This is a genomic window from Bradyrhizobium sp. DOA1, assembly GCF_001593325.1.
Classification (GTDB): Bacteria; Pseudomonadota; Alphaproteobacteria; order Rhizobiales; family Xanthobacteraceae; genus Bradyrhizobium.
The window spans coordinates 798987-852851 of the sequence record NZ_JXJM01000001.1; the positions used below are offsets into that span (position 1 = coordinate 798987).

General features: G+C 65.1%; 61 protein-coding genes, 2 pseudogenes and 1 riboswitch (1 of these 64 cut by a window edge). Of the genes and pseudogenes, 24 read left to right on the top strand and 39 right to left on the bottom strand.

The window, feature by feature from the left end; translation table 11 throughout:
* A pseudogene (locus tag SE91_RS03705) lies at positions 1-426 on the bottom strand (EAL domain-containing protein); the annotation flags it as partial.
* 329 nt (positions 427-755) lie between these two features.
* Here SE91_RS03705 and SE91_RS03710 point away from each other — a divergent pair.
* Positions 756-1595, top strand: coding sequence for a class I SAM-dependent methyltransferase (locus tag SE91_RS03710; protein WP_061846623.1), 840 nt, complete (start codon positions 756-758; stop codon positions 1593-1595).
* 44 nt (positions 1596-1639) lie between these two features.
* Here the strand turns inward: SE91_RS03710 and SE91_RS03715 are convergent, their stop codons facing one another.
* From SE91_RS03715 to uvrC, 7 genes and pseudogenes are all read right to left on the bottom strand, one after another.
* Positions 1640-2770: a YihY/virulence factor BrkB family protein gene (locus SE91_RS03715; RefSeq protein ID WP_061846624.1), complete on the bottom strand. Its 1131-nt coding sequence runs from the start codon at positions 2768-2770 to the stop codon at positions 1640-1642.
* Positions 2771-3358, bottom strand: coding sequence for a phage holin family protein (locus SE91_RS03720; protein ID WP_061846625.1), 588 nt, complete (start codon positions 3356-3358; stop codon positions 2771-2773).
* An 88-nt stretch (positions 3359-3446) separates the two neighbouring features.
* Positions 3447-4406: a 50S ribosomal protein L3 N(5)-glutamine methyltransferase gene (prmB, locus tag SE91_RS03725; protein ID WP_061846626.1), complete on the bottom strand. Its 960-nt coding sequence runs from the start codon at positions 4404-4406 to the stop codon at positions 3447-3449.
* The gene (locus SE91_RS03730; protein WP_061846627.1) at positions 4406-4888 is read right to left on the bottom strand and encodes a molybdenum cofactor biosynthesis protein MoaE; all 483 of its coding nucleotides are present in this window, start codon (positions 4886-4888) and stop codon (positions 4406-4408) included. Before SE91_RS03730 ends, prmB begins: the two co-directional genes overlap by 1 nt.
* A gap of 3 nt (positions 4889-4891) precedes the next feature.
* Positions 4892-5142 (bottom strand): annotated as a pseudogene (gene moaD, locus SE91_RS03735) (molybdopterin converting factor subunit 1).
* Positions 5139-5756 (bottom strand): CDP-diacylglycerol--glycerol-3-phosphate 3-phosphatidyltransferase, encoded by a 618-nt coding sequence (gene pgsA, locus SE91_RS03740; RefSeq protein ID WP_060734879.1) that lies wholly within the window; start codon positions 5754-5756, stop codon positions 5139-5141. Before pgsA ends, moaD begins: the two are co-directional and overlap by 4 nt.
* Positions 5757-5853: 97 nt before the next feature.
* Positions 5854-7911: an excinuclease ABC subunit UvrC gene (gene uvrC, locus SE91_RS03745; RefSeq protein WP_061846628.1), complete on the bottom strand. Its 2058-nt coding sequence runs from the start codon at positions 7909-7911 to the stop codon at positions 5854-5856.
* 248 nt (positions 7912-8159) lie between these two features.
* On the opposite strand from uvrC, the gene SE91_RS03750 reads away from it, so the two are divergent.
* The gene (locus SE91_RS03750; protein ID WP_060734880.1) at positions 8160-8780 is read left to right on the top strand and encodes an outer membrane protein; all 621 of its coding nucleotides are present in this window, start codon (positions 8160-8162) and stop codon (positions 8778-8780) included.
* 65 nt (positions 8781-8845) lie between these two features.
* Here SE91_RS03750 and SE91_RS03755 read toward each other — a convergent pair whose 3' ends face one another.
* The 4 genes from SE91_RS03755 to SE91_RS03770 form a co-directional block, all read right to left on the bottom strand.
* Entirely contained in the window at positions 8846-9061 is a 216-nt protein-coding gene (locus SE91_RS03755; protein WP_008544396.1) for a cold-shock protein, read from the bottom strand.
* A gap of 281 nt (positions 9062-9342) precedes the next feature.
* Positions 9343-10203, bottom strand: a complete 861-nt coding sequence (locus SE91_RS03760; protein ID WP_061846629.1) for a 23S rRNA (adenine(2030)-N(6))-methyltransferase RlmJ — start codon at positions 10201-10203, stop codon at positions 9343-9345.
* A gap of 150 nt (positions 10204-10353) precedes the next feature.
* Entirely contained in the window at positions 10354-11058 is a 705-nt protein-coding gene (locus tag SE91_RS03765; protein ID WP_060734882.1) for a ribonuclease T2 family protein, read from the bottom strand.
* Between the two features lie 103 nt (positions 11059-11161).
* Positions 11162-11623 (bottom strand): hypothetical protein, encoded by a 462-nt coding sequence (locus SE91_RS03770; protein ID WP_008544399.1) that lies wholly within the window; start codon positions 11621-11623, stop codon positions 11162-11164.
* Positions 11624-11808: 185 nt separating this feature from the next.
* On the opposite strand from SE91_RS03770, the gene SE91_RS03775 reads away from it, so the two are divergent.
* Positions 11809-12108 (top strand): hypothetical protein, encoded by a 300-nt coding sequence (locus SE91_RS03775; protein WP_060734888.1) that lies wholly within the window; start codon positions 11809-11811, stop codon positions 12106-12108.
* Between the two features lie 43 nt (positions 12109-12151).
* The gene (locus SE91_RS03780; RefSeq protein WP_061846630.1) at positions 12152-12682 is read left to right on the top strand and encodes a DUF3617 domain-containing protein; all 531 of its coding nucleotides are present in this window, start codon (positions 12152-12154) and stop codon (positions 12680-12682) included.
* Between the two features lie 10 nt (positions 12683-12692).
* Here SE91_RS03780 and SE91_RS03785 read toward each other — a convergent pair whose 3' ends face one another.
* Genes SE91_RS03785 through SE91_RS03795 form a run of 3 tightly spaced genes read right to left on the bottom strand, consistent with a single transcriptional unit; the run spans position 12693 to position 15372 of the window.
* Positions 12693-14081, bottom strand: coding sequence for an ATP-binding protein (locus SE91_RS03785; protein WP_061846631.1), 1389 nt, complete (start codon positions 14079-14081; stop codon positions 12693-12695).
* Between the two features lie 20 nt (positions 14082-14101).
* Positions 14102-14833, bottom strand: coding sequence for a response regulator (locus SE91_RS03790; RefSeq protein ID WP_008544428.1), 732 nt, complete (start codon positions 14831-14833; stop codon positions 14102-14104).
* Positions 14830-15372 (bottom strand): MarR family winged helix-turn-helix transcriptional regulator, encoded by a 543-nt coding sequence (locus tag SE91_RS03795; protein WP_061846632.1) that lies wholly within the window; start codon positions 15370-15372, stop codon positions 14830-14832. Before SE91_RS03795 ends, SE91_RS03790 begins: the two co-directional genes overlap by 4 nt.
* Before the next feature lie 339 nt (positions 15373-15711).
* Here SE91_RS03795 and SE91_RS03800 point away from each other — a divergent pair, with 339 nt between their 5' ends.
* The 5 genes from SE91_RS03800 to SE91_RS03820 all read left to right on the top strand — a co-directional run bounded on the left by SE91_RS03800 (position 15712) and on the right by SE91_RS03820 (position 19988).
* Positions 15712-16794, top strand: coding sequence for a branched-chain amino acid aminotransferase (locus tag SE91_RS03800; protein WP_060734890.1), 1083 nt, complete (start codon positions 15712-15714; stop codon positions 16792-16794).
* 127 nt (positions 16795-16921) lie between these two features.
* Positions 16922-17446: a YegJ family protein gene (locus SE91_RS03805; protein ID WP_061846633.1), complete on the top strand. Its 525-nt coding sequence runs from the start codon at positions 16922-16924 to the stop codon at positions 17444-17446.
* 191 nt (positions 17447-17637) lie between these two features.
* Positions 17638-19158 carry a histidine--tRNA ligase gene (hisS, locus tag SE91_RS03810; RefSeq protein WP_061846634.1) on the top strand — a complete coding sequence of 507 codons (1521 nt, stop codon included), beginning with the start codon at positions 17638-17640 and terminating at the stop codon, positions 19156-19158.
* Between the two features lie 55 nt (positions 19159-19213).
* The gene (locus SE91_RS03815; RefSeq protein WP_283806217.1) at positions 19214-19462 is read left to right on the top strand and encodes a tautomerase family protein; all 249 of its coding nucleotides are present in this window, start codon (positions 19214-19216) and stop codon (positions 19460-19462) included.
* A gap of 133 nt (positions 19463-19595) precedes the next feature.
* Positions 19596-19988, top strand: coding sequence for a thioesterase family protein (locus tag SE91_RS03820; RefSeq protein WP_061846635.1), 393 nt, complete (start codon positions 19596-19598; stop codon positions 19986-19988).
* 25 nt (positions 19989-20013) lie between these two features.
* Here the strand turns inward: SE91_RS03820 and SE91_RS03825 are convergent, their stop codons facing one another.
* The 3 genes from SE91_RS03825 to SE91_RS03835 all read right to left on the bottom strand — a co-directional run bounded on the left by SE91_RS03825 (position 20014) and on the right by SE91_RS03835 (position 22968).
* Positions 20014-21372 carry an NAD(P)H-dependent oxidoreductase gene (locus SE91_RS03825; protein ID WP_061846636.1) on the bottom strand — a complete coding sequence of 453 codons (1359 nt, stop codon included), beginning with the start codon at positions 21370-21372 and terminating at the stop codon, positions 20014-20016.
* A 77-nt stretch (positions 21373-21449) separates the two neighbouring features.
* On the bottom strand, positions 21450-22334 hold the full coding sequence (gene proC, locus SE91_RS03830; RefSeq protein WP_061846637.1) for a pyrroline-5-carboxylate reductase: 885 nt from the start codon (positions 22332-22334) through the stop codon (positions 21450-21452).
* A 133-nt stretch (positions 22335-22467) separates the two neighbouring features.
* The gene (locus SE91_RS03835) at positions 22468-22968 is read right to left on the bottom strand and encodes a type III secretion system chaperone family protein (protein ID WP_061846638.1); all 501 of its coding nucleotides are present in this window, start codon (positions 22966-22968) and stop codon (positions 22468-22470) included.
* A gap of 453 nt (positions 22969-23421) precedes the next feature.
* A riboswitch (FMN riboswitch) is annotated at positions 23422-23580 on the top strand.
* Positions 23581-23657: 77 nt separating this feature from the next.
* Between SE91_RS03835 and SE91_RS03840 the strand changes: the two genes are divergently transcribed.
* Positions 23658-24260, top strand: a complete 603-nt coding sequence (locus SE91_RS03840) for a 6,7-dimethyl-8-ribityllumazine synthase (protein ID WP_060737520.1) — start codon at positions 23658-23660, stop codon at positions 24258-24260.
* Between the two features lie 168 nt (positions 24261-24428).
* On the opposite strand, the gene SE91_RS03845 is transcribed toward SE91_RS03840, so the two are convergent.
* The 7 genes from SE91_RS03845 to lgt all read right to left on the bottom strand — a co-directional run bounded on the left by SE91_RS03845 (position 24429) and on the right by lgt (position 31497).
* Positions 24429-25463, bottom strand: coding sequence for a D-alanine--D-alanine ligase family protein (locus tag SE91_RS03845; RefSeq protein ID WP_061846639.1), 1035 nt, complete (start codon positions 25461-25463; stop codon positions 24429-24431).
* Positions 25460-26488 carry a putative zinc-binding metallopeptidase gene (locus tag SE91_RS03850; protein ID WP_061846640.1) on the bottom strand — a complete coding sequence of 343 codons (1029 nt, stop codon included), beginning with the start codon at positions 26486-26488 and terminating at the stop codon, positions 25460-25462. The genes SE91_RS03845 and SE91_RS03850 overlap by 4 nt, the downstream gene beginning before the upstream one ends.
* A 212-nt stretch (positions 26489-26700) precedes the next feature.
* Positions 26701-27654, bottom strand: coding sequence for a ribose-phosphate pyrophosphokinase (locus tag SE91_RS03855; RefSeq protein WP_060737521.1), 954 nt, complete (start codon positions 27652-27654; stop codon positions 26701-26703).
* Positions 27655-27848: 194 nt separating this feature from the next.
* Positions 27849-28466, bottom strand: coding sequence for a hypothetical protein (locus SE91_RS03860; protein WP_061846641.1), 618 nt, complete (start codon positions 28464-28466; stop codon positions 27849-27851).
* A 280-nt stretch (positions 28467-28746) separates the two neighbouring features.
* A complete protein-coding gene (pgeF, locus tag SE91_RS03865; protein WP_061846642.1) occupies positions 28747-29514 on the bottom strand; it encodes a peptidoglycan editing factor PgeF in 768 nt (255 codons plus the stop codon).
* Complete coding sequence (locus tag SE91_RS03870; RefSeq protein WP_061846643.1) at positions 29514-30629, bottom strand: class I SAM-dependent methyltransferase; 1116 nt, start codon at positions 30627-30629, stop codon at positions 29514-29516. The genes pgeF and SE91_RS03870 overlap by 1 nt, the downstream gene beginning before the upstream one ends.
* A 22-nt stretch (positions 30630-30651) precedes the next feature.
* Positions 30652-31497, bottom strand: a complete 846-nt coding sequence (lgt, locus tag SE91_RS03875; RefSeq protein WP_061846644.1) for a prolipoprotein diacylglyceryl transferase — start codon at positions 31495-31497, stop codon at positions 30652-30654.
* Between the two features lie 222 nt (positions 31498-31719).
* On the opposite strand from lgt, the gene SE91_RS03880 reads away from it, so the two are divergent.
* The 4 genes from SE91_RS03880 (at position 31720) to ychF (ending at position 34886) form a co-directional block, all read left to right on the top strand.
* Positions 31720-31983 (top strand): accessory factor UbiK family protein, encoded by a 264-nt coding sequence (locus SE91_RS03880; RefSeq protein WP_008544494.1) that lies wholly within the window; start codon positions 31720-31722, stop codon positions 31981-31983.
* Positions 31984-32283: 300 nt separating this feature from the next.
* Positions 32284-33003: a 50S ribosomal protein L25/general stress protein Ctc gene (locus tag SE91_RS03885; RefSeq protein ID WP_008544496.1), complete on the top strand. Its 720-nt coding sequence runs from the start codon at positions 32284-32286 to the stop codon at positions 33001-33003.
* A gap of 58 nt (positions 33004-33061) precedes the next feature.
* The gene (gene pth, locus SE91_RS03890; RefSeq protein ID WP_008544497.1) at positions 33062-33667 is read left to right on the top strand and encodes an aminoacyl-tRNA hydrolase; all 606 of its coding nucleotides are present in this window, start codon (positions 33062-33064) and stop codon (positions 33665-33667) included.
* A 121-nt stretch (positions 33668-33788) separates the two neighbouring features.
* On the top strand, positions 33789-34886 hold the full coding sequence (ychF, locus tag SE91_RS03895) for a redox-regulated ATPase YchF (protein WP_061846645.1): 1098 nt from the start codon (positions 33789-33791) through the stop codon (positions 34884-34886).
* 142 nt (positions 34887-35028) lie between these two features.
* On the opposite strand, the gene SE91_RS03900 is transcribed toward ychF, so the two are convergent.
* Positions 35029-35325, bottom strand: coding sequence for a DUF4282 domain-containing protein (locus SE91_RS03900; RefSeq protein ID WP_008544511.1), 297 nt, complete (start codon positions 35323-35325; stop codon positions 35029-35031).
* 174 nt (positions 35326-35499) lie between these two features.
* Here SE91_RS03900 and SE91_RS03905 point away from each other — a divergent pair, with 174 nt between their 5' ends.
* From SE91_RS03905 to SE91_RS36850, 3 genes are all read left to right on the top strand, one after another.
* Positions 35500-35952, top strand: coding sequence for a MaoC family dehydratase (locus tag SE91_RS03905; RefSeq protein ID WP_061846646.1), 453 nt, complete (start codon positions 35500-35502; stop codon positions 35950-35952).
* A complete protein-coding gene (locus tag SE91_RS03910; protein WP_061846647.1) occupies positions 35952-36431 on the top strand; it encodes a MaoC family dehydratase in 480 nt (159 codons plus the stop codon). The genes SE91_RS03905 and SE91_RS03910 overlap by 1 nt, the downstream gene beginning before the upstream one ends.
* A 198-nt stretch (positions 36432-36629) precedes the next feature.
* Complete coding sequence (locus SE91_RS36850; protein WP_008544517.1) at positions 36630-36776, top strand: hypothetical protein; 147 nt, start codon at positions 36630-36632, stop codon at positions 36774-36776.
* 38 nt (positions 36777-36814) lie between these two features.
* Here SE91_RS36850 and SE91_RS36855 read toward each other — a convergent pair whose 3' ends face one another.
* From SE91_RS36855 to SE91_RS03930, 5 genes are all read right to left on the bottom strand, one after another.
* Positions 36815-36952 (bottom strand): hypothetical protein, encoded by a 138-nt coding sequence (locus SE91_RS36855; protein WP_167520737.1) that lies wholly within the window; start codon positions 36950-36952, stop codon positions 36815-36817.
* 297 nt (positions 36953-37249) lie between these two features.
* On the bottom strand, positions 37250-37672 hold the full coding sequence (locus SE91_RS03915) for a hypothetical protein (RefSeq protein ID WP_061846648.1): 423 nt from the start codon (positions 37670-37672) through the stop codon (positions 37250-37252).
* Positions 37673-37998: 326 nt separating this feature from the next.
* A complete protein-coding gene (locus SE91_RS03920) occupies positions 37999-38922 on the bottom strand; it encodes a hypothetical protein (RefSeq protein WP_061846649.1) in 924 nt (307 codons plus the stop codon).
* Positions 38923-39275: 353 nt separating this feature from the next.
* Positions 39276-39716: a nuclear transport factor 2 family protein gene (locus SE91_RS03925; protein WP_061846650.1), complete on the bottom strand. Its 441-nt coding sequence runs from the start codon at positions 39714-39716 to the stop codon at positions 39276-39278.
* Positions 39717-39943: 227 nt separating this feature from the next.
* Entirely contained in the window at positions 39944-40396 is a 453-nt protein-coding gene (locus tag SE91_RS03930; RefSeq protein WP_061846651.1) for a nuclear transport factor 2 family protein, read from the bottom strand.
* 501 nt (positions 40397-40897) lie between these two features.
* Here SE91_RS03930 and SE91_RS03935 point away from each other — a divergent pair.
* A complete protein-coding gene (locus tag SE91_RS03935) occupies positions 40898-41284 on the top strand; it encodes a hypothetical protein (RefSeq protein WP_061846652.1) in 387 nt (128 codons plus the stop codon).
* A gap of 92 nt (positions 41285-41376) precedes the next feature.
* On the opposite strand, the gene uvrB is transcribed toward SE91_RS03935, so the two are convergent.
* From uvrB to SE91_RS03955, 4 genes are all read right to left on the bottom strand, one after another.
* A complete protein-coding gene (uvrB, locus tag SE91_RS03940; RefSeq protein ID WP_082813657.1) occupies positions 41377-44361 on the bottom strand; it encodes an excinuclease ABC subunit UvrB in 2985 nt (994 codons plus the stop codon).
* Positions 44362-44454: 93 nt separating this feature from the next.
* Positions 44455-44682 (bottom strand): hypothetical protein, encoded by a 228-nt coding sequence (locus SE91_RS03945; protein WP_061846653.1) that lies wholly within the window; start codon positions 44680-44682, stop codon positions 44455-44457.
* A 53-nt stretch (positions 44683-44735) separates the two neighbouring features.
* A complete protein-coding gene (locus tag SE91_RS03950) occupies positions 44736-44960 on the bottom strand; it encodes a hypothetical protein (protein ID WP_008544563.1) in 225 nt (74 codons plus the stop codon).
* Positions 44961-45070: 110 nt separating this feature from the next.
* Positions 45071-45988, bottom strand: coding sequence for a LysR substrate-binding domain-containing protein (locus SE91_RS03955; RefSeq protein WP_060737523.1), 918 nt, complete (start codon positions 45986-45988; stop codon positions 45071-45073).
* A gap of 122 nt (positions 45989-46110) precedes the next feature.
* Here SE91_RS03955 and SE91_RS03960 point away from each other — a divergent pair, with 122 nt between their 5' ends.
* From SE91_RS03960 to SE91_RS03970, 3 genes are all read left to right on the top strand, one after another.
* Positions 46111-46890, top strand: coding sequence for a sulfite exporter TauE/SafE family protein (locus SE91_RS03960; protein WP_061846654.1), 780 nt, complete (start codon positions 46111-46113; stop codon positions 46888-46890).
* Positions 46887-47117 (top strand): hypothetical protein, encoded by a 231-nt coding sequence (locus SE91_RS03965; RefSeq protein ID WP_061846655.1) that lies wholly within the window; start codon positions 46887-46889, stop codon positions 47115-47117. Before SE91_RS03960 ends, SE91_RS03965 begins: the two co-directional genes overlap by 4 nt.
* A gap of 130 nt (positions 47118-47247) precedes the next feature.
* Entirely contained in the window at positions 47248-47946 is a 699-nt protein-coding gene (locus SE91_RS03970) for a glutathione S-transferase family protein (protein WP_061846656.1), read from the top strand.
* A 17-nt stretch (positions 47947-47963) separates the two neighbouring features.
* On the opposite strand, the gene SE91_RS37455 is transcribed toward SE91_RS03970, so the two are convergent.
* Entirely contained in the window at positions 47964-48155 is a 192-nt protein-coding gene (locus SE91_RS37455; protein WP_060737524.1) for a cysteine-rich CWC family protein, read from the bottom strand.
* 113 nt (positions 48156-48268) lie between these two features.
* On the opposite strand from SE91_RS37455, the gene SE91_RS03980 reads away from it, so the two are divergent.
* The 3 genes from SE91_RS03980 to hmuQ all read left to right on the top strand — a co-directional run bounded on the left by SE91_RS03980 (position 48269) and on the right by hmuQ (position 51522).
* Entirely contained in the window at positions 48269-49834 is a 1566-nt protein-coding gene (locus SE91_RS03980) for a DUF1800 domain-containing protein (protein WP_061846657.1), read from the top strand.
* Complete coding sequence (locus tag SE91_RS03985; protein ID WP_061846658.1) at positions 49831-51054, top strand: DUF1501 domain-containing protein; 1224 nt, start codon at positions 49831-49833, stop codon at positions 51052-51054. The genes SE91_RS03980 and SE91_RS03985 overlap by 4 nt, the downstream gene beginning before the upstream one ends.
* Positions 51055-51198: 144 nt before the next feature.
* Complete coding sequence (hmuQ, locus tag SE91_RS03990; protein WP_008544592.1) at positions 51199-51522, top strand: heme-degrading protein HmuQ; 324 nt, start codon at positions 51199-51201, stop codon at positions 51520-51522.
* A gap of 27 nt (positions 51523-51549) precedes the next feature.
* On the opposite strand, the gene SE91_RS03995 is transcribed toward hmuQ, so the two are convergent.
* The 3 genes from SE91_RS03995 to SE91_RS04005 form a co-directional block, all read right to left on the bottom strand.
* Entirely contained in the window at positions 51550-52491 is a 942-nt protein-coding gene (locus SE91_RS03995) for an aldo/keto reductase (RefSeq protein WP_061846659.1), read from the bottom strand.
* Between the two features lie 253 nt (positions 52492-52744).
* A complete protein-coding gene (locus SE91_RS04000; RefSeq protein WP_061850930.1) occupies positions 52745-53200 on the bottom strand; it encodes a GNAT family N-acetyltransferase in 456 nt (151 codons plus the stop codon).
* An 86-nt stretch (positions 53201-53286) separates the two neighbouring features.
* Positions 53287-53865, bottom strand: the 3' portion of a protein-coding gene (locus SE91_RS04005) for a PAS-domain containing protein (RefSeq protein WP_061846660.1). Its footprint extends 243 nt past the window's final position; the window shows 579 of its 822 coding nt (coding positions 244-822); the start codon falls outside the window, past its right edge — the gene reads right to left on this strand; it ends in the stop codon at positions 53287-53289.

The window sequence follows — 53865 nt, forward strand, 5'->3', positions numbered from 1 at the left end:
TGGGGCCGAGGCCGGCGCGCTGCCAGCCAGCAGGTCCTCATGCGCCGATACGGTGGTGGCGAGCTGCTTGACCAGTCCGCCGAGCTCGTTGATCTCGCCGACCACCGACTGGATGCGGTCGGAGTTGGTCGAATTGGACGACGCGATGCGTCCCTCGATCGCAGCCAGCCGGCGGCCGAACTCGGCCACCTGGCGGGCGAGGTCGGCGGTACCGCGCGAGAGGTCGGCGATCTGGCCGCCGACGTCACTGCGATCGCGCAGCCGCATCGACACTGCGTTGTAGAGGATCAGGAAGGTCAGCGCCGTCAGCGCAACGATCGCGGATTCGGTTCCGCTGATGCCGGCGACCGAATAGAGCACCAGCCCGAGCGAGGCAGCGACCAGAACCATGCAGATGGCGATGAAGATCGTCGAAATGCGAATCATGCCGCGCGTTACGCCTCAAGAGCTGACTGTCTCACCCGGGAAAACACGGGCCGCCGTCCGACCCGTCATGTCTCATGCTCCCCCAAGCCCCATGACCTTACCATCATTGTTGATTCGAGGGGATAGCGGGCCTTGAGCGCGACAAGGGTGCCCGCATGGGCGCATTCGCGGCGATCGGGACGAGTATGGAAGTCCTCGACCTGAACGTCACGCGCCCCTGGCTCCGGTCGGAAATCAAGGTGCTCTCAGCGTAAAATAACGCCGCTCTCAAGGCCAGCGAGCCGCATGCGCCTTATCGTTCCTGCGTTTCCAACCCCAGGAGATGACCCATGTCGACAGCCGCCGCACTCAAGCCGACCGTTTCCCAGCCCGACCTCACCGCCGTCAAGCAGCGTCAGCACGGCGCCTGGTCGTCGGGCGACTATGCCGTGGTCGGAACCACCTTGCAGATCGTCGGCGAGCAGCTCTGCGAGGCCGTCGACATCCGCGCCGGCAGCAAGGTGCTGGACGTCGCCGCTGGCAACGGCAATGCGACGCTGGCCGCAGCACGGCGCTGGTGTGACGTCACGTCGACCGACTACGTGCCGGCACTGCTGGCGCGGGGACGCGAGCGCGCAGCGGCCGAACATCTCACGGTCGAGTTCCGCGAGGCGGATGCCGAAGCGCTGCCGTTTGCCGACGCCAGCTACGATGTCGTGCTCTCGACCTTCGGCGTGATGTTCACGCCGGATCAGGACAAGGCGGCCTCCGAGCTCGCGCGGGTCTGCAGGTCCGGCGGCAAGATCGGCCTCGCCAACTGGACGCCCCAGGGTTTCATCGGTCAGCTGTTCAAGACCATCGGCAAGCATCTGCCGCCGCCGGCCGGGGTAAAGTCACCGGCTCTGTGGGGCACCAAGGCGCGGCTTGACGAGATGTTCGGAAACAAGGCTTCGGAAATCGCGGCCGAACAGCGCATGTTCGTGTTCCGCTATCGCTCACCGGACCACTGGCTCGACGTTTTCAAGACGTTCTACGGTCCGACGCTGAAGGCGTTTGCCGCCCTCGACGAGACTGGCCAGGCGGCGCTGAAGCGCGATCTCTTGGCGCTGCTCGGCGAGTTCAACCATGCCGACGACGGCACCATCGTCGTGCACAGCGAGTATCTGGAAGCCGTCATCACCAAGCGCTGACATGCAAGCCGGTCAGGCGGGATGAGATCCGGCCTGACCGTCCATCAGGCCGGCGCGGCGGCGCCGACCGTATCGGCCGAGACGGCCTGGCGGGTGCCGAGCGGCTTCGGCTGTCCGGTGGTGGTGTCGCGCAGGGTCTGCCGCTCGATCTCCGAGTTCAACTCGGCCCCGAACATGATCACGATGGCCGACATCCACATCCAGGTCATCAGGCCGATCGCCGCGCCGAGCGAGCCGTAGGTCGCGTTGTAATTGGCGAATTCCGAGAGATACCAGGACAGAAGCGCAGAACCGGCTATCCAGAGAAGGGCGGCCGTCACCGCGCCGACGCTGAGCCATTGCCAGCGCGGAGCATCGCGACTGGGCGCAAAACGATAGAGGATCGCAAGCGCCACGAGCAGGATGAGGAACAAGAGCGGCCATCGCGCCAGCGCCACGATCAGCTTGCTTTCGGGCGCCATGCCGAGATGATTCAGTGCGAGCGGAAAGGCGACGACTGCCCCCACCATTAAGAGCAGTGCTACGATGCCGCCGACGGTGAAGGCCAGTGAGATCATGTTCAGCCGAATGAAGCTGCGCTTCTCACGCTCCTCATAGGCGACGTTCAGGGCGTCGAAGATCGCCTTGACGCCGGCGTTGGCACTCCAGATGGCCAGCAGAAGGCCGAACACGAAGGTGGCGCCGAGCGTGGTATTGGCGTTCGACAGCACGCGCGCGACCTGTTCCTCGACGATCTGGAACGATCCCTCGGGCAGCATCGTCGCGAGCATGTGAAGATTTGAGCTGATTGTCGAGGGATCGGCGAACAGGGCATAAGACGAGACGAGCGCGGTGACGGCCGGGAAAATCGCGAGCAGGCCGAAGAAGACGACGCCGCCGGCGGTCGCCAGCAGGCGATCCTCGTCGATGCGCTGATAGGTGCGCCAGAAAATATCCTTCCAGCCCGCCCAGGGGATCGTGAACGGACTCTTCGCGTGACGGCCGCGGCCGGGCTCCACGGCCGCGCCCGCCGGATGCGTTTCCGGTGAATTCGCCTCGCCTTTGCGATTTTCTTGAGGAGGTCCCGGCGGGACCAGCCCGGAGTCCTTGAAATAGCGCTCCGCGCTCAGCACGAAGACGGCTGTTGCCGCCACCAGCAGCCAGGAGTCGATCTGTTCGGAGCGCCGCACCAGCATTCAAGCGTCCAATCTTTGACTGTGACGCCTGCGGCGCGCCGCCGTGAACCCCGCAAGGCCAATCGCAGCGAGCATCAGGCCAAGCTGCACGGGCCGGTTGGTGCGCATCGATCCGGCATGTCTGCCGTGGCCGCGTTCGCCCGGTGCAAACGGGGCCAAAGGAATCGTCGTCGCGACTTCCTTCACCGCCTGCTTGACCGTTCCGCGCGGAATCCGTGGGCTCGCGATCGCTACGCGCATGCGGCTGGCAAGCGGCACGATCGGCTTGGTCGGCCGCTTCATCATGGCCATGGCGACGCCGACGCAGATTCCGGCCAGTACCAGCAGTACGGCGGCGACGGCGCCAAAACCCCAGAATTGCCCGTAGGTGATGGCCACCCAGCGGTACAGCGCCATCAGGCCGACGAAGAAGGTCGCAACCGCGAACAGCCCGGCCACGGCGAACAGGCCTGCCGCTATAGCGTAGGACGTCGCCCGTCCCGTGGCCTGGCTGGTGCGGTCACGCATGTAGGATTGCGCGGCGCGCTTGAGATGGTTGAGCTTGAGCGCCATGCCGGCGCGCAGCAATTCGCCCGATGGCGCGAGCATGCGGTCATCCTCCGACGTTTAGAAATTCGTCGGAAGATGAACGTGGCGATATTTGACTTGTTCCGAAGCAGCGCGCCTGTCGTGACGATCAGCCGAGATCGGCGGCTGCGATCCAGAACACCTCGCCTTCTGAGTTCTCCGTGTCCAGCCAGAGCAGCGGCAGTTCCGGGAAGGCCTCCTCGACCAGGTCACGGCCGCGGCCGATCTCGCAGATCAGCCCGCCACCGGGTGTAAGGTGATCCGGCGCCTCGCGCAGGATCCGGCGCACCACGTCGAGGCCGTCGGCGCCGCCGTCGAAGGCGAGCTTCGGCTCGGCCCGGCATTCCGGCGGCAGCGCCGCCATGCCTTCGGCATCGACGTAGGGCGGATTGGTGATGATCAGGTCATACCTGTTGTCGCGGAGCGGCGCGAATAGGTCGCCGCGGTACAGGCTGATCCGGTGCTCGAGCCCGTAGTCGCCGACATTTCGCGTGGCGACTTCGATCGCGCCCTTGGAGATGTCGACGGCATCGACGGCGGCGTTCGGGAAATGATGCGCGGCGAGAATGGCAAGGCATCCCGATCCCGTGCAGAGATCGAGCACGCGCTCGACCCCCGTGGGATCGTCGATCAGCGCGCCGGCGCCTTCTTCACCGCGGAAATGCGAGTCCAGGAGCTCGCCGATGAAGGAGCGCGGAACGATGACGCGCTCGTCGACATAGAAGGGCAGGCCGCGCATGTAGATCTTGTTGACGAGATAGGCGGCCGGTTTGCGTGTGGTAACGCGCTGATGGATGAGATCGAGAATGGACTCGCCTTCGGCGACCGTGACGCGCGCGCCGGCAAAAGTCTCGAACTGCTCGGGATTGAGATGCAGCGCCTCGCTTACCAGGAAGGCAGCTTCGGCGATCGGATCGGTCGTACCATGGGCAAACGCGAGCTCGGCTTCGACGAAGCGGCTCACCCCATAGCGGACGAAATCGAGCAGCGTGAGGAGCTCGCCCGAACCGACTTTGGCAGGTTTTGGCGCGGCGCGGCCGCGCGCGGTCTTTTTCGATGCTTTGGCCATCAGGATTTCGTCCAGCGTGCGGCGGCTTCGTCGTCGCGCGTCTGGGCTTCGACCCAGCCGGTGCCGGCTTCGCTCTCTTCCTTCTTCCAGAACGGCGCGCTGGTCTTGAGGTAATCCATCAGGAACTCGGCGGCCTGGAACGCGGCCTGGCGATGTTGCGAGGCGGTCAGCACCAGCACGATGTTCTGGCCGGGCATGAAGCGGCCGACGCGGTGAATCACGGTGACGCCGTTCAGCGGCCACCGCGAGGTCGCTTTACTGACATGGCGCCCGATCTCTTCTTCCGCCATGCCGGGATAATGCTCGAGGGTGAGCGCAGCGATCTTCGCGCTGTCCTCGTCGGCGCGGCAGATGCCGGAGAAGCTCACGACTGCGCCGATGTCGGTCCGGCTCCTGGTCAGGATCGCGATCTCGCGCGCGATGTCGAAATCGTCCTCCTGGATGCGGATGGTGACGGGGCAGGCGGTGGCAGGGGAGGTCATGGCCTAGCCGCCGGTCATCGGCGGGAAGAACGCGATCTCGCGGGCGCCGCGATCGCGGTGTCCGGCTTGACATGGGTGTGGTCGATCGCGGTGCGGATCACTTTCGGCTTCTCGAAGGCGTAGGCATAGGCCTCGCTCTGGCCGGACAGCCAGGCGATCAGCTCCTCGACGGTGCGTACGCTCGCGGGCGGCTCGATGGTCTCCTCGGCCTTGCCGATGCGCTCGCGCACCCAGGCGAAATATTTCACCTTCATCCCTCGTCCTCCTTGATGAGGTGATGGATGCCGGCGCGGAAATAGTCGTAGCCGGTGTACATGGTGAGGATCGCCGAAGCCCACAGCAGCGCCAGGCCGATCATCGAGACCACCGGCACGACCTCATCGCCGGCCGGGCCGGCGAGCAGGAAGCCGATCGCGACGAGCTGGACCGTGGTCTTCCACTTGGCGAGCTTGGTCACGGGCACGCTGACGCGGAGTGCGGCGAGATATTCGCGCAGGCCCGAAACCAGGATCTCGCGGCACAGGATCACAATGGCGGCCCACAGCGACCAGCCATGGATGATGCCGTCCGCGGCCAGCATCAGCAGGCACGATGCGACCAGCAGCTTGTCGGCGATCGGATCAAGCATCCGGCCGAACGCCGATTGCTGATTCCAGATCCGTGCATAATAGCCGTCAAGGTAGTCCGTCACCGCGGCGCCGATGAAGATGGCCACCGCCACCCAGCGCAACCAGAGCGGCTGATCCAGAATCGACTGCGCATAGATGCATCCGACCACGACCGGGATCGCGGCGATCCGGCCATAGGTCAGGATGTTGGGGAGGGACATCGCGCGGCTGGTCGTCCCTCGTGTGGTGGCGATGTTCATCCGATCTACCAATACCGCTGCTGCCTGAACGTCAACCGTCCCGCGCCCCAAATGAGGTGCGGTCACGTCGATCATATGACTGCGGTCCCCCTTTAGTTCATCCCGGCTGGGGATGGAAATACTCGAAAATTCTGCGCGCGCTCTCGGCGCTCACCCCCGGAACCTTGCCGAGATCGGCGATCGAGGCCCGTTCGATCTCCTTCAGGGTTCCGAAATGGTGCAGCAAGGCACGTTTGCGTGACGGGCCGATGCCCGGAATCTCCTGCAAACCGGCCTCGCGGATGTCCTTCTTGCGCAGCTTGCGGTGCGAGCCGATGACGAAGCGGTGGGCCTCGTCGCGCAGCCGCTGGATGAAATAGAGCACGGGATCGCGCGGCTCCAGCTTGATGGCCTCGCGCTCCGGCATGAACAGGGTCTCGCGGCCGGCATCCCGGTCCGGGCCCTTGGCGACCGACATCAGCGACACCTGGGTCAGGCCGAGATTTGCAAAGATCTCGCGCACGGCGTTGAGCTGGCCGCGACCGCCGTCGATGATGACGAGGTCGGGCCATTGCGGGAAGTCGTCGTCCTTGGCTTTGGTCGCCCCTTCCTCGGGCGGGTTGATTAGGCGTTTGAAGCGGCGCTCCAGCACCTCGCGCATCATGGCGAAGTCGTCGCCGGGCGTGATCCCTTCCGACTTGATGTTGAACTTGCGGTACTGGTTCTTCACGAACCCATCGGGGCCGGCGACGATCATGGCGCCGACCGCGTTGGTGCCCTGGATGTGGCTGTTGTCGTAGACCTCGATGCGCTTGGGCGCATGCGGCAGGTTCAACGTCGCAGCGATGGCTTCCAGCAGGCGGCTCTGCGTCGCGGTGTCCGCGAGCTTGCGGCCCAGCGCCTCGCGCGCATTGGTCAGTGCGTGAGCGACGAGCTCCTTCTTCTCGCCGCGCTTGGGCGCGGTGACCTCGACCTTGCGGCCGGCCTTGATCGACAGCGCATTGGCGAGCAGCTCGCATTCCTCGATCTCGTGCGAGAGCAGGATGTTCTTCGGCGGCGGCTTGTCGTCGTAGAATTGGGCGAGGAAGGACCCCAGCACTTCCTCCGGCGTGTACGTCTTCTCCGCCCGCGGAAAATAGGCGCGGTTGCCCCAATTCTGTCCGGTGCGGAAGAAGAACACCTCGACGCAGGAGAAGCCGCCTTCCTGGTGGATGGCGAACACGTCGGCTTCCTCGACCGTGCGCGGATTGATGCCCTGCTGCGACTGGATCGCCGACAGCGCGGCGAGGCGGTCGCGGTAGAGCGCAGCTCGCTCGAATTCGAGCTCGCCCGAGGCTTTCTCCATCTCGCCGGCAAGCTCCTGCTTCACTGCATGGCTCTTGCCGGAGAGAAAGTCGGTCGCCTCGCGCACCAGCGTCGTATAGCCGCCGAAGTCGATCTCGCGGGTGCACGGGCCGGCACAGCGGCGGATCTGGTGGAGCAGGCAGGGGCGGGTCCGGCTTTCGAAGAACGAATCGGTGCAGGAGCGGATCAGGAAGGCCCGCTGAAGCGCGGTGATGGTCCGGTTCACCGCGCCCGCCGAGGCGAACGGGCCGAAATAGCGGCCCGGCCGGGTCTGCGCGCCGCGGTGCTTGAGGATCTGCGGCGCCCAATGGTCGCCGGTGATCAGGATGTAGGGAAACGATTTGTCGTCGCGCAGCTGCACGTTGAAGCGCGGCCGCAGCTGCTTGATGAGGTTGGCTTCCAGCAGCAGCGCCTCGGTCTCCGTATTGGTCGAGACGATCTCCACGGTCACCGTGGCGGCGATCATGCGCAGGATGCGGGCCGGCTGCGGCGCACTCTGGCGCGCGTAATTGGACAGCCGCTTTTTGACGTTCTTGGCCTTGCCGACATAGAGCACGTCGGCATTCGCATTGAGCATGCGATAGACGCCGGGTGAGGTGGGCGCGAGCCTGACGGCGCGCTCGATCGCCTCATGACCGGTCGCCAGCGGGCCCTCGCCGACCGCGCCGCTCTCTTCCAGGATGTCCGGCAGCCGCGCATCGTCCTCGTCGTCGCCGGCGGAGGTGGCGGGATCGAAGTCCGGGGGGGCATCGGCCGGGACGTCTGACGCCGTGGCGCGCTGGGGCTTGCGCACGCCTGCGTCGTCCGGATTGTCAGGGGAATCGTGAACCATTGTGCGAATTTAGGCGCTGGGGGTGCCGATTTGAAGTTCCGGCCGTGGCGCACGCACAGGATGGCGGCGCAGTTCCCGGTAACGCTTGCTTAAGCCTGTTAACAGCGCGGTAACCCCGCTTAACAGCCCTTTAACTTAAAACTCTCGATAAATCTTACGCGAAAAAGTGGTGGTTCCGTAACCATGCGGTCTGGCCTCGCGCGGCGGCGCGGGCGTCGCGGGGGACGGCAGTTGCGTTGGAGTGTGTGATGAAGAGGCTCGTTGTGGGCGCAGCCGCGTTGGTTGCAGCCGGCTGGACAGCTTCGGCAGGGGCCGCCGATCTCTATGGGCAGCGTGCGCCCTATACCGTCAATCAGCCGCTCAATGCGTATAGCTGGGCCGGTCCCTATCTCGGCGGCAACATCGGCTACGAGTGGGGGTCCGTCAGCAACAGTCCGGTCAAACCCTCAGGCTTCGTCGGCGGCGTGCAGGCCGGTTACAACTTCCAGAACGGCCCGTTCGTGTTCGGCGTCGAGGGCGACATCCAGGCCGCGGGTGCCGACGATACCTTCGCGCCGTGGAAGTTCTCCAATCCGTGGTTTGGCACTCTGCGCGGCCGCGCCGGCTATTCCTTCAATAACGTGCTGTTCTACGGCACCGCCGGCCTCGCCTTCGGCGAGTTGCGCGCGCAGACCTTCGGCTGGACGGAATCTCACACCACCGTTGGCTGGACCATCGGTGCCGGCGCGGAAGTTGGCCTGACGTCGAACTGGAGCGCCAAGCTCGAATATCTCTACTTCGATCTGTCAACCAGTCAGTTCGCAATTACGGGCGTGTCAAACGGCTATAGCGCCAGCGTTGTGCGCGCAGGCGTGAACTATCGTTTCTGATAGCTGAAGAAGAAAATACCGGACCAGACTCCCGGCCGCTCGCGGCCGGGATTTTTTTCGTCAGGCTAGGACAGAATCACCAAATTGACCGCTTTGGGTCCCTTGCCCTTCTTGTCCGGTTCGACTTCGAATGTAATGCGCTGTCCTTCGGCAAGATCCTTCAGTCCCGCCCGCTCAACAGCTGTAATATGTACGAAGACGTCACGACCACCGTCGTCCGGCTTGATGAAACCGTAGCCGCGCTCGCCGTTGAAAAACTTGACCGTTCCCGTCATGGCCATCGGGAAACTCCCCCTCATTGCTCCTCCGTCGCGACGCAGACTCACGTCTCGACATGACCGGGCCTTACGAAGCCCGGGAGAGCTGGCCATCCTTGGGCGGACCGCATCGGTCCGGCCGGATCTTTCTTAGGCCTTCACTCCGCCGCAACCATTCGCGGAAGCGGAACGTAAAGCCAGTCACGGAAACAGCATAATACGGTTCGCTGCAGATTGACTACCGCTCCTGCATATTTTTCCCAAGAATGCCGGAGTGTTACGGCTTTGGCTTCAAGACTTTGGCTTCAAGGCTTGGGTACCTCCAATCGGAATCTGGCAGCGCCGCCCTGGCCGAGCGGCATTTCGAGCTCGGGCAGGATCGTCTTGAGCTCGCCGTGCAGCGTGTAGGGCGGGTTGACGATCAGAAGGCCCGTGGAGGTGAGGGCGGTGCTGTCTGCTTGCGGTGCGACGCTGAATTCGAGGCGCAGGCATTTTCCGGGCGGCTTTGCTGCGGCTGCGAGCCGCGCCACGGTTTGCACCAGCGTGTCGGTGGCGCGGCGGTTCTTGGCCGGATACCAGATTACGTAGATACCCGTCGGCCATTTCGCGAAGGCCGCCGCGAAGGCTTCGCCGAGCCGCTCAAACTCGTCCTTGGCCTCGAACGGCGGGTCGATCAGCACGAGGCCGCGCCGCTCTTTCGGCGGCACGAAGGCCGGCAGCGCCGTCCAGCCGTCGAGATCGACCACGCGAGCCTGTTCGTCGCGGCGCAGCACGTCGATCAATGCCTTGCGCGCCTTCGGCTCGAGCTCGCAGGCGACGAGACGGTCCTGCGGCCGGAGCAGGCCGCGCGCGATCAGCGGCGAACCCGGATAAGCCCTGAGCTCGCCCTTCGGATTGAAGGCACGGACGATGTCGAGATAGGGCTTGGTCAGCGCCGCAGTCTCGTTCGACAGCCGCGCCTGCATCAGCCGCGCAATGCCGGTCAGCCATTCGCCGCCGCGGCGGGCCTCGTCGCTGTCGAGGTCGTAGAGGCCGGCGCCGGCATGGGTGTCGAGGACGCGGAACGCCGCCGGCTTATCCTGCAAGTAAGTGAGGATGCGCGCCAGCACGATGTGTTTGATGACATCGGTGAAGCTGCCGGCGTGGAAGGCGTGGCGGTAGTTCATGGGAAGATGCGGCTCACAAAAGAGAATGGGCAGCATCTTCTACTCGTCATGCCCGGGCTTGTCCCGGGCATCCACGTCCTTCGCGCCGAGTTGTGAAACATGGATGGCCGGGAAGCCCGGCCATGACGGTGCGGCGCTAGGTGCGCAAAACTACCCGCCCCTGATCGGCGGCATCGTCACCTGATCGCGGCGGCAGGCGCGGCGCTCGAGCTCGTCGCAGGCGCGGAATTGCAGGTCCTTGCTGAGGCAGATGCGGACCTCGGAGAGCCGTGTCCGGTTGCAGGTGACCGAGACGGCGGCATTGCTGAGGCCGGGATTGGCCTTGACGAAGGCCTCCTCGACCTCCGCCGGCGCCACCGTCTTGGCCTGCGACAAATCGAGATATTCGGCCGGAATCTTGATCGCGGCGCGCGCTTTGCGGATCGTCTCGAAATAGCCGCGGCCCTCGAGCCCGGAGCAGGTGCCGTGCTTGTCCCATTCGTTGAAGATCAGGCCCGGCGCCGGCATCAGGTCGAGCATCGAGGAGACGATGCTGCGGTTCAGCCGAGGTGCCGGCCGCTGGCAATATTCGGGGAAGCCGTTTTCATATTGGGGCCACAGCCCGTGCACCACGAAGGCGTAGGGGCGACCGCCGCACTGCATGTGCGAGCGGCCGCCGCGCTCGGCAGCTTCCTCGCAGAAGGAGGGCGACCATGACAGCGCCAGCACATAGAAATCGAACTCGCCCGGCGCGTTCTGCCGCTTGTCCTGGGCTCTTGCGTCACCTGCGAACGAGCCGAGGCCAGCGACAACGAGCAGGGACAAGGTCAGCGAGATCACTAGGCGGGAGAACGAATGCAATCTGGAATGAAACATGACGACGCCCCTCAACTAGACTGTGCGAGGAGCCTAGCAGGCGATAGGAACATTTCAAGAACAAAATTGAGGCGACCGTCGCTTAGCGGCCGGATCGGTCAGATCAGGGCTTTGCAGCCCGGCAGGCCGGATTGTAGGCCCAGTTGCGGTCGACGCCGACAACGCACCATTCGACACCATTGCCATAGCCGGCAAAGCCGCCATCCTCGATCACCGAGAAGTGCACCTTGCGCACCTTGCCGTCATTGAGCATCGCCTCGCCAGTGCAGTACCGGCGCGGAATGTTGTCGGACTGCCAGGGGCGGAATGCGACCTCGCGAACGGCGGAGAAGCCGGTAATCTTCAGCGAGGAATTCCAGAACGTGCTTTCCTTTTCCCAGAACTGGGTGGCGATCGTCGGCAGCGCGCGGTCGCAATCGGCCACGGCGCCGTCGTAGCGCGGTCCGCTGAGCCAGAAATTCAGCTCCAGCGGATTGGCCGCCCTGGCCTCGCCGAGCGACAGCGCCCCGAACATGAGGCCGAGCAGAGCGGCAAAGCGGATCGATTTCAGGGACGGGGCGCGCATGATCAGTCCAGACGGTTGAAGTCTTGCGGAAACCGGACGGTGCCGCGAAGGCAGGGGGAGGTCAAGTGCAGCGCGGCAACACTTCGCCAGGAGTTGACCGCAACGTCTCTGCCGAGGGGACTTCAGTTCTTTTCATGGCAATCACGGCACCGTAAACTGCGGACCAGCCAATTGGAGTGACGGTAATGCGAATCATTGCGGCCGCGGGTCTTCTCGCCAGCCTGGTTGTCTCGGGTCTGACGGCGAGCCAGTCGGCGCGCGCCGATTACGTGCCGCCGTTCAAGGGCAACGACACCGGCGGCATCATCGCCTATTCCATGGCGACCCAGGTCGATGCGCGGCAGGTCGCGGTCGATCACTGCGCGCGCTACGGCAAGGTCGTGAAATTCCTCGGCGTGCAGGCCTATGAGGGCGGCTACATCTCGTTCTCCTGCCGCTGGGTGCCCTATGGCGCCGCCGAGCGGCCGATCCGCACGCTGTACTGACGCGCCGTCGGTACGCCGCAACACTCAGCCGGGAGCCTTCTCCATGACGCGCAAACTCGCTTTGCTCGGCTCGGCCGCTTGTCTCGTGTTGTCGGCGGGCAACGCCGGCGCCGACGATCTGCCGGTGCGCAAGCCCGGCCTGTGGGAAATGAAGCTGGTCACGTCAGGCTCGCCCGTGCCCGAGATGACCATGCAACATTGCACCGACGAGACCGTCGACAAGGAGATGAGCAACAACGTCTCCCCGATGGCCAAGCAGATCTGCGCCAAGCAGGAGATCAAGAAGACCGCGACCGGCTATGTCAGCGATTCCGAGTGCAGCGTCGCCGGCGTCAACACGACCTCGCATGCCGAGATCACCGGGGACTTCAATTCGGCCTACACGGTGAAGTCCTCATCGCATGCAAAAGGCGGCGTGGCCGGTGCGGCCGGCCGCGATACCACCGTAACGCTGCAAGCCAAATGGCTCGGGGCCTGCAAGCCGGACCAAAAGCCCGGCGACATCGTGATGCCCGGCGGCTTCAAGATGAACGTGCGCGACATGGACAAGCTGAAGGCGCTGCTGCCGAAGTAGGCTACGGCGCCTACACGGGAATCCGCACACTCGCCCTCAGTCCACCCATCGGGCTGTCGCCGAGCGTGATGTCGCCGCCATGCGAGCGGGCGATGTCGCGGGCGATCGCGAGGCCAAGGCCGGTGCCGCCTTCGTCCTGGTTGCGGGCATTGTCCAGCCGCAGAAACGGCTTGAACACCTCCTCGCGCAAATGCGCCGGGATACCCGGGCCGTCGTCGTCGATCGTGACGGTGAGGTAACGGTGATCGCGCTGGCCGGTGATGGCGATGGCCTTGCCATAGCTCGCGGCATTGGTGACGAGGTTGGCGAGGCAGCGCTTGAACGAGGCCGGCTTCACGGTCACTACCGGCAGGCCGTGGAACGCCACGGTCGCTGTGTGGCCGTGCCGCTCGGCATCGCTGCGCAATTCTTCCAGGGCCTGTGCCATGTCGGTCGGCTGCGACTGCTCGCCGGAATCGCCGCGGGCAAAGGCGAGATAATCCTCCAGCATCATCGACATCTCGTCGACGTCCTTGCGCATGCCCTCGAGCTCGGGGCTGTCACCGATCAGCGCCAGCTCGAGCTTGAAGCGGGTCAGGATGGTGCGCAGATCATGGCTGACGCCTGCGAGCATCGCAGTACGTTGCTCCATCGTGCGCTCGATGCGCGATTTCATTTCGAGGAAAGCGACCGAGGCGCGCCGCACCTCGCGCGCGCCTCGTGGGCGGAAGTTCGGCGCCTCGCGGCCCTTGCCAAAACTCTCGGCGGCATCCGCGAGCCGAAGGATCGGCTTGATCTGGTTGCGCAGGAACAGCACGGCTACGATCAGCAGGATCGAGGACGTGCCGACCATCCAGAACAGGAAGATCTCCGAGTTCGAGGCGTAGGCGGCGCTGCGCTGCGCGAACACGCGCATCACGGCGTCGTCGAGCTGGATGCGGATCTCGACCAGGTTGGAGCGGCCGACCGTGTCGATCCAGAATGAGCGGCCGATCTGGCGGCCGAGCTGCACCGACAGCGTCTGGTCGAGCAGCGAGAAGAACGGCTTCGGTCCCGGCGGCGGCATGTCGCCGGCGGGAAGAAAATCGACGACGAGGCCGAGCCGCTGCTGCGCGATGCGGCGGATCTGGTCGCGGTCCTTGTCCTGCGGATAGCCCTTGTAGACGTCGATCAACGCGGCGATGTCCTGCACCACAGCGGCCGACAGGCGGCGGGTGACCGTGTTCCAGTGCCGCTCCATGAACACGAAGGCGACGACCGATTGCAGGATCACCATCGGCACGATCATGATCAGCAGCGCGCGGGCATAGAGGCCGGTCGGCATCCAGCCCTTGAACGCGTTGCCCATCCAGCCATTGGCGGCGGAGACGCGGCCGGCGGCGCTCTTCAGAAGCGTCAGGCCGGAATCGATCGTGCTCATCGGTCGCGCTTCATTGCGGTTTAGGGCGAGGCCACCAGCCGGTAGCCGATGCCGCGTACTGCCTGGAGGAACAGCGGGTTGGCGGGATCGGTCTCGATCTTGCGCCGGAGGCGGTTGATCTGCACGTCGACGGCGCGCTCGTTGACGCTGCCGTTGCCGGTCAGCGCGCTGCGCGGCACGGTCTCGCCCGGCGTCTCCGACAGGATACGCAGCATCTCGCGCTCGCGGTCGGTGAGGTGAATGACCTCCTCGCCCTGGCGCAGCTCGCCGCGATCGAGATGGTAGACGTAGGGGCCGAACGCGATCTTGTCCACGGTGGCCGCCTGCGGCGGCGGCGCGGCGCGCTTGAGGATGTTGTTGATGCGCAGCGCGAGCTCGCGCGGCTCAAACGGTTTTGCCACGTAATCGTCGGCGCCGATCTGCAAACCCTCGATGCGCGCTTCCGCCTCGTGCCGCGCCGTCAGCATCACGATCGGCACCGAGGACGAGGTGCGGATGAAGCGGGCGAGGTCGAAGCCGGTCTCGCCCGGCATCATGACGTCGAGGATCAGGAGGTCGAAGTGCAGCCCCATCAGCTTGGCGCGTGCATCGCTGGCGCTGGCGGCGGTCGAGACGCGGTAGCCTTCGCTGGCGAGGAAGCGCGAGAGCAGGTCGCGGATGCGGCGGTCGTCATCGACCAGCAACAGGTGCGGGGCGTCGTCGGCCGGGCGCGCCGGCGGGCGAGCGAGAGTGGCAGCGAGCGGCACGTTCACTCCTTGGCGTCCTTGTTGACGGAAGCGAAGATCGTCTCGAGCACCTTGTCCGGATCGTCGCGGTCGATCATCGCGCGCAGGAAGCGCTTGACGGTCTCGGCATCCTGCGGCGCGATCTCAGCGAGCGCTTTGGTGATGCGCGTGGTCTGAAGGCCGGCGAGCTTCTGCACCAGCGTCTCGCCTTTCGGCGTCGCATAGAGCAGGCGCTGACGGCGGTCATTGTCGCCAGTCTTCTGCACGATGTAGCCCTCGTCCAGGAGCTGCTTGAGCACGCGGCCGAGCGACTGTTTTGTGATGCGCAGGACGTCGAGGAGGTCGGCGACCTTGAGCCCGGGATAACGGTAGACGAAGTGCATGACGCGGTGATGGGCCCGGCCGAAACCGAACGCCTCAAGCTCCTGGTCGGGATCGCCCACGAAATCGCGATAGGCGAAGAACAGCAGCTCAATGATATCCCAGCGCAAATTGCCTCCATCACCTGCCGCCGCCCGGGGCTCGGCGGCGTCGTGTGAAGAGCTTGTGAAATTTATGTCAGGCATATTGACGTATCTTGGGTTCAATGTTACAAAACGATCAGCCCGCACGAAATTTTAGATCGTTTCGTGACGGGCGGCGTCGAAGCAGGGACGGCGGAAGGAGCCGGACAGGCGACGACGGCCGAAGCAGGTCTACCGTGCGATTGTCGAGCGGCATTTCGGCAAAACATACTGGACTTCCGCCTTCCGCAAAAGCATGTCCTCGGCGACATGCTGGCCACGGGAAACCGGCCGTAACAAGGCTGGCGGTTGTTCGGCCAGACACCTAATGAAGCCAGCCAGCCCGAAACAGGGCGGGCCGGCGCCAGAACAGCGCCGATACCGGCAGCGGGAGCCAAGGACATGACCATGACATTCGACATCCAGCCCGCATCCAATCCGACGCCGGAGAAGGACCGCGTCGCCAAGCTGGTCGATCCCGGCTTCGGACGGGTCTTCACCGACCACATGGCGATCGTCCGCTACAACCAGGCCAAGGGCGGCTGGTATGACGCGCGGATCGAGGCGCGCGCCAACTTCCAGCTCGATCCGGCCGGCGCCGTGCTGCACTACGCCCAGGAGATCTTTGAAGGCCTCAAGGCCTACAAGCGCGATGACGGCGGCGTGAACCTGTTCCGCCCCGACGCCAATGCACGACGCTTCAAGGACTCGGCGGATCGCATGGCGATGGCCCAACTCCCCGAAGACGTCTTCATCGAAGCGGTCGAGCAGGTCGTGCGCATCGACCGCGCCTGGATGCCGGGCGGGGAAGGCAGCCTCTACTTGCGTCCCTTCATGATCGCGAGCGAGACCTTCCTCGGCGTCAAGCCGTCGTCCGAATACATCTTCGCGGTCATCGCCTCGCCGGTGGGCTCCTATTTCAAGGGCGGGCCTGCGCCGGTCTCGATCTGGGTGTCGGAGAACTACACGCGCGCCGCGATCGGTGGCACCGGCGCCGTCAAATGCGGCGGCAATTATGCCGCGAGCCTGCGTGCGCAGGCCGAAGCGATCCAGCACGGTTGCGACCAGGTCGTCTTCCTCGACGCGGTCGAGCGCCGCTACATCGAGGAGCTCGGCGGCATGAACGTCTTCTTCGTGTTCGATGACGGCTCGCTCTCGACGCCGCCGCTCGGCACCATCCTGCCCGGCATCACCCGCGACTCCATCATCGCGCTCGCCCGCGATGCCGGAAAGACCGTGCGCGAGGAGCCGTATACGCTCGACCAATGGCGCAAGGATGCCGCCTCCGGCAAGCTCAAGGAAGCGTTCGCTTGCGGCACCGCGGCTGTGATCTCGCCGATCGGCAAGGTGCGTTCGGTCAGCGGCGATTTTGAGATCGGCGGCGGCGCCGCCGGCCCCGTCGCCATGGGCCTGCGCAAGCAGCTCGTCGACATCCAGTACGGCCGCACCAACGATCCGCACAACTGGATCCGCAAGGTGCTTTGATCGGGAGCAACGCGTTTCCCTCTTCCAAGGGGGAAACGCGCATCGCTTGTGGTTTTTTGCGCACTGAACGTGCCGTTGCCGACATGCGACAAAGTCTGCACACATCAGACATCAGGACATCGCGATCATGGCCGCAAAGCTCTCCCACCCCATGAAATGGATCGCTCTCGCCGCGATCACCGGCGTCTGCGTCATCGGCATCCTGACCATCGGGCCCACGCACCAGGTTGTCGCGCAAGACCGCTCGCCGATCGTGACAGTGCCGACCGCCGATGCGGAGATGAATGCGGCGATCGAGCGGGGCCGCGCTACGCTGTCGACCTTCTGGAGCTCTTATGGAACGCCAAAGCCGTCGGAAGCCGGACACGCCCTGAAGGTCCGCTTCTCGACCCGCAAGGGCGGCGAGCACATCTGGGTTGGCGACGTGAAGAAGCAACCCGATGGGACCTTTAGCGGACTCTTGGCCAACGAGCCCCGCGACCTTCCGGGCAAGCGGGCCGGCGACAAAGTCGCGTTCGGCGAGGCTGACATCTCGGACTGGATGTTCACGCGCAACGGCAAGATCGTCGGCGGTGAAACCATCAAGCCGACCCTGAAGTCACTGCCGAAGGCGGATGCGGATGCCATCCGGGCGCGGATGGAGCAGCCGTAGGCGGCTCAATCGCACACTCCGTCATGCCCGGGCTTGTCCCGCCTGCGCGGCCGAAGCCGCTTCGGCGAGGCATAGGCCCGCGTCTTTGCTGCCGTTGGCCTGCTACGTGGATGGCCGGGACAAGCCCGGCCATGACGAGTTCTGCGGATAGGCCGGTTGCCGCCTTGCGCCCCGACTGGTAAACGCCGCGCATGGCCGAGAAATCCAAAAAACCCCAGAAACTGAAGGCGCGCCTGCCACGCGGGCTGGAGGATCGCGATCCCGCCGCGATCCGGGCGACGCGCGAGATGGTCGAGAAGATCCGCGCCGTCTACGAGCTCTACGGGTTCGAGCCGGTGGAAACGCCGGCGATGGAATACACCGACGCGCTCGGCAAGTTCCTGCCGGACCAGGACCGTCCCAACGAAGGTGTGTTCTCGTTCCAGGACGACGACGAGCAGTGGATCAGCCTGCGCTACGATCTGACCGCGCCGCTGGCGCGCTATGTCGGCGAGCGTTACGGCACCGACGGTCTCGTTTTGCCCTATCGCAGCTATCGCGTGGGCTATGTCTTCCGCAACGAAAAGCCCGGCCCCGGCCGCTTCCGCCAGTTCATGCAGTTCGATGCCGACACCGTCGGTTCGGCAACACCGGCCGCGGATGCCGAGATCTGCATGATGGCCGCGGACACCATGGAGGCGCTTGGCATTGCGCGCGGCTCCTATGTCGTGAAGGTGAACAACCGCAAAGTGCTCGACGGTGTGCTGGAAGCCATCGGGCTCGGCGGCGAAGAGAACGCCGCCCGCAGGCTGACCGTGCTGCGCGCGATCGACAAGCTCGACAAGTTTTCCGCCGATGAAGTGCGCAAGCTGCTCGGTCCGGGACGATGGGACGGCGGCGAGGAAGGCAAGGGCGACTTCACCAAAGGCGCCAATCTCAGCGAAGCTGAGGCCGATGTCGTTCTCGCCATCACCAAGGCGCGAGAGGATTGGAAGGAAGCCATCGCCGCGGCAGATACTTACCTCGCTAAGAGCGCGGTCGGTCAGGCCGGTGTCAGCGAGCTGGAAGAGATTGCAAAACTGGTCACCGCGTCGGGTTACGGTGCGGATCGCATCAAGATCGATCCGTCCGTCGTGCGCGGCCTCGAATATTACACCGGCCCCGTCTACGAGGTTGAACTCCTGCTCGAGACCAAGGACGAGAAGGGCCGCCCCGTGCGGTTCGGCTCGGTCGGCGGTGGTGGTCGCTATGACGGCCTCGTCTCGCGCTTCCGCGGCGAGCCGGTGCCGGCGACCGGTTTCTCGATCGGCGTGTCCCGGCTACAGGCCGCGCTGACGCTGCTCGGCAAGCTCGACACGCGGCCCGAATTCGGACCCGTCGTCGTCACCGTGTTCGACCGCGACCGCGTCGCCGACTATCAGAAGATGGTCGCATCCCTGCGCAGCGCAGGCATCCGCGCCGAGCTCTATCTCGGCAACCCGAAGAACATGGGCAACCAGCTCAAATATGCCGACCGCCGCAACTCACCTTGCGTCATCATCCAGGGTTCGGATGAGAAGACGCGCGGCGAAGTGCAGATCAAGGACCTGATCGAGGGCGCCAAGGCCGCGGCCGCGATCGCCTCCAACCAGGAATGGCGTGAGACCCGGCCGGCGCAGTTCTCGTGCAGTGAAGCCGATCTCGTCGCCAAGGTGCGCGAGGTCCTGGCGCGCCATGACGTAAAGTGGGGATAGCCATTCCGCCAAGCCGTCATGCCCGGGCTTGTCCCGGGCATCCACGTCTTGTTTGATGGCGACCGTCAATGGCCGGCGTCCGGCCGCAAGGGAGAGAAAAATGCCTGAGATCACTGTCAGCATGGCCGAAGGCCGCACCGACGAGCAGAAGGCCGGCATGATGCGCGACATCACCCAGGCACTGGTGAAGAACCTCGGCGTCGACGCCGATGCCGTCGTCATCCAGATCAACGAAGCCCCGCTCCGCCACAAGATGAAGGGCGGCAAGACCTTCGTTGAGCGCGCGGCGGCGGCGAAGAAGTGACGCGTAAACGTCACTCCGGAGCAGCCCGTCAGGGCTGAACCACAATGCGCAACTGCGCATTGGGGAATCTCGATCGGCAATTTCTGGATTCCGGGTTCGCGCTTCGCACGCCCCGGAATGACGAGCAAGCCCCATGGACGCACGCGATTTCATCACGATCGGCATGAGCGCCGAGCGCACGCTGGTGGTGCCGGCGGAGCGCACGGTCGGGCATTTCGTGCCCGGCATGCCCATGGTCTATGCGACGCCGATGATGATCCTCGAGATGGAGATGACGGCGGGCGATGCAATCCGCGCCGCGCTGCAGCCGGGCTGGGTCACCGTCGGCACCGAGGTCGACATCCGCCATCTCGCAGCCGCGCTCGTGGGAGCCACGGTGCGGACCACGGCCAAGGTGGTCGCGGTCGAGCGCCGCGTCATCCGCTTCGAGGTCGAGGCGTTCGAGGGCACGCGCAAGCTCGGCGAGGGCCGCCACGCCCGCGGGCTCGTCAATGTCGAGATGTTCAACAAGCGGTTGGGGGCGTAGTGCAGCCGGTTCGGCGCGACTTCGCCTAACCTAACTGCGCTCCCGGCGATGAATAGAACGCTTCCTGCTCCCGGCGGACACGTACGGCAGGCAGCGTCTCGTCAATCGCCACATCGGCCCAGGTGATGCAGGAGTCCTTGGCGACCGCCCTGGTCAATCTTACATTGTGTGCAAGCCCGAGCGGCAGATAGCCCTCTGCAAGCGACGTGCTGGCCGGCGTCAACTTGCCGAAGACGGTGTAGCCGCCCTCTCCGTCGAGCAGATCTCCCACGCGCAGGTTCTTCTTGGCGGTTGCGGCAACATCGGCGTTAAACGTCGTTGCGACTCCTGTCGCCTCCTTGCGCAGAGCGATCGAGGCCACCGAGATTCCAAGCTCCAGACCTATGAGATGCCACTTCTTGTACGAGCTCATGTAACGCCCGCTTGGATCGGTGACGACGCTGTATTCCTGGAAGCAGTTACGGATGTAATCGCTGTCGCCTTCGAAACAGACCCAGACACCCTTGCGGATGTCGTTGGGGATCGGTTTGCCTTCGGTCGTCAAGCAGGACACGACTTCGACTTGGCCCTTGGCATCCAAAATGCCGCCCTCGGAACGGGGGCGCATCAGCGTCGGGATGTCGTCGACCGATCCCGGCGGGAATGCGAGGCCTTGCGAAGGCGCAGCCAGCCCGGTTGCGTTCGCGATCGCCGCAGATTCGATCGCCGGCTTGGAGCCGTCGAGGAACGCGTTGAACATTTTTGGATTCATGCCGCCGCGCGCGGCCTGCTCGGCGGTGAGTCCCCAATGATTCCAGACCGCTTCCGGCGTCGACTCCCGATAGTGCGGCAGCCATTTGTGGCCACGGCCGGCCGCCACGACCGGGAAACCGCAGGCCCTTGCCCAATCGACGAGGTCGCAGGCCAGCGCCGGCTGATCGCCATAGGCGAGGCTATAGATCACGCCGGCCTGCCTGGCTCTTTGCGCCAGGATCGGCCCGCAGAAGGCGTCGGCCTCGACGGTCACGTTGATGACGGCCTTGCCCGCAGCAAAGGCACCAAGGCAATGCTCGACCGCCGCGACGGGATTGCCGGTGCATTCGGCGATCACCTCGATGCCATCGCACGTCACCAGCGCTTGCCAGTCGTCGGTCAGGAAGGTCGTGCCGGTCTTGAGCGCATCCTCGAGCGAGCTTGCTGCGAATTGCTCCGGGCGCCAGCCGACCCGGTCGAGGTTTTCACGGGCACGCGACGGGGACAGGTCCGCAATTCCGACGAGATGGACGCCCGGGGTGCGCAGAACCTGATGCAGGTACATTGCACCGAACTTGCCCGCCCCGATCAGCCCGATCCTGATGGGGCGACCCTCGGCCTGTCGTTCGAGAAGTTTCGCGTAGAGGTTCACGATCGCTCTCCCTGCCGGCAACAGCCTGGATTGGCTCGCATCCGGCCGCCCGGGAGGCCGAAGCGCTCTTGATCTGTCTACTTCGCCAATTCCTTCGACCGCTTCGTCGCCGCGGCGATCGCGCGGATCATCAATTCGCGCAGGCCGAGCTCGCCCATCAGCACGCCCAAGGCCGCAGCGGTGGTGCCGCCGGGCGAAGTGACGTTCTGGCGCAGCGTGCTGGAGGGAAGCTCGGACTGGTGCAGCAGCTCGCCGGATCCGGCGACGGTCTCGCGCGCAAGCTTCGTCGCCAGCGCTTCGGGCAATCCGGCCTCGACGCCGGCGCGGGCGAGCTCCTCGGCGAGCAGGAAAACATAGGCCGGGCCCGAGCCGGACACGGCAGTGACCGCGTCCATCAGGCCTTCATCCTCGACCCATTCCACCGCGCCGGTGGCGCGCAGCAGCGCATCGGCCACCGCGCGCTGCGCGGCGCTGACACTTTTCGCGGCGACCGCGACGGTGATGCCGCGGCCGATCGCGGCCGGCGTGTTCGGCATCGCGCGCACCACCGCGCCGCCGCAAACTTCTTCGAGCGAAGCAATCGTGGTGCCCGCCATGATTGAGACCACCGACGTTTTGTCCGAGACGAACGCTTTCAGCTTGGCGCCGGCCTCACGGAACATCTGCGGCTTCACCGCGACGACCAGCGTCTCGACCGGACCAGCCGCCTTCGCGTCCGGATTGAGCGCAACGCCCTTGGCCGCGAGCGCAGTGATCTCGGGCGAGACCTGCGGATCGATCACCGTAACGCGGCGCGGATCGAGCCCGCCCGCCAGCCAGCCGGTCAGCATCGCGCCGCCCATCTTGCCGGCGCCGACGAGCAGGATGGTGCCGGTGATGTTTTGGAGGAGGTTGTTGTCTGCCACTGTGATCACCCGAGCAAAAGGTATCGTCCCTGCGAACGCAGGGACCCATAACCACATGCGGTTCTAGTGGATGGAAGGCGGAGCAACAAGCGTTGTGCCACGAGGGGCATCGCGCGGTATGGGTCCTGCGTTCGCAGGGACGACGATGAGGAGGGAGAAGTGGACCTCCTCACTTGCTGAAGAGCAGGCCTTACGCCTCTCCCACCGTATCGAACATCGCGGCGTCCATCGCCTCGGTCGTGGTCTTGCCGGCCCACACCACGAACTGGAACGCCGGGAAGTAGCGCTCGCAGGCGTGGATGGCGCCGGCGAGCATGGCCTCGCATTGTGCGGTCGAGGCGGTGAGGCCGCCCGGCAGCACCAGGGCCTGACGGTGCATGACCATGCCGGTATTGGTCCACAAATCGAAATGGCCGACCCACAGCTGCTCGTTCACGGCGGCAACGAGCCGCTGCACCTCGCCGCGCCGCGCCGGCGGAATCTTCATGTCGAAGGCGCAGGCCAGATGCAGCGCCTCGATCTCGCCCATCCAGGTGAAGGAGAGCTGGTAGTCGGTCCATTGTCCCTTCGAGACAATCGTGAGTTCGTCTTCGCCGGAGCGTTCGAACGGCCAGTTGTTGCTGGCAGCGATATCCTCGACCACCGCGAGCGGATGGCTTTTGGAATCGATAGTGCCTTCGAGCAGGGACATGCCGTCTCGACCTCTTGCCTTCTTGTTGTGTTTGATACGCACGCGGCTGGCCCGGCGAACTCCCTCAACGTCGCTAGCGAGCCCCTCGGAAGCGCTGCTGCGATTCCTCGGTGTCGCTCTTGCGATCCCCTTGGATCAGCGCGGGCCTGTCGCGGATCAAGTGATGTGATTTGCGGAATCTGCGCAACGGGGTCGCGAGTCCGTCCACAAGCCAGGACTCGTTCGTCCACAGCTCATCTCCGCCACAATTCTTAACGCAGGAGGCCGCAATCCCGTGGAGGAGAACAAACCGGAATCGGATTCGCGCGGAAGGGCGCCAAGCCTCAAATTCCGTCCCGCGAGGGCCGGACCGCTGCCATGGCATGGGACCATGCGATTTGCCCATGCGGAACCCGCTTGCCGCGGTGGCGCGCGAGCGGCATATTTCCAGGCAGGCCGTTCATCCCGAACGGCCGATGTTCTCAGGGCGGGGTGAAAGTCCCCACCGGCGGTAAGGGCCGAAAGGCCTAAGCCCGCGAGCGCCTTCCGCGAGGGTGATCCCGAAGGGAAGGGTCAGCAGATTCGGTGCAACTCCGAAGCCGACGGTCAAAGTCCGGATGAAAGAGAACGGTCGGTGGCAGACGCATCGCAAGATGCGGCTGTTTGTCGTTCCGTGTGCCCTGATTCTGGTCCTTAAACCGAGGAAAGCCATGAATCAGATGTTGCAAGATCCCCAAACCGCAACTGTACAAGCCGAAACTTTACAAGCCGAAACGTCCCAAGCCGAAATTGAAGTGGGACAACCGCCGGTTCCGAAAGGGCCTGCGACCGAGCACCCGCGCTTCGCAAAGCCGCAGCGGGTGGCCTTCGTGCAGGCCTGCTGGCACCGCGACGTGGTCGAAGAGGCCCGCATCGCCTTCATGAGGGAGGCCGAGGCGCGGCACCTCACCCATGTCGACGTGTTCGAGGTGCCCGGCTCGTTCGAGATTCCGCTGCACGCACAGGTCCTCGCCAAGACGCGGCGCTACACCGCCATCGTCGCGGCCGGCCTCGTCGTCGACGGCGGCATCTACCGCCACGAGTTCGTCGCCGACACCGTAATCAAGGCGCTGATGGACGTGCAGCTGCGCACCGAGGTGCCGGTGTTCTCGGCCGTGCTGACGCCGCAGCAATTCCACGAGACCGAGGTGCATTACGACTTCTTCCGCAGGCATTTTGCCATCAAGGGCGTCGAAGTCGCGGCCGCCTGTGCCGAGACATTGCTCGGCCTCGAACGCCTGCGTGGCCAGGTCGCCGCGGGGATCGTGGGGTAGGCAATGGTCATTCCGGGGCGCGCGCAGCGCGCGCCCGGAAGCCATTGGTCGACACGGATTGCTGCAAGATGGATTCCGGGTTCGGCGCTGGCGCGCCGCCCCGGAATGACAATGCAAAACTCGTCAAGCAGCTTCGACAGCGGCTCTCGGCCGCTGTGCCGGCCGTTGTCAGCCCAACGACACACCGGCCTTCGCCCGGCTGATCCCGAGGGTCAGGATGCGGTGCAGGAGGTCGGGGTATTCGAGCCCGGCATGCTGGGCGGCCGTGGCGAATTCCTGGCTCTTCGCGATCTCGGGGTTAGGATTGGCCTCGATGAAATACGGCGTACCATCGGCGGCGAGACGGAAATCGATGCGCGCGTAGCCGTCGAGGCCAAGCGCCCGGTAGATGCGTTTCGCGGCGCGCTGGATGCGTGCGATCACTTCGGGCGCTAGATCCTTCGCCGGCCCGTCGACGATGCCGACCTTCTCCTGATAATCGGTGTCGTGCTTGGCTTTCTCCGTGGCGATGTGCCGAGACCTGCGTCCGCCCATGCTGCCGAATTTCAGCTCCCAAACCGGCAGGACACGTAGCCGGTTATTGCCGAGCACGCCGACATAGAGCTCCCGCCCCTCGATGAACTGCTCGGCGATGGCCGCGGATTCGACCCGCTCGTGGATGAATGCGACGCGTTCGGCGAGCTTCTCGTCGGTATCGACGATCGAGGCCTGCGAGATGCCGAACGAGCCGTCCATGTTCAGGCTCTTGACGATCAGCGGCAGCGCAAGACGCGTCGGACGTTTCACCTTGCGGCGCATCGGGAAGACGGCGAAAGCCGGCGCCGCGATCCGGCGATGATGCACCAGCGTCTTCGACAGATCCTTGCCGCGCGCCAGGATCAGGCCGCGCGGGTTGCACCCGGTATAAGCGACCTTCATCAGTTCGAGATAGCTCGCGATGTGCTGGTCATAGGCGACGTTGTTGTGGAATTCTTCCAGCAACGTAAACACCACGTGCGGCTTGAACTCCTCGATCGCCTCGCGCACCGGCTTGATCTCGTCCTGGGCGCCGAGGGCGCGAACCTCGTGGCCGGCCGCGCGCAGGGTGTTCACGACGTCGTATTCCGTTTTCCACGTGTTGATTTCCTGCGCGCTGTATCCGTCGCTCGAGTCCGGCGGCAGGAAGTCCGGATGCATCAGCACCAGAATACGGAGGCGTCTCATAGCGCGATCCATTTGCGCCGAGACGGGCCAAACAGCGCGTGCATCGTCTTGGCGGTCACGAGAACGATGAAATCGAGAACGAGCTTCTGTTCGGGGCCAACGGCCCGCAAATCGAGATCGCGGCAGCGGGAGATCATCTCGTCAAGCACCGCATCGAGCGTGAGCTGGTTCTCACCCGTCCAGCGCGCGACCAGTTGCCTGATCTGGGCGCGGTGCCGCCTGATCAGGCTCGAGGCCGGCGTTGACCGATGGTGCCGCGGATCGGCTGAAAACAGCCGGGAGAGGTCCCTGTCGTAGGTCTTCGGCGGCGAGAACGCATAGAACGCCTGCTTCTTCTTGTAGTGCTCTTCGAGTGTCTGGCTGAGCCGACCCAGGGGATCGACACGCTCCCGCGTCGTGATCTGCGGCCGCTTTCCCGCGATCTCGCCCATCAGCTCGTCGACATATTCGAGCTTCTTCAGCGCCGGCCAGCCGGCATATCGCGTTCGCCAGTTCGAGCGCGGCCGCAGCCACACCGCAAAGGTCTCGGCGAAATCTTCGTCAGGATGGCTCTGCGCATACCAGAGCCGAAGGTGCTGGACGTAACGCCGGCTTGCAGGATTGGGCCGGTAATAGCGCGGGTAGTGTTTCGACGACGGGCCGAACAGCTGCTGCCAACGCCGCCGCCGCTGCAACTGGTAACCGTGCTGCAAGGCGTGCCCGGCTTCGTGACGGAGGATGGCCATGCACTCGCGCCAGGTTCCGCCCTCGACATCGAACATCATCTTCTTCTCGAGCTTCATCAGGCGCGGATGGGCGAGGTAGAAGGGGATGGCGATGCCGGGCACGTCGCCCGGACTGAACCATTCGCTCGAAATCCATGTATGCGGCCGCAGCCGGATGCCTCGCTCTTCGAGCTCCTCGTAGAGCGTGCCGACGCAGTCCTCCAGCCAGGTGCCTTCGACCGTTACCCTCAGGCTGCGGAGACGTTGCTTGAGCAACTCGTCATCCGACAGCTTTTCCCAAGCAAATTTCCGGCGTGGCATCAGGCGTCCAGAGGGGAGAGATGACTCGGTATCTGAATGATGTCATGGGCCGGCGCCGGCAACAACCCGCGGGGGCTATGAGGGGCCGTGGCGTAGGGGAGGTCGTCGTCACTCCGGGGCGGGCGTCGCACGCGCCCGACCCAGCGATCTATGCGGATTGCTGAAAGATGGATTCCGGGTTCGGCGCTGGGCGCCGTCCCGGAACGACGGTCTCAGTCGAACAGGCTCGACACCGACTCTTCCGCCGCCGTGCGCGCGATCGCGTCGGAGATCAGGCTGGCGATCGGAAGCGTGCGGATGTTCGGTGCCTTGGTCACCGCCTCGGTCGGCAGGATCGAGTCGGTGATCACGAGCTCCTTCAGCTTGGAGCCGGAGATGCGTGCGGCCGCGCCGCCGGAGAGCACGCCGTGGGTGATGTAGGCGTAGACGTCCTTGGCGCCCTTGGCGAGCAGCGCGTCGGCCGCATTCACCAGCGTGCCGCCGGAATCGACGATGTCGTCGACCAGGATGCAGCTGTAGCCGGAGACGTCGCCGATCACGTTCATGACTTCGGATTCACCGGGACGCTCGCGGCGCTTGTCGACGATCGCGAGTGGGGTGTTGATGCGCTTGGCGAGGCCGCGGGCGCGGGCCACGCCGCCGACGTCGGGCGAGACCACCATCACCTTGCCGAGGTCGAAACGTTCGCGGATGTCACGCACCATCAGGGGGGCGGCGAACAGATTGTCGGTCGGGATGTCGAAGAAGCCCTGGATCTGGCCGGCATGCAGGTCGAGCGTCATGACGCGGTCGACGCCGGCATGGCTGATCAGATTGGCGACGAGCTTGGCCGAGATCGGCGTGCGCGAGCCGGAGCGGCGGTCCTGCCTGGCATAGCCGAAATAGGGGATCACTGCGGTGATGCGGCGCGCCGAGGAGCGGCGCAGCGCGTCGGTGATGATCAAGAGCTCCATCAGGTTGTCGTTCGCCGGAAACGAGGTCGACTGGATGATGAAGGCATCCGAGCCGCGGATGTTCTCCTGGACCTCGACGAAGATCTCCATGTCCGCGAAGCGCCGCACCACCGCCTTGGTCAGCGGCATGTTGAGGCCCTGCGCGATGGCTTGGGCCAGAGCCGGATTGGAGTTGCCGGCGACGAGCTTGATGGAGCCGTTTTTGGCCGACATGGACGCTTCCTCCCGCGCTTTGCTGGATACGACGTTCAACATCAGAAAATACCCACTGGCAGCACGGTTACGACGGGCGAGGAAATATCAGGCGAGAGGCTGCAATGGCAACCCGGGATGCTACGTTTTCCCTTCGAAAATCCTGAGTCGGGCCAACGGCTTGGCCGCGACTTGAGGCCGTGGTTTAGCGGGGGTTATTGCGCGGCATAGCCAAGCGCCGAGGCCGGCATGCCCGGCGCAGGCGCCACCGGAATCGCGGTTGCCACCGCCGGTCCGCGCAGGTTCGGAGCCGCGCCGGGAGCATCCGGCGTCCCGTTGATCATGTTGGAAAGTCCGCTGAATCCGGCCTGGGCAATCTTGCGCAAGACGAGGTCGTCGGCAGCGCCCCAGGCGTCGCGGCCGGCCTTCGCGGAGGTGGGTTCCTCGCCGGACAGGCGCAGCGCCCGCTGCTGGTTGGCGTCGTAGACGTCCCAGACCCAGGCGATCACGGTCTTGCCACGGACGATTTGGGCGGAGAGGTAGCTGCGCACGCGGTAGGCGGCGGAGCCCTCGCGGGAGACCACGGACAGGCTGCGCAGCTTGGATTCGCTGTCGAGCACGCCGACCATGCGGTCGAACACCTGCGGCGGCGGCCCGTCGATGGATTCGAACGCCACGGTGGCGCCGCTGCTGCCGCTCGGCGCCATCGCATAGGAGTTGGCGGCACCACTGCCGCCTCCCGCGCAGCCGCCAAGCGCGGTCGCCGCTGCCAGCAGCATGACCGCCAGCACGCGCGAACCTGCACGGCCCAAGATGAACGACGCGTCCCTCATTATGGAGGGCAGCGATATCGTTAAAATCGATTAAGGTCTAGGGCGGCGGCGACACAACGCACGGTCCTGTCGCCCCGGAATGACACGGGGTTGCCCGTGTGTTCACGCTTCGACCGCGCAGCCTTCAAGGCGACGGTGCGTGTCCCGGGACGCGCTGCGGCGCGCAGTGCCGCTGCGCTGAGCCGGACCCAGATGGCCGCCGAGATCGAGATTGAAGAGACATGGGCCCCGGCTCAACGGCGCATCACTTGCGTGCTCGCCGCGTCCGGGGCACGAGATCTCACGCTTCGAGTGCGATCGCGTGAATGTGGCGGCCGTAATCCGGCTCCTTGCGATGCACCGAGCGGCGATAGCTGAAGAAGCGTTCGTCCGCATAAGTATCGAGGCCGAGATCGTCGATCATCAGGATGCCGGCGGCTTCGAGCCGCTTGCGGATGAAGCCGGCGAGATCGAACATCGCATGACCCTCGCGCACCGACGGGATGAAGAACACGGCATTCTCCGCATCCGCTTCGATGAAGCGCGTGACGAACTCGTTGCCGACCTCGTAGCTCTCCTGCCGGATCAGCGGGCCGATCGCGGCGATGATGCCGCCGCGGGTGGCACCGAGCTTCTCCATCGCAGCGATCGTTGCTTCCAGCACGCCGGTCAGCGCGCCCTTCCAGCCGGCATGCGCGCCGCCGATCACGCCCGCATTGGGATCGACGAACAGCACCGGTCCGCAATCGGCGGTGGAGACGCCGAGCGCGATGCCGGGTGTCCTTGTCACCAGCGCATCGCCCTTTGGCCGCGGCCCGCTCGGCCAGGGAGTTTCGGCGACGCGCACGTCGGGCGAATGGATTTGGTGCAGGCTGAGGAAGCGCTCCGGCGCGACGCCGACATGCTCGGCCATGCGGCGGCGATTCTCCGCGACGAGAGCCTGGTCGTCGTTGGAGCCGAGCCCGCCGTTCAGCGCGGCATAAATACCGCTGGAGACACCGCCCTCGCGAGTGAAGAAGGCATGGCGCAGGCCGGGCACGGCCGACAGCAGCGACGAAGTGAGGGTCATCAATTGTCTCCGGCCTGTTCGAGATCGCTGAGGCCGGCAAGACCCGTCAGCCGCGGCTCGGAGATGCCGATCACCTTGAACATCGAGCCCATGCCGCTGCGCCCCGTATCGGTCAGGCGCTTGAGCGCCACTGAGATGTCGGTGGCGACTTCAGGCGTTGCCTTCTGCATCAAGGCCGCCGCGCGGGTGTCGATGCCGACGCGCTTGAGGAAGTCGCCTTGCGTCACCGGGCCGTGCACGCGGGCGCCGACATCCTCCGCCGCGCGCGCCAGCGCCTGGAAATCGACATGGGCGGTGACGTCGGCTTGGCCGGGCGCCTTGAGCGGATCGGTGAAGGTGTGGCGCGCGATCGCCTGGAAGGTGTCGCCGGCATCGCTGCGCAGATGGCCGTAGTCAATGATCAGCGCTGCGCCATCCTGGTCACGCACGCGCGTTGCAAGCTTCATGATCTCGCCGTCGGGCCGCCATTCGAACACGGCGCCGATCGGGGCGGCGCGCACCAAGGGCGGCAGCAGCACGTCGAAGCGCGGCGTCGGCTCGGGCGCCGTGCCGAACTGAAGCTTGCCGTTGGGATCGATCTCGATCACGCGCTCGTGCCAGCCGTCCTCGAGTCGAACCATCTGGTGGATCGGCAGCACGTCGAAATATTCGTTGGCGAGGATGATGCTCGGTCCTTCCGGCACCTCGTCGATGCTGTCGTGCCAGGCGATGTTGCGCACGTTCGCCAGCGTCGCGCTCTGCCGCTCGCGCAGCACCGGGTTGACCTCCACCAAGTGGATGTGAAGCGCCTGATAGAGTGGCGGCAGCACGCGCAAGGCGCGCAGCGCATCGGCCATCATGGTGCCGCGGCCGGGACCGAGCTCGATCAGCCGCAGGAATTGCGGCGAGCCCATCTGCTTCCAGACTGAGGCGGTCCACAACCCCAGTAGTTCGCCGAACATCTGGCTGACCTCGGGCGCGGTGGTGAAGTCGCCCTCGCGCCCGAGCGGATCGCGCGAGACGTAATAGCCGTAGCGCGGATGCATCAGGCACAGTTCCATGTACCGCCAGACCGGCATCGGGCCTGAAGATTTGATCAGCGCCTTGATCTCGTTGAGTAGCGGCTGGTCGCTCACGGTCTATCTTCTCGAGATGAAATTAACTGACGGCCTCGATCGGCTTCGGCGCACCGCGCCTGACAGCCCATACAATAAGTATGAGGCCTACGATAAGCATCGGGATCGACAACAGCATGCCCATGGTTAATCCGCCCCAGAGGAATCCGAGCTGCGCGTCCGGCTCGCGGAAATGCTCGCCGGCGATGCGGGCCAGGCCATAGACCAGGATGAAGGCGCCGAGGATCATGCCGGGCCGTTTCAAGGCGCCGAAGCGGATCATGATCGCAAGCACGGTGAAGAGGAGGAGGCCCTCCATGCCGGCCTGGTAAAGCTGGCTCGGATGGCGCGGCAGATGTGTGGGGTCGTTGGGAAAGATCATCGCCCAGGGCAGGCTCGCATCGGTGGCGCGGCCCCACAATTCGCCATTGATGAAATTGGCGATGCGGCCGAGCAGCAACCCGATCGGCGCGACCGCGGTGGTGATGTCGCCCAGCGACAGGATCGAGATGCCGTTGCGATAGGCAAACCACATCACCGCGACGACACAGCCGAGGAAGCCGCCGTGGAACGACATGCCGCCCTCCCACAATTTGAACATCGCGGCGGGATGCTCGATGAAGAAGGGCAGGTTGTAGAACAGCACATAGCCGGTGCGGCCGCCCAGGATGATGCCGAGCGTGACCCAGAGGATGAAGTCGTCGATCTGCACCAGCGACATCGGCGCGGGGCCGCCCCACAGGCGCTCCTTCTTCAGGAGCGAGCGCGCATAGAGCCAGCCGAACACGATGCCGCAGATATAGGCCAGCGCGTACCAGCGGATCGCGAAAGGACCGATCTCGAGCGCGATGGGCTTGAAGGCAGGAAAGTCGATGAGAAGAAAGGGCATCGCGCCTTCTATGTCTGAATCAGATTGCGGCGCGAGATTCGGCGATTGCGCGCCAGCCGACGCCCTGTGATTCCTCTTATGCAGGGACGTTGAATACGATTGCAAGGAAACCGGGGCGTGACAAGGATACCGCCGCTTCGCTCTTGAACCGCCCGATGCGGATTGCCATTGTCTTTTCGAGCGTTCGCGCAAAGTTTATCGGAAGCCCGCCAGGAGACCGAAATGACCCAGACCAACAACCGGTTTTTCGACGAGATCGGCCGCCTGATGAACGATGCCGCCGGTGCCGCCCAGGGCGTCAAGCGCGAGTTCGACACGGTGATGCGCACCCAGGCGGAAAAATTCCTGCGCGACATGGATCTGGTCAAGCGCGAGGAGTTCGAGGCGGTCAAGGACATGGCCCGCCTCGCCCGCGAGGAGAATGAAACCCTGAAGGCGCGGATCGCCGCGCTGGAGGCGAAGCTCGGCGGCGCGCCGACGCCCTGACATAAGGGCGCGTGGTCTCGCCAACTCGTCATAGTCGGGCGTGCCCCGGCCATCCATCCCCTTCGAAACGTGCCGTTCTGCCTGATGGATGCCCCGGCCTTCGCCTCGCCGAAGCGGCTTCGGCCGCGCAGGCGGGTCAAGCCCGGGCATGACAGGGGCCCATTCTCCTTGTCATTTCCGCATCTTCCGGGTAAAAGCCCGCCACGTCTGCGGCCCCCGCACCCCTGGAGGCTTGCTGCGGATGATGCCATGGGCCGCGCTGCGGCCCATTAACTTTTGCAAAAACAAGGACTTAACGACATGGCGACGACCGTCAAGGAATTGAAGGCGACCGCACGTCCGAAGAGCGGCAAGGGGGCCGCCCGGGCTGAGCGTCGCGCCGGCAGAGTGCCCGGAGTGATCTACGGCAACAACCAGCCCCCCGTCACGATCTCGATCGAGGATCGTGAGCTGCGCCAGCGCATCCTCGCCGGCCGGTTCCTGACCACGCTGGTCGACATCGAGCTCGAGGGCAAGAAGCACCGCGTGATTCCGCGCGACTATCACCTCGATCCGGTCAAGGACTTCCCGATCCATGTCGACTTCATGCGGCTCGGCGAAGGCGCCACCATCCGCATCAGCGTGCCCCTGCACGTGGTGAAGGCGGAAACGTCCCCGGGCGTGAAGCGCGGCGGCACCGTCAACATCGTCGCCCACGCCATCGAGCTCGAATGCGGTGTCGAGAGCATCCCGCAATACATCGAGGCCGACGTCGGTTCGCTGGAAATCGGTCACTCGCTGCATCTGGCGGACGTCAAGCTGCCGGCTGGCGTGAAGGCGCTGACCCGCGAGGACGCGACCCTCGTCACCATCGTGCCGCCCTCAGGCTACGCCGAAGAGCAGAAGGCCGCGGCTGCGGCGGCTGCTGGTGGCGCGGCTCCGGCTGCGGGTGCTGCAGCTCCTGCTGCGGCGGCTCCGGCTGCGGGCGCTGCTGCTCCGGCGGCGGCTGCCAAGGCTCCGGCCGGCGACAAGAAGAAGTAATCTCTCAAAGCTGGCGCGCGGTCCTTGATCGCACGCCGAGCGAGGGGCGCGCCGCGTCATGCGACTCTTTGTTGGGCTCGGCAATCCCGGCGCGAAATACGCACGTAACCGGCACAATATCGGCTTCATGGCCGTCGAGGAGATCGCGCGGCGTCATGGTTTCGCACCATGGCGCCGTCGTTTTCAGGGCGAGACTGCGGAAGGCACGCTCGGCACTGAGCGCGTGATCTTGCTCAAGCCCACGACCTACATGAACGAGTCCGGCCGCGCCGTGCAGGAGGCCGCAAGCTTCTTCAAGATCGCGCCGGGTGACGTCACCGCTTTCCACGACGAGCTCGAACTGCCGCCGGGCAAGGTGCGGGTGAAGATCGGCGGCGGCATCGCCGGCCACAACGGCCTGCGCTCGATCTCGGCCCATATCGGCAACGACTATCGCCGTGTCAGGCTCGGCATCGGTCATCCCGGCGTCAAGGAATTGGTGCACGGCCACGTGCTGTCGGACTTCGCCAAGGCCGACAATGATTGGGTGGCGACGCTCTGCGATGCGGTGGCCGAGCACGCGGCACTGATCGCCAAGGGCACGGACGCGACCTTCGCCAACAGGGTGCATCTTGCCATGCAGGCGAAGGGATTTTTGACCAAGGACGAGAACGGCAAGGAATGACACTTGTCATCGCCGGACCTGATCCGGCGATCCATCCTTCGAAGACGATGGATGCGCGGGTCAAGCCCGCGCATGACGAATCCGGAATACATTTACGCGCGGAGCGCGGAGGCCAGGATCTATGGGATTCAAATGCGGGATTGTCGGGTTGCCCAATGTCGGCAAGTCGACCTTGTTCAATGCGCTGACCGAGACAGCCGCGGCGCAGGCCGCGAACTATCCGTTCTGCACCATCGAGCCGAATGTCGGCGAGGTCGCCGTGCCCGATCCGCGGCTCGACAAGCTCTCGGCGATCGCCAAGTCGGCGCAGATCATTCCGACCCGGTTGACCTTCGTCGACATCGCCGGCCTCGTGCGCGGGGCTTCCAAGGGCGAAGGTCTCGGCAACCAGTTCCTCGCCAACATCCGCGAGGTCGACGCCATCGCGCATGTCGTGCGCTGCTTCGAGGATTCGGACATCACCCATGTCGAGGGCAAGATCGCCCCGCTCGCCGACATCGAGACCATCGAGACCGAGCTGATGCTGGCCGACCTCGACAGCCTGGAGAAGCGCGTCGACAATCTCACCAAGAAGGCCAAGGGCAACGACAAGGACGCCAAGGAGCAGCTCGACCTCGTCAACCGCACCCTGGTGCTGCTCCGTGACGGCAAGCCCGCCCGCCTCGTCGAGCGCAAAGCCGAGGAGGAGCGCGCCTTCTCCATGCTTGGCTTGCTGTCGTCGAAGCCGGTGCTCTACGTCTGCAACGTCGAGGAAGGCTCGGCTGCGACGGGCAACGCGTTCTCCCAGGCGGTGCAGGAGCAGGCTGCCAAGGAAGGCGCCGTCGCCGTCGTCATCTCCGCCAAGATCGAGTCCGAGATCGCGACCATCTCGCGCGAGGAGCGCGCCGACTTCCTGGAGACGCTGGGCCTCGAAGAAGCCGGCCTCGACCGCCTGATCCGCGCGGGCTACACGCTGCTCGACCTCATCACCTATTTCACCGTCGGGCCGAAGGAAGCGCGCGCCTGGACCATCTATCGCGGCACCAAGGCCCCTGGCGCGGCCGGCGTGATCCACACCGATTTCGAGAAGGGCTTCATCCGCGCGGAGACCATCGCGTATGAGGACTACGTTGCGCTCGGCGGCGAAGCCGGCGCGCGCGACGCCGGCAAGCTCCGGCTCGAAGGCAAGGAATACGTCGTCGCCGACGGCGACGTGATGCATTTCAGGTTCAATACGTAAGCATCAGCATCGGTGCCGTAGGGTGGGTTAGACGAGCATATGCGCGAAGCGCATCTGCTCGGCATAACCCACCATTGTCTCGATCTGCAGAAACAGAAAAGGTGGGTTACGGCTTCGCCTAACCCACCCTACGAGACAAGCCTCATCGCATCCCGCCGCCCTGATCGCGGATCGCGCCGAGATGTTCGTTGATGCGGAAGACGATCAGGATCAGTTCCGCGACGATGCGCGAGAACACGATGCCGACGACGACGCTGGCGATCGACGACAGCAGCACCAGGAAGCCGCCGAACGGGCTGATCGCCATCGCAGCAAGGCCGGAGAAGACGCCGGAGAGGCCGAACAGGCAGATCAGCGCAATCACCAGCCAGTAGAAGGTCTTGATGATCGTGGGGGTGATGAACCGGTCCCACTGAAACAGATCGCTGAATGAAAACATCGCTCTCCCCAGGCAAATCGGGATTTCAAATCGGACCGCGGATCGCGACCCCGGGCTGATCCGACTCAAAGACCACGCCGCCGCGTCGAATGTAGCACGAGCCATGCGGGCCGGCGGGTTGAGATTGCCGCAAAGTGCGGCCACAATCTGTCATTTCCACCAACCCATCCCAAGATGACCCTGACCTTCGAAGATTTCCCGCCCGGCCGGTTCGGAACGTTCGGCCCGCGCCACGTCACCCGCGACGAGATTCTGGCCTTTGCCGCCGAGTTCGATCCGCAGCCGATGCACCTCGACGAAGAGGCCGCGGCGACAAGCATGCTGCGCGGCCTGTCCGGCTCCGGCTGGCACCTGTGCTCGCTGATGATGCGGATGATGGCCGACGGCTTCATCACCCGCGCCGCCTCGCTCGGCTCGCCCGGCGTCGACGAGGTGCGCTGGTTGTCTCCGCTCCGGCCGGGCGACGACCTCATGCTCGATGTCGACGTCGTGGAGGCGCGCGCCTCGAAGAGCCGCCCCGAGCTCGGCATCGTCAAGTTCAAATGCACCGTGCGCAACGCCAGGGGTGAAGCTCTCGCGGAGATGACCTCGCCGATCCTGATCAAGCGGCGCGAGGGGGCGGTCTGATGCGGTTCTTCGAGGACATCGATATCGGCCAGCGCCGCGAGATCGGCGCCTACACGTTCACCGCGGAAAAGATCAAGACGTTCGCCGCCAAGTTCGATCCGCAGCGCTTTCACCTCGATGAGGAGGAGGGCAAGAACTCGCTGTTCGGCGGGTTAGCTGCCTCCGGCTGGCACGTCGGCTCAGCCTGCATGAGCCTGCTTGTCGCCGATGGCCAGCGCCTAGCGCGCGAAGCCGCCTCGCGCGGCGAGGAGGTTGCGGTGTGGGGCCCGTCGCCGGGTTTTCGCGACCTGCGCTGGATCAAGCCGGTGCTCGCCGGCGACACGGTCTCCTATGTCAACGTCGTCATCGACAAGCGCATTTCAGCCTCGCGTCCCGGCTGGGGCATTTTGACGGCCCGTACCACCGGCACCAACCAGCGCGGCGAGGAAGTCTATTCCATCACCGCCTCGGCCTTCGTGCCGATGCGGAACGGCGGTTAGATCTGTTCCAAGATGAATGGTCGAAATGAAGGCGCGAGTGTTGCACCCGCGCTATGGACGCGATTCTGGGCGGCTGTCATAAGCCGCGCAAAGCTGGTTACCGCGAAGCAGTTTGGCGGAACCAGTGAGGTGCTAACTAATTATGAACCTGTCGCTGTCTATTTGAAACCAATTGGGCAGAGACAGGGGACGAGGACCATGGCAGATCGCGGCGCACTCAAATTCGTTGGTTTCATCTTCGCGACTGCGACGCTGGCCGTGATGCTCGTCGCTGGCATGGTGGTGAAGGGCTATGCCGATGGCGCCTACACCCTGGAAGCTTCTAGCGTCGAAGTCTCCGAGTAATATTTCGTTAACTATTCGGGGCCGCACCCGGCCCCGCCTCAGCGGCTGTAGACGAACGCCAAGACGGCGATCGCAACTGCCAGCAATCCGACAAAGCGCAGTGTGATCGTGCCGAGCTGATTCGGCGCGGGCCGCAGTGCGATAGGGTCCGAGTTGTCGGGCCGAATGCTTTCCATGAGCTTGTCCCCAAGGCCCGGCCGCTAAGGCCACGGGCGCTTGGCATTGGTCGCTGGTATGGGACGGAGGGTTCAAAGCCTTGGCGCCGCACTCACCGCTGTCATGCCTCGGCTTGACCGGGGCATCCAGTACGCCGCCGCATCTCGGCTCAATCACTGCCGTCTCGGAGTACTGGATCACTCGCTTTCGCGGGTGATGACACCTCCAATGGCAAGGACGCGAGCCTAGCTTGTTCCACGAATCAAAACCGCCGCGCCCCTTGCGGAACGCGGCGGCCGGTGATGCGGTTTGACCGATTAGCTGTTGCGCAGGCCGTCGGCGGCGCGCTTCCACTGCGCGACGTTGTCGGCGATCATGCGGGTCGACTTCATCGCGGCCTGGCTGAGCTGGGCGTAGCCGGAGATCTCGCGCTGGACGCGCTGGCCTTCGGCATGGAGCAGGTCGCGGAGGCTCTCGAGCTCGGAGATCAGATTCTCGATCTCGGCGAGCGAGGTGCCGGCGACGCGCTGGATCAGCGAGTTGACGTTGTTGACGGTCGCTTCCGCGCTCGGGTCGAGCGGCGGTGCGTCGGTGGTGGTCGCGGCCGGACGGCGCAGATAGGCGATGTCGTTACGGACGAAATCGCGGATGCCGGCTTCGACCTCGGTCACGGCGGCAAGGTTGGTGTCGACCGTCTCGGTCTCGGTGCCTTCGGCCTTTTCGGGACGCATGGCGTTCATCGTTATTCCCCTGTTCGCGTTGAGCGCAGCGCGAGTGTCCCCCGCACGACGACGTCTGTGAGGCAGACCGCATCTGTGCGTCCGATTTTGACCGCAAATGGGCCGAGATGCGGCAAGGGCGGACCATTCGGGGGTTTTGCCGTGGCGTAGGGTTAGCAGAGTGTGAACGGGGTCTGCGGCGACGGACCTTTGGGTTCCTCATGGTGAGGAGCGCGAAGCGCGTCTCGAACCATGAAGCGCCCAGGTCGGCCAGCGGGGCCTTTATCCTTCGAGACGCACTCCTGCGGAGCGCCCTCTCCGATGAGGGGAGAGCAGGGGACTCGCCCCTACCAGCTCTTCTTGAAACCCGCCGTCACGCTCTTGTTGATCGCGCCTTGTGAGGTCTCGCCGACCGAGCCGGAGACCGTGACGTTGTCGAACAGCTTCTGTTCGGCGCCGAACTTGCGCAGCCATTTGTCGTCAGTGGTCGACAACGTCTGGCCGGCCGTGATGCTGGTACCGGTGTCGGTGAGCGTGACCTTGGCGGTCTGGTCGGTCTCGTAGTTGCGGGTGATGTGGCCGCCGATGCCGGGGACCGCCGTGGTGCCGTGCTGGTTGACGCTGTAGCCGTTCTGGAGCGTCAGCGACGTGTCGCCGGACAGCGGCACGGATTTGGTCAGCGAGGCCCCGATCTTGCTCTGCTCGGAGCCGGGATCGAGCCGGGCCTCCACTGCCGTCTTGTCCCAGATCACGCCCGCGCCCGGCGCGGTCGCCGTTGCCCAGGCGCTGCCGGAGGATTGCGGCAGGTTGCCGCCATTGCTGGCCTTCTGCGCCAGCAGCTCGGACATCGTCCTCGGCTCGTTCGTCACCGTCATGTCGGCGCCGATCCGCGTGTCCCAAAACGAGAACACGGACTGCTTCACCGTCACCGCGGAGGAGCCGTTGGCATTGGCGTTCGACGACCAATCCAAGCCGTCCTTGGCGGCGGCCTGGGCGCGCTTCTTGGCAACCATGGGGTCGATGCCGGTCCCGGCATCGACTGCGAGCTGGCTCCAGTCGAGCTTGTCGACGTCGATGCCCTTGAGCACGTCTGGGTCATTAGCGCTGGGAGCCTCCGCGACGGCCTCTGTCTCGGCCTCGTCCTCAGGCGCAGCCGCGGGTTGGGAGAAGGGCGGAATGATCTGCGCCGAGACCGTCAGCACCGAGCCCAAGATGAAGGCAGCCGCCAGCACTGGCAGCCTGGTCCAGCCAAACCCTGTCGAGAATTCCATCGTCCTGCCCGCAACCCCCCGGCACATGCCCATCGACAATATATATCGAGCTCCGGCCATGCACCATTCCGTCGCGAGACATGCGGGTCCATCGTCGCGAAATTGTGACGGCTTGCCGCGAATGGCGAACCAACGGGCCGCGCGAAAAGCGCGCGCCCGATGACGAGCTGCTGACACGGCCGCATCCGGCGGGGCTGGAGGCCAGGAGCGTCATGTCAGTTTCGTCATCGGTCCCGGAGAGCAGGACCCGTTGGCGTCCCCCCTGAAGCACGATGATCATCCATCGCGCTTCAGGTTGTCGTTTGCGTATGATCTTTTTGGGAAAACCGCTTCGCGCTTTTCCGGATCATGCTTTAGCCGGCGCGCGTCATCTTCGGCAGATGAATGGCGCGGCCGAGTGCCTGCTCGACCAGGTCAAAAGTGTCGATCAGCACGCGCATGCTGACGAGCTTGCCCGCCCTGAACTGGGCGAACTGCGCGACGCGCAGGCTGATCGGCTTGTTGGAATCCAGCGCCGTCAGCGAATAGCGCAGCATCGAGGCGGCGGAATCGACGCCGAGCATGATGCTCTCGCGGTCGAAGCGGCGGACGTGGAAATTGTCGGCCAGCTGGCAGATGACGTCGAGCACGGCGTCCTTGCCGTTTCGTGCGCCGAGGAACGGAAACATGTCGATCGGGCCATAGAGCGCCCATTCGACGTCCTCGTCGATCAGGGCCTCGATATCGCCGAACTCCTGGTCGTTGATCGCACGGTGCAACGCGCGCGAGAAACGCCAGAGGCTGTGCTCTGTCATTTGGCGTAGTCCTGAAGCTGGCTTGCAAGAAAAACGGAAAACAACCCCATGCACAGAAAGGTGCCGGGGCGCTCAACTCATTTGTACACGAATAAATACGGGGTTTTCGCCAAAACGCAATTCACGTTTTCGCAATGCACAAATGCGTGCATTTTGTGAGATTTGCAACAGAACCCCGTAGTTTGCCGGTCCGGCTGGGCGCATGGAACCGTAAGCCGAGCCGCGACCTACCCCCTATCCACCCCCGTCCCCACGATCAGCGGCCCGATCTCGCGCTCCAGCACCTGTTGCACCAGATCGTAGGAATCGATGATCTCGCGGATCTGCGCCACCAGCCCGCCGCGGAAGCTGTAGAACACCGCCATGTCGAACTGCACGACGCGGTCGTTGCTGCGCTTCCGGAAATAGGTGTGCATGTAGGTCGCGACCTCGTCGCCCTCGGCGACGATCACGGGCGCCTTGTAGCGAACTTCCGAATAGCGCGACCAGATCGTCTGCCAGAGTTCGCTCAGCTCTTCCTTGCCGTGGCGCGGCACCATGTGCGGCAGCACGTCGATCGGCGCATGGGTGAGGAAGTCGACGTCGTCGGTGCAGCACGCCAGCGCCGCCTCGATGTCACCGCGTGCGAAGGCATCGAGCAGATGCACGACACGCTGGCGATTAAGCTTCTCCACCGTCATTCCGCCCGTCCTCGTCGGCCCCGTGGCGTTGCGCAACGCTTACGCACGATCCCGCGCATCGCCAATCCTCGAGATCACAGGGATGTTGCAGTGGTTTTGACGCGCGAGCGCAGAGCCAGGTTCATGGCAATGCGATCATGGGTTGTGGTGCAGTCGCGCTGCAAGAATTCATGCCGTCCTCGGCGGCATGGCGCGCAACCGCACATGGACGAGCGCAATGCCCGCGAATGGAACCGCACATGCTCGCTTGCGCCGCTATCGCAATGCATCCTTGCGACGAGCCCTTGCGACAAGCAATCCAGAGTCTTCCCGCGGAGACAGCCTGGATTGCTTCGCTCCGCTCGCAATGACCACGTGGCCAGCTCTTGTGAGCCCAACCCGGCGTTCTGCTCCGGCCTGTCCCCGCATGCGTGGACCGGCGAAGCCGCCGCGTGACGCATCTCACATCACGCCCGTCCAGGCGCAGCTAACGTCATCCCGAAGTCATCAGGGAGACGTGCCATGGCCGCTATCGCCACCGCGAGAAAGTCACGCCTGCACAACGCGCTCGAAGGCCTCGCGCTGACCGCGGCCCTCCAAAGCTTCCCGACCTTCGCCCTCGCCGCCTTCCTGCTCAAGCTCTGCGGCGACCGCGACCTCTCCGGCGACCCCGGCGTCGCCATCTTCGTCGCAATCGCTTCGTTCACCCACGCGCTGCTCGCGGTGACCCTGGGCCCGAGCTTCCCCACCTTGTTCAAGACGGTCTACGAGCCGAAATTCTTCGAGGCCCATCTCTCGTTCTCCGACAAGATCACGGCCTGGCGCACCCACCCCGTCGCCTCGCTGCAACTGGTAACGATCGTGCTGCTGCTGTCGGTGATGGCGGTGGTGACGGCGAGCGTGGGGTGAGGGGCCTCTCTCCACGTCATTCCGGGGCGCCGCGGAGCGGCGAGCCCGGAATCCATAACCACGAACGGCAGTGATGAAGCGGTAGTGCTTCCCTACCTCTTCTTCCACCCACCCCGTCGCCCAGGCGCCCCGCCCGTCGACTTCGGCGCGGGCCCGAACTCCGGGCCCGACTGCCGTGAGTCCGTCGGCTGGATGATGCGGCTCGTGCTGCCGAACGGCTTTGCCGGCAGCGCGCGGGTCTCGCGGTAGGGCAGGGATTCCGGGCCGTGCATCTCGTCGAGATGCGGCTTGTGCACCTTTGAGCCACTGCCGCCGCCGCCGCCACCGCTCGCCTTCAGCGCAGAGCTGACGGTTTTCTTCTTCATCGCGCTGACCGGCAGGTTGGCGGCATCGCCGTATTTCTTCGTGCCGGCATAGGCGCCGGCCTTGCCCTGCACGGTGCGCTGCTTGGCGGTGGGGTCGTCGACCACCGCGAGCTCGGTCGCGCGCAGGCGCTTGACCTCGTCGCGGAGGCGGGCGGCTTCCTCGAAGTTCAGGTCGGCGGCGGCCTCGCGCATGCGGGTTTCGAGATCGGCGAGCACGGCTTCGAAATTGTGGCCGATCGAGATGACGTCGTCCGTCATGTCGTGGCCGCCGACCTCGATCAGCACGTGGTCGCGCTCGTAGACGGAGTTGAGGATGTCGCCGATCTGCTTCTTCACGCTCTCCGGCGTGATGCCGTTGGCGGTGTTGTATTCCACCTGCTTCTCGCGGCGGCGGTTGGTCTCGGCGATGGCGCGCTCCATCGACCCCGTCATCTGGTCGGCATAGAGGATCACCTTGCCGTCGACGTTGCGCGCGGCGCGGCCGATGGTCTGGATCAGCGAGGTCTCGCTGCGCAAAAAGCCTTCCTTGTCGGCGTCGAGGATGGCAACCAACGCACATTCGGGAATGTCGAGGCCTTCGCGCAAGAGGTTAATGCCAACCAGCGCGTCGAAGGCGCCGAGGCGCAAGTCCCGGATGATCTCGATGCGCTCGATGGTGTCGATATCGCTGTGCATGTAGCGCACGCGAATGCCCTGCTCATGCAGATATTCGGTGAGGTCCTCCGCCATGCGTTTTGTCAGAACCGTGATCAGCGAGCGATAGCCGGCCTGCGCGGTGGCGCGCACCTCGCCGACCAGATCGTCGACTTGCGTGCGGGCGGGGCGGATGTCGACGGGCGGATCGATCAGCCCGGTCGGGCGAATGACCTGCTCGACGAACACGCCGCCGCTCTCGTTCAGCTCCCAGCCGCTCGGCGTCGCCGACACCGCGACGGTCTGCGGCCGCATCATGTCCCACTCCTCGAAGCGCAAGGGGCGGTTGTCCATGCAGGAGGGCAGGCGGAAGCCGTATTCGGCGAGCGTCGCCTTGCGGCGGAAGTCGCCGCGGAACATGGCGCCGATCTGCGGGATGGTGACGTGGCTTTCGTCGGCGAAGATCAGCGCGTTGTCGGGGACGTATTCGAACAGCGTCGGCGGCGGTTCGCCGGGACGGCGTCCCGTGAGATAGCGCGAATAGTTCTCGATGCCGGCGCAGCTTCCCGTCGCCTCCATCATCTCGAGGTCGAAGGTGGTGCGCTGCTCCAGCCGCTGCGCTTCGAGCAGGCGGCCCTGGTTGTGCAGCTGGTCGAGCCGCTGCTTCAATTCGAACTTGATCGACTTGATCGCCTGCACCAAGGTCGGGCGCGGCGTCACATAGTGCGAATTGGCGTAGATCTTGATGAATTCAAGCTCGTCCTGCTTGTGCCCGGTGAGCGGATCGAACTCCTCGATATTCTCCACGGTGTCGCCGAACAGATTCACGCGCCAGGCGCGGTCCTCATAGTGCGCCGGGAAGATGTCGATGACGTCGCCGCGCACGCGAAATGTGCCGCGGGTGAAATCGGCCTGGGTGCGCTTGTACTGGAGCGCGACCAGGTCGGCGATGAGCTGGCGCTGGTCGATGCGCTCGCCCTTCTTCAGCGCGAAGGTCATCGCGGTATAGGTTTCGACCGAGCCGATACCGTAGATGCAGGACACCGACGCCACGATGATGACGTCGTCGCGCTCCAGCAGCGCGCGCGTCGCCGAGTGGCGCATACGGTCGATCTGCTCGTTGATGGACGAATCCTTTTCGATGTACGTGTCCGTGCGCGGGACATACGCTTCCGGCTGGTAGTAGTCGTAGTACGAGACGAAATACTCGACCGCATTGTCGGGGAAGAAGTTCTTGAACTCTCCATAGAGCTGGGCGGCCAGCGTCTTGTTCGGCGCCAGGATGAGAGCGGGGCGCTGCGTCGCCTCGATCACCTTGGCCATGGTGTAGGTCTTGCCCGAGCCGGTGACGCCGAGCAGCACCTGCGAACGGTCGTTGCGATTGATGCCCTCGACCAGCTCGGCAATCGCGGTCGGCTGGTCGCCCTTGGGCTCGTAGGCCGACTTGATCTCAAAGCGCACGCCGCCTTCGGACTTTTCCGGGCGCGGCGGCCGGTGCGGCGTCCACACCCGCGTGGAGCCGTCGTCCTTGCGGAACTCGGGGCGCCCCTCGCGGATCAACGCCTCCAGCGCATCCGCGGTGGCCTTGACGCCGAGCGCCTCCATTTTGGAGCGCGGCGGCCGCGCCAGCGCTTCGGCGTCGTCCTCCTCGGTTGGCAGCCCGAGCTGCCGCGCCAGTTCCGGATCGAGCTTCGGGATCGTGGCCGCAGTTCCGTGATTGGCCTGCGGTACCTCTTCCAATCCGGTCAGCTCAGAGGATTGGCGCGCGCCCGGCGGCTGCGGATTGGGCCGCAGCGGCATCGGCCGCGTGGCATCCTGCGGAAACTCCTTCGGCGTCGAGGCGCGCGCGCGGTGTGCGGCAGCTTCGCCCCCGGAGCGACGATCGCGCGAATTGTCCGGCGGCGGCTGCAGGCCGGTGCCCGATCCCAGGCCCGCATCGCCGCGATTGATGGCGGGATTGAGCAACTCGGCCAGCGCCGGCCCGATCGGCTGCACGTCGGGGCGATGCGCCTTCGAGTTCGGAGCCTTGGTCTTCGGGGATTTGCCGGATTTTTCGGAGGATGCAGGTTTCTTCGCCATGAGGCGAATATGGGACGAGTCCGCCCCTCAATAAAGGGCGAATGCCCATCGTCATGCAGGCTGCTGACAGCAGGTTGGCAGCAGCCCCCGAGCTCACGCCGCCGGCGACGGACCCTCACCGTCCTCGGCCGTCATATTCGGCTCGAGGATGTCGAGATGGATGCCGCCGCAATCGGTGCAGCGCATGGTCCAATACTCGCATCCGGCGCGACCGCCGATGACGCGGAGCACCGTGAGATCGCCGTCGCATTCCGGGCAGTTGGACAGCACGGCGCGGCTATAGATCCGCGGCCGCGCTCCGTCGATTTCGATGATTGACATGACCGGTTCCCCCCTCGCGCCGCCCCGTCTTGGTCTGTTGGCCGTCCGTTCGCCTATTCGTCGTCGCCCTCGGCCCGCCGGCGGAAGCGATCGATGTGGTGCTTGGCGTCGGCAATCGCGGCGTCGCGATCGGGCCAGGCGAAGCCGACCTCCATGGCTGGAAACAGCACGCCGTCGATGGCCACCGGGCTGAAATCCGCACGCCGGATGCGGGCATGCCAAAGGCCTTTGCCAGCTTCGAAGGATTCGATGTCAAAGCCGTCGTAGATTGTCGTCATTCTTGTCGGTCCCACTTTTCTTTTCGGAGGGTCAGGGGACCACATTTGCGGCCTTCAGCATGTGAAGCGGTTCACAAGTGGCCGGCTTTTTCACCCGATCGGGTGACAGGTCAGTTCCGCGCGGCGGTGCGGCCGATCCGCTTCACCGGCCGGGCAGCAGGTTCCGATGCCGCGCGCATGATCCAGCGGCGAAACGCGGCAAAGTCGCGCTGCTCGGTCTGGAAGCCGCGATAGAGCAGATACCAGCGCATGCCCTTGGGCACCGAGAGATCGAACGGCGCGACCAGCCGGCCGGCGGCGAGATCGTCGTCGATGTAGGGCCGGATGCCCATGGCGATGCCGAGCCCGTCGGCGGCAGCCTGCAGCGCCTGGCCGTAGAACTGGAACTCGGGCCCGCGCGCGTTGATGCGGGCGAGGCTTGCGGCCTTGAGCCAGATCGGCCAGTCCTCCGGCGAATGCGCGACGCGGATCAGGCTCGGTCCCCTGAGATCCGCAGGCCGCTTCAATCCGCTCGCAAGGCGCGGCACGCAGACCGGCGTGAGATCGCCCGCGAACAGCGGCTCGGCAACGAGACCGGGCCAGTCGCCGGTGCCGAGCTTGATGCCGCAGCTCCAGTCCTCGCCGAACGGCACCGAGGCGCCGCCGGTGGTGAAACGCACCTCGATGTCGGGCTCCTCGCTGCGAAACTCCGACAGGCGCGGGATCAGCCAGCGCATCGCGAAGGTGTGGCCGACACCGATGGTCAGCACGCGCACGCTGGAGGGCGCTGTCACCTGCGCGGTGAGGCTCGCCAGCGCATCGAAGATCGGCGTCAGCCCGCTCTGATAGGCGCGGCCGGCCTGCGTCAGCACCAGGCGGTTGGCCTTTCGCTCGAACAGCGCGAGGCCGAGCCGCTGCTCGAGCAGATGCACCATGCGGCTGACCGCGGCGGCCGACACGTTGAGCTCGAGCCCGGCCGCAGCAAAGCTGCCCGTCCGCGCTGCCGCCTCGAATGCCTTGATGCCGTTGAGAAACAGCAGCCGCCGCAAATGCAAGTCCCCTATTCAGTACCCTCAGGAAAGCTGATGCCAAGGGCAAGATAACTCAGTTTGCGAAGGCAGAGCAAGCAAGGCAGGTTCACCTCCGACAATCGCCGACAGGAGACCCCGTCGTGACGCCCATCATGATCGCTGCCCTCGGATTGCTGATGGTCGCCACCGCGTTCCTGTCGGGACTGTTCGGCATGGCGGGCGGGCTGATCCTGATCGGCGTGCTCCTGGCCCTGATGCCGCTGCCGACCGCGATGGTGCTGCATGCGATCACGCAGATGGCCTCGAACGGCTGGCGTGCGTTCCTGTGGCGCGCGCATATCCGCTGGCGACCGGTCGCGAACTATATGGTCGGCGCTGCCATCGCACTCGCGGCGTGGTCTCTGACCCGCTACGTGCCGGACAAGCCGATGGCGCTGCTGCTGCTCGGCGTCACCCCGTTCATGGCGCGGCTGCTGCCCACCAACATCAAGCCGGATCCTGATCGCCTCTGGCAAGGTACGGTCTATGGCACGATCTGCATGGGCCTGATGCTGATGACCGGCGTCTCCGGTCCGCTGCTCGATACTTTCTTCCTCGGCGGCGATTTCGGTCGGCGCGAGAAGGTCGCGACGAAAGCGATGTGCCAGCTCGTCAGCCATTTCACCAAGCTCGTCTATTTCGGCGGCATCATCGACCAGGCGGCGAGCCTCGATCCCGTGCTCGCCGGCGTGGCCATTCTCGCCTCGATGCTCGGCACCACGCTGGCGCGGCGCATCCTGGAAGCCATGACTGATCAGCAATTCGTGGCCTGGTCGAACAAGCTGATCACCACCATCGCCTGCTACTACATCGCCTATGGCGGCTGGCTGCTGCTTCGCGCGCCGGTTCTGGCCGCCTTCGACCAGGGAGGTTTGCCATGAGGGAGACGGCCGATCCGCTGGTGCTGGACTTCGTCGAATGGGTCGCGCGCGAGCCGCGCGCCTATGCCGAGGTGGTCGCGACCTGGAAGACCTCGTGCCCGCGCCTCACCATCTGGGAGGACGCTGCGGATCGCGGCTACGTTGCGCGCGAGACGATTGCGGGGGTGGGGCTGATGATCGCGGTGACGAAGGACGGCGAGTGGTTTTTGCGGACCAATGGGCGTTGAGTCAGGCCTGCCGCCACAACGTCATTGCGAGCGCTAGCGAAGCAATCCAGAATGTCTCCGCGGCGGCAGTCTGGATTGCTTCGTCGCAAGAGCTCCTCGCAATGACGGAGCAAGAGGAGGCTGCCAGCCAATGTCACTCAAGCTCTACGAACTCGTCGGCACCGACGCCGCGCGCCCGTTCAGCCCGTATTGCTGGCGCACGCGGATGGCGCTCGCGCATAAGGTGCTGTCGGCGCAATCGCTGCCCTGGCGCTTCACCGAGAAGAGCGCGCTTGCCCCGCACGGCTCCGAGAAAGTCCCTGTGCTGCTGCATCACGACAAGCCCGTGGTCGATTCCTGGACGATCGCGGCCTATCTCGAAGACAATTTCCCGGATCGACCGTCGCTGTTCGGGGGTGAGGGCGGCCGCGCCATGGCGCGCATGATCAACGCATTCGGCGACATCGCCATCGTCGGCGGCATCTTTCCGCTCATAGTGGCCGACATCCCGAACAATCTCGCCGAGGCCGACGCCGCCTATTTCCGAAAGTCGCGCGAGGCGCGCTTCGGCGGCAAGAGCTTGGAACAGGTCATGGCAGGCCGCGACAGCGGCGTGGTCGCTTTCCGCAAGTCGCTGGAAGTGATACGGCAGACGTTGAAGAAGCAGCCCTATCTCGGCGGCGCCACGCCGAACTACGCCGACTACATCGTGTTCGGCGGCTTCCAATGGGCGCGCGTGGTGAGCCCGTTCAAGCTGCTCGAAGCGGATGACCCGATCTATGCGTGGCGCGAAAAGCTGCTCGATGCATTCGACGGCATGGCGCGGACATCGCCGGGGCATGAGGTATAGGCCACGCTGTTTCCGGCCTAACGCTCCGCCGCCGCCTTCCGCAAGCAGTCCCGGCACAGGCAATCCTCGCCCTTCATCGGCATCGGCAGTTTTGCCGTCTCCTCCGCGCACCAGCACGTGCCCGAGAGGTCGCAGCCGAATTCGGTGCCGCAGCGGGAGCAGGTGAGACGGCGGGGTTCCGGCAGCGAGGATTGTTTCGCGATTGTCATCATTTACGCCGAAGCTTCGCCGTCATTTTCATGTCGGGTTCATTTGTCGCTGCGGTATATTAGGCGCTGCGCAGGCATCAGGAAAGCGGCTCCAACGCGCGAAGGACAGATCGATGGCCCGCGATTCGCAAGCTGCCCTCGTTGCGCTCAACCGCTTCGGCTTGGGCGCGCGCGGCGGCGCCTCCGGCGATCTCATCAATGCGGCCTCCGATCCGCGCGGTTTCGTGAAGGCGGAGCTCGCGCGTCCGAGCGGCCTGCTGCTGGAAGCGCCCGGCCTGCAATCGACACCGCAGCTGGGTCAGGCGGTGTTCGCCTATCAGGATCAGGTCAGGCAGGCGCGCGAGGCTGCCAAGGAAACCGCCAAGGCCGCCGCTCCCGCTGAGACGCCGGCGCAGGCGCCTGCCGATCAGAAGCCCGCCTTGCGCCGCAATCTCTCGCTGAACGCAGCGGCGGAGATCACCGGCCAGATGGCTGATGCCAAGCCTGCCGCGACCACGGTCAAGCCCGAGACCATGCAGCCCAACGTGACTGCGCCGCAGCCCGCCAGGCCCGCGCCGCAGCCGCTCAACGTCATCCAAAAGACCTTTCGCGCCGAGGCGCTGGCGCGACTGCAGCGCGCGACGCTGGCCGAGTGCGGCTTCACCGAGCGGCTGGTCGTGTTCTGGTCCAACCATTTCTGCATCTCCGCCAGCAAGGGCGAGCTGGCGCGGATCTGGGCCGGCGCATTCGAGCGCGAGGCGATCCGGCCGCATGTGCTCGGCCGCTTCGCTGACATGTTGAAGGCGGTGGAGCAGCATCCTGCGATGCTGTTCTTCCTCGACAACCAGCAATCGCTCGGTCCCGACTCGCGCGCGGGACAAAACCGCAAGCGCGGGCTGAACGAGAATCTCGCCCGCGAGATCATGGAGCTGCATACGCTCGGCGTCGGCGGCGGCTACACGCAGGACGACGTCACCTCGCTCGCGCGCATCATCACCGGCTGGACTTTTGCGGGACGGCAGGGTCAGCTTGGCCCACCCGGCTCCTTCGTGTTCAACGCCAATGCGCACCAGCCGGGGCCGCAGATCCTGCTCGGCAAGACCTATGAGCCGACCGGCCTCGCACAGGGCGAGGCTGCGCTCGCCGACATCGCGCGCCATCCCGCGACGGCGAATTTCATCGCCACCAAATTCGTTCGTCACTTCGTCGCCGACGATCCGCCGCCTTCGCTCGTCGCCCGTCTGCGCGACGTCTTCGTCAGGACCGACGGCGATCTCAAGGCGATGGCGACCGCGCTGGTCGATTCCGACGAAGCGTGGAAAGCACCGTTGACCAAGATGCGCTCGCCTTACGAATTCCTGGTCGCGAGCGGCCGGCTGCTCGCGCGCGTGCCGGAGGATCCGAGCCGCTATCTCAACGGCCTCAACCTGCTCGGGCAGCCGCTATGGTCGCCGGCCGGGCCCAACGGCTTTCCCGACACCAATGCCGCCTGGGCTGCGCCCGAGGGCATGAAGCTCAGGCTCGACATTGCTGCGCAAATCGGCGCCCGGCTCGGCAGCAATATCGATCCGCTCGATCTCCTGGAGTTCGCAGCGGCGGATGCCGCCTCCATCGAAACGCGGCGGACGGTGGAGCGCGCCGAATCGCGGCAGCAGGCCCTGGCGCTGTTGTTGATGTCCCCGGAAATGCAGCGGAGATGACGATGATCGACTGCGTCGAGAACCGGCTCCTCACCTCGCGGCGCGGCCTCCTGCTCGGCGGCGCCTCGTTCGCGGCCTGGGCCTATTTGCCGAAATTCGCGCGCGCGGCGGACGGGCGCGATCCGCGACTGGTCGTGGTGATCCTGCGCGGCGCACTCGACGGTCTTGCGACGGTCGCGCCGCTCGGCGATCCCGATTATGCGGGCCTTCACGGCTCGATCGCACTCACGGCAGATGGTGCCCATCCCGCGATCATGCTCGACTCGTTCTTTGCGCTGCATCCGGCGATGCCGGAATTTGCGCGTATGTACCGCGACAAGCACGCCGCGGTCATCCACGCCGTGGCCACGCCCTATCGCGACCGCTCGCATTTCGACGGCCAGGACGTGCTCGAAAGCGGCTATGCCGGGCCCGGGCGCGTGCAGTCCGGCTGGCTCAACCGCGCGTTCGAGACGCTGCCGCGCGGCGAGCGTGTGTCGAGCGGTCTTGCGGTCGGACCGACCACGCCGCTGGTGCTGCGCGGCAATGCGCCGACCGTCGGCTGGGCGCCGGTCGCGCTGCCGCAGGCCGACGAGGACACCGCGATGCGCCTCGTCGAGCTCTACCGTCATCGCGATCCCGCGCTGGCCGCGGCCTTGTCCCAGGGCCTTCGGCTCGACAAGGTTGCTGGTGGTGACGACATGAAGCCGAGGGGCGGCAATCAGGCCGCGCAGATGCGCCAGGTCGCGCGCGGCGCCGCCAAGCTGATGGCAGCCGATGACGGCCCGCGCATTGCCGCGCTCGCCTTCGACGGCTGGGACACGCATGCCAACGAAGGCGGTCCCGTTGGGCGTCTCGCCTTCCTGCTCGGCGGTCTCGACGGTGCGCTGGCCGAATTCGAAAGCGGGCTCGGCCCGCGCTGGCGCGATAGCGTCGTCGTGGTCGTCACCGAGTTCGGCCGCACCGCGCGCATCAACGGCACCGACGGCACCGATCACGGCACCGGAACGATCGCGCTGCTCGCCGGCGGCGCCGTGAAGGGCGGCCGCATCATCGCGGACTGGCCGGGCCTCAAGCTCGCCAACCTCCATGAAGGCCGCGACCTCAAGCCGACCACCGATCTGCGCTCCGTCGTCAAGGGCGTGCTGCAGGACCAGTTCGGCCTGTCCGATCGCGTGCTCGCGGAGGCGGTGTTTCCGGACAGCGCCGCAGCACGGCCGATGAAGGGGCTTGTTGCCTAGGTGTCATTCCGGGGCGCGCGTCAGCGCGAACGCGGAATCCATTCATCCGCAGACACCGTCGCAAAATGGATTCCGGGCCCCCGCGCCTTGCGGCGCGTCCCGGAATGACGACATGATGAGCCGAGCATCAGGAGAACCACGCCCATGTACATCGCCATGAACCGCTTCCGCGTCGCCAAGGGCTCCGAGGCCGCCTTCGAGCAGGTCTGGCTTTCGCGCGACACCCATCTCGACAAGGTGCCGGGTTTCGTCGAATTCCATTTGCTGCGCGGGCCGGAGCTCGAAGACCACACGCTTTACGCCTCGCACACGGTGTGGGCCAACCATGCCGCGTTCGAGGCCTGGACCAAGTCGGAAGCGTTTCGTGCGGCGCATCACAAGGCAGGCGACAACAAGCCGCTCTATCTCGGCCATCCCCAGTTCGAAGGCTTCGAGGTGATGCAGACGGTGGGGCGCGGCGCGAAATAGCGCGCTGCAGGGCCCAGCTAGCAGCGTTCAGCCCAGCGTGATCTTGTCGATCTCGGCCATCTCCTCGGCGCTGAGCTTCCAGGCGATCGCCTTGACGTTCTCCTCCACCTGCTCGACGCGGGTCGCGCCGGCGATCACGCTCGACACCTGCGGGCGCGCGGCGAGCCAGGAGAAGGCGAGCTCTAGCATGCTGTGCCCGCGTGCCCTAGCGAAGGCCTGGAGCTTCTCGACCATGTCCTCGTTGCGCGGCGTGACGTAGCGGTCGCGCAGCGCCGGCGCCTTGGCAAAGCGCGTGTCGGCGGGCGCCGCTGCGCCGCGCTGATACTTGCCGGTGAGCAGGCCGCTGGCGAGCGGGAAGAACGGCAACAGGCCGAGCTTGTATTCCGATGCGGCCGGCAGCAGGTTCTTCTCGATGTCCCGCACCAGCAGTGAATATTCATCCTGGCAGGAGACGAAGCGGCTGACATTCATCGCGCGTGCGACGTATTCGGCTTCCGCGATCCGCCAGGCCGGGAAGTTGGAATTGCCGATGTAGCGCACCTTGCCCTGCCGGATCAGATCGTCGAGCGCGCGCAACGTCTCCTCGATCGGCGTCAGCGGGTCGTAATCATGCTGCTGGTAGAGGTCGATGTAGTCGGTCTTGAGCCGCCTGAGGCTGGCTTCGACCGCGTCCATGATGTAGCGGCGCGAGGCACCCTGCTTGGTGCCGTCGGTCGCCATCGGCTTGGCATATTTGGTGGCGAGCACGATGTCCTTGCGGCGATCGCCGAGCACGGTGCCGAGCACCGTCTCCGAGCCGCCCATGCCGGCATAGATGTCGGCGGTGTCGAACAGCGTGATGCCGAGATCGAGCGCGCGATGGATCACCTTGCGCGAGGTCTCCAGATCCGTGCGCTGGCCGAAATTGTTGCAGCCGAGCCCGACGGCAGAGACGCGCAGGCCGGAGGCGCCGAGATTACGAATGTCCATGGAAGATCCCGTCGAATGAGCAGCGGCGCATTCTGGCTACGGTGCGTCCCGGCAGCAAGCCGTTGGCCGCGCTGCTGCCATGCCGGCGGTGCGCACAAAAAAATGCGGCCCCTGTCAGACGCGGCGACTGACGGGGACCGCTTGGGGCGCTTGATCGGTGACGGGGGGCCTGATCAGACGCAGCTGCAACTTAATCCCGGTGTGTTACGCGGCGGTGACACGCCGAGTTATCACAGGCCTTGAACTGCCCGGATCAAAAGATCTTGCGATAGACGATGAACCCGGAGCGCTCGGCGACCTTGTCGTACAGGCTCTGTGCCGTGACATTGGTCTCGTGCGTCTGCCAATAGACGCGCGGCGACCCCGCCAGTTTCGCCCGCTCGTACACGCCATGGATCAGCGCCGAGCCGACGCCCTTCCCGCGCGCGGCTTCGGACGTGAACAGGTCCTGCAAATAACAGGACGGCTCGATCGCGGTGGTGCTGCGATGGAAGAGATAGTTGGTCATGCCGAGCAGCTTGCCGTCGCTTTCTGCAACCAGCCCATGAACCGGCTCATAGGCGTCGAAGAAGCGCTGCCACGTCATCCGCGTGATCTCCGGCGCGAGCGCAGTCGGACCCGAGCGGCCGTAGAAGGCGTTATAGCCGTCCCACAGCGGCAGCCATTGATCGTAGTCCTGCCGTGTGACGGCGCGAATGATGAGCGACATGAGAATTTCCGCGATCTCGGAGTTACGCGACGAAGAGACGTCTTTCATACGCGATGATCGCGTTGCCGATCAATCGCGCTGGCGCGTCACTCTGCGACGCGCAGATACCGGATCAGCTTGCGGCTCGTGGGATCGCGCAGCGAGCGGTAGTAGTCGGCGCGTGCCGGCGCGTCGGTGTGGCGCACGAGGTCGGTCACCGGCGTGTAGCTCAGCATGCGGCCGCCGTCGGGCAGCACGGTGCAGACGAAGCGCAGCACCTCGCCATTGCGCAAGGCGATGTTGATGGGCCTCGCGTCGCCGACCCGTACCATCTCCATGCGCTGCGCGATGAAGGTGGCGAGCTCGTCCTCGGGCAGCTCGAACGCGCCGGTGTCGCGGCCGTGATACATCAGCGCGATGAAGGGTGGCTTGGCGTCGGCGATCTCGTCCGGCACTGCGAAGTAGTCGCGGAACGCACGATTGATGAACTCGGCACGGGTCTCGGCATCAAGCAGCACCACGCCGATGTCGATCTGGTCGAGCGCGGCCGACAGGCGCGCGGCGATGGCATGGCTCTGGCGTTCGGCCGCGAACGTGCCGAGCAGCCGCTCGCGCATCAGACCGGTGATGCAGGCGGTGCCGGCGGCCGTGATCGCCAGGAGGCCGAGCCGGACCAGATCCGCGCT

Bases quoted from the DNA above. Each gene is read 5' to 3' on its own strand.
- SE91_RS03880 (WP_008544494.1), top strand. From the start codon at position 31,720: ATGACCCAGACCAACAACCGGTTTTTCGACGAGATCGGCCGCCTGATG.
- SE91_RS03710 (WP_061846623.1), top strand. From the start codon at position 756: ATGTCGACAGCCGCCGCACTCAAGCCGACCGTTTCCCAGCCCGACCTC.
- SE91_RS03965 (WP_061846655.1), top strand. From the start codon at position 46,887: ATGAGGGAGACGGCCGATCCGCTGGTGCTGGACTTCGTCGAATGGGTC.
- SE91_RS37455 (WP_060737524.1), bottom strand. From the start codon at position 48,155: ATGACAATCGCGAAACAATCCTCGCTGCCGGAACCCCGCCGTCTCACC.
- SE91_RS03905 (WP_061846646.1), top strand. From the start codon at position 35,500: ATGACCCTGACCTTCGAAGATTTCCCGCCCGGCCGGTTCGGAACGTTC.
- SE91_RS36855 (WP_167520737.1), bottom strand. From the start codon at position 36,952: ATGGAAAGCATTCGGCCCGACAACTCGGACCCTATCGCACTGCGGCCC.
- SE91_RS03770 (WP_008544399.1), bottom strand. From the start codon at position 11,623: ATGCGCGCCCCGTCCCTGAAATCGATCCGCTTTGCCGCTCTGCTCGGC.
- SE91_RS04000 (WP_061850930.1), bottom strand. From the start codon at position 53,200: ATGTCGCTCATCATTCGCGCCGTCACACGGCAGGACTACGATCAATGG.
- SE91_RS03855 (WP_060737521.1), bottom strand. From the start codon at position 27,654: ATGTCGGCCAAAAACGGCTCCATCAAGCTCGTCGCCGGCAACTCCAAT.
- pgeF (WP_061846642.1), bottom strand. From the start codon at position 29,514: ATGACCCTCACTTCGTCGCTGCTGTCGGCCGTGCCCGGCCTGCGCCAT.
- SE91_RS03750 (WP_060734880.1), top strand. From the start codon at position 8,160: ATGAAGAGGCTCGTTGTGGGCGCAGCCGCGTTGGTTGCAGCCGGCTGG.
- SE91_RS03815 (WP_283806217.1), top strand. From the start codon at position 19,214: ATGGCGACCGTCAATGGCCGGCGTCCGGCCGCAAGGGAGAGAAAAATG.
- SE91_RS03850 (WP_061846640.1), bottom strand. From the start codon at position 26,488: ATGCCACGCCGGAAATTTGCTTGGGAAAAGCTGTCGGATGACGAGTTG.
- SE91_RS03780 (WP_061846630.1), top strand. From the start codon at position 12,152: ATGACGCGCAAACTCGCTTTGCTCGGCTCGGCCGCTTGTCTCGTGTTG.
- SE91_RS03730 (WP_061846627.1), bottom strand. From the start codon at position 4,888: ATGACCTCCCCTGCCACCGCCTGCCCCGTCACCATCCGCATCCAGGAG.
- SE91_RS03900 (WP_008544511.1), bottom strand. From the start codon at position 35,325: ATGTTTTCATTCAGCGATCTGTTTCAGTGGGACCGGTTCATCACCCCC.
- pth (WP_008544497.1), top strand. From the start codon at position 33,062: ATGCGACTCTTTGTTGGGCTCGGCAATCCCGGCGCGAAATACGCACGT.
- SE91_RS03800 (WP_060734890.1), top strand. From the start codon at position 15,712: ATGACCATGACATTCGACATCCAGCCCGCATCCAATCCGACGCCGGAG.
- SE91_RS03910 (WP_061846647.1), top strand. From the start codon at position 35,952: ATGCGGTTCTTCGAGGACATCGATATCGGCCAGCGCCGCGAGATCGGC.
- SE91_RS03840 (WP_060737520.1), top strand. From the start codon at position 23,658: ATGAATCAGATGTTGCAAGATCCCCAAACCGCAACTGTACAAGCCGAA.
- SE91_RS03930 (WP_061846651.1), bottom strand. From the start codon at position 40,396: ATGACGGTGGAGAAGCTTAATCGCCAGCGTGTCGTGCATCTGCTCGAT.
- uvrC (WP_061846628.1), bottom strand. From the start codon at position 7,911: ATGGTTCACGATTCCCCTGACAATCCGGACGACGCAGGCGTGCGCAAG.
- SE91_RS03715 (WP_061846624.1), bottom strand. From the start codon at position 2,770: ATGCTGGTGCGGCGCTCCGAACAGATCGACTCCTGGCTGCTGGTGGCG.
- SE91_RS03720 (WP_061846625.1), bottom strand. From the start codon at position 3,358: ATGCTCGCGCCATCGGGCGAATTGCTGCGCGCCGGCATGGCGCTCAAG.
- prmB (WP_061846626.1), bottom strand. From the start codon at position 4,406: ATGGCCAAAGCATCGAAAAAGACCGCGCGCGGCCGCGCCGCGCCAAAA.
- SE91_RS03755 (WP_008544396.1), bottom strand. From the start codon at position 9,061: ATGGCCATGACGGGAACGGTCAAGTTTTTCAACGGCGAGCGCGGCTAC.
- SE91_RS03835 (WP_061846638.1), bottom strand. From the start codon at position 22,968: ATGTCCCTGCTCGAAGGCACTATCGATTCCAAAAGCCATCCGCTCGCG.
- SE91_RS03820 (WP_061846635.1), top strand. From the start codon at position 19,596: ATGGACGCACGCGATTTCATCACGATCGGCATGAGCGCCGAGCGCACG.
- SE91_RS03920 (WP_061846649.1), bottom strand. From the start codon at position 38,922: ATGGAATTCTCGACAGGGTTTGGCTGGACCAGGCTGCCAGTGCTGGCG.
- SE91_RS03860 (WP_061846641.1), bottom strand. From the start codon at position 28,466: ATGAGGGACGCGTCGTTCATCTTGGGCCGTGCAGGTTCGCGCGTGCTG.
- SE91_RS03765 (WP_060734882.1), bottom strand. From the start codon at position 11,058: ATGTTTCATTCCAGATTGCATTCGTTCTCCCGCCTAGTGATCTCGCTG.
- SE91_RS03760 (WP_061846629.1), bottom strand. From the start codon at position 10,203: ATGAACTACCGCCACGCCTTCCACGCCGGCAGCTTCACCGATGTCATC.
- uvrB (WP_082813657.1), bottom strand. From the start codon at position 44,361: ATGGCGAAGAAACCTGCATCCTCCGAAAAATCCGGCAAATCCCCGAAG.
- ychF (WP_061846645.1), top strand. From the start codon at position 33,789: ATGGGATTCAAATGCGGGATTGTCGGGTTGCCCAATGTCGGCAAGTCG.
- hisS (WP_061846634.1), top strand. From the start codon at position 17,638: ATGGCCGAGAAATCCAAAAAACCCCAGAAACTGAAGGCGCGCCTGCCA.
- SE91_RS03775 (WP_060734888.1), top strand. From the start codon at position 11,809: ATGCGAATCATTGCGGCCGCGGGTCTTCTCGCCAGCCTGGTTGTCTCG.
- SE91_RS03805 (WP_061846633.1), top strand. From the start codon at position 16,922: ATGGCCGCAAAGCTCTCCCACCCCATGAAATGGATCGCTCTCGCCGCG.
- SE91_RS03995 (WP_061846659.1), bottom strand. From the start codon at position 52,491: ATGGACATTCGTAATCTCGGCGCCTCCGGCCTGCGCGTCTCTGCCGTC.
- SE91_RS03845 (WP_061846639.1), bottom strand. From the start codon at position 25,463: ATGAGACGCCTCCGTATTCTGGTGCTGATGCATCCGGACTTCCTGCCG.
- SE91_RS03985 (WP_061846658.1), top strand. From the start codon at position 49,831: ATGACGATGATCGACTGCGTCGAGAACCGGCTCCTCACCTCGCGGCGC.
- SE91_RS03935 (WP_061846652.1), top strand. From the start codon at position 40,898: ATGGCCGCTATCGCCACCGCGAGAAAGTCACGCCTGCACAACGCGCTC.
- SE91_RS03970 (WP_061846656.1), top strand. From the start codon at position 47,248: ATGTCACTCAAGCTCTACGAACTCGTCGGCACCGACGCCGCGCGCCCG.
- SE91_RS36850 (WP_008544517.1), top strand. From the start codon at position 36,630: ATGGCAGATCGCGGCGCACTCAAATTCGTTGGTTTCATCTTCGCGACT.
- SE91_RS03950 (WP_008544563.1), bottom strand. From the start codon at position 44,960: ATGACGACAATCTACGACGGCTTTGACATCGAATCCTTCGAAGCTGGC.
- SE91_RS03915 (WP_061846648.1), bottom strand. From the start codon at position 37,672: ATGAACGCCATGCGTCCCGAAAAGGCCGAAGGCACCGAGACCGAGACG.
- SE91_RS03980 (WP_061846657.1), top strand. From the start codon at position 48,269: ATGGCCCGCGATTCGCAAGCTGCCCTCGTTGCGCTCAACCGCTTCGGC.
- proC (WP_061846637.1), bottom strand. From the start codon at position 22,334: ATGTGGTTATGGGTCCCTGCGTTCGCAGGGACGATACCTTTTGCTCGG.
- SE91_RS03925 (WP_061846650.1), bottom strand. From the start codon at position 39,716: ATGACAGAGCACAGCCTCTGGCGTTTCTCGCGCGCGTTGCACCGTGCG.
- SE91_RS03795 (WP_061846632.1), bottom strand. From the start codon at position 15,372: ATGCCTGACATAAATTTCACAAGCTCTTCACACGACGCCGCCGAGCCC.
- SE91_RS03785 (WP_061846631.1), bottom strand. From the start codon at position 14,081: ATGAGCACGATCGATTCCGGCCTGACGCTTCTGAAGAGCGCCGCCGGC.
- lgt (WP_061846644.1), bottom strand. From the start codon at position 31,497: ATGCCCTTTCTTCTCATCGACTTTCCTGCCTTCAAGCCCATCGCGCTC.
- hmuQ (WP_008544592.1), top strand. From the start codon at position 51,199: ATGTACATCGCCATGAACCGCTTCCGCGTCGCCAAGGGCTCCGAGGCC.
- pgsA (WP_060734879.1), bottom strand. From the start codon at position 5,756: ATGAACATCGCCACCACACGAGGGACGACCAGCCGCGCGATGTCCCTC.
- SE91_RS03885 (WP_008544496.1), top strand. From the start codon at position 32,284: ATGGCGACGACCGTCAAGGAATTGAAGGCGACCGCACGTCCGAAGAGC.
- SE91_RS03945 (WP_061846653.1), bottom strand. From the start codon at position 44,682: ATGTCAATCATCGAAATCGACGGAGCGCGGCCGCGGATCTATAGCCGC.